General features: G+C 71.7%; 53 protein-coding genes and 1 pseudogene (2 of these 54 only partly in view). 25 read left to right on the forward strand and 29 right to left on the reverse strand.

Going from position 1 to position 56,319, the window contains the following annotated elements; translation table 11 throughout:
* The 4 genes from nadC to ACIODU_RS00280 all read right to left on the reverse strand — a co-directional run.
* On the reverse strand, nt 1–230 hold the 5' end (the start) of the coding sequence (nadC, locus tag ACIODU_RS00265; protein ID WP_401762146.1) for a carboxylating nicotinate-nucleotide diphosphorylase. It extends 886 nt beyond the left edge of the window; the window shows 230 of its 1,116 coding nt (coding positions 1–230); its start codon is at nt 228–230; its stop codon lies off the left edge, out of view.
* Nucleotides 231–232: 2 nt separating this feature from the next.
* Nucleotides 233–2,050 carry an L-aspartate oxidase gene (locus ACIODU_RS00270; protein WP_356421097.1) on the reverse strand — a complete coding sequence of 606 codons (1,818 nt, stop codon included), beginning with the start codon at nt 2,048–2,050 and terminating at the stop codon, nt 233–235.
* 170 nt (nt 2,051–2,220) lie between these two features.
* Complete coding sequence (gene panC / locus ACIODU_RS00275) at nt 2,221–3,252, reverse strand: pantoate--beta-alanine ligase (RefSeq protein ID WP_401762148.1); 1,032 nt, start codon at nt 3,250–3,252, stop codon at nt 2,221–2,223.
* The gene (locus ACIODU_RS00280; protein ID WP_401762151.1) at nt 3,249–4,256 is read right to left on the reverse strand and encodes a Rossmann-like and DUF2520 domain-containing protein; all 1,008 of its coding nucleotides are present in this window, start codon (nt 4,254–4,256) and stop codon (nt 3,249–3,251) included. Before ACIODU_RS00280 ends, panC begins: the two co-directional genes overlap by 4 nt.
* A 102-nt stretch (nt 4,257–4,358) precedes the next feature.
* On the opposite strand from ACIODU_RS00280, the gene ACIODU_RS00285 reads away from it, so the two are divergent.
* Nucleotides 4,359–5,582 carry a threonine aldolase family protein gene (locus ACIODU_RS00285; protein WP_401762153.1) on the forward strand — a complete coding sequence of 408 codons (1,224 nt, stop codon included), beginning with the start codon at nt 4,359–4,361 and terminating at the stop codon, nt 5,580–5,582.
* A 55-nt stretch (nt 5,583–5,637) separates the two neighbouring features.
* Here the strand turns inward: ACIODU_RS00285 and ACIODU_RS00290 are convergent, their stop codons facing one another.
* Nucleotides 5,638–6,309, reverse strand: coding sequence for a response regulator transcription factor (locus ACIODU_RS00290; RefSeq protein WP_356421100.1), 672 nt, complete (start codon nt 6,307–6,309; stop codon nt 5,638–5,640).
* Nucleotides 6,310–6,384: 75 nt separating this feature from the next.
* Nucleotides 6,385–7,584 carry a sensor histidine kinase gene (locus ACIODU_RS00295; RefSeq protein WP_401762156.1) on the reverse strand — a complete coding sequence of 400 codons (1,200 nt, stop codon included), beginning with the start codon at nt 7,582–7,584 and terminating at the stop codon, nt 6,385–6,387.
* Between the two features lie 210 nt (nt 7,585–7,794).
* Here ACIODU_RS00295 and ACIODU_RS00300 point away from each other — a divergent pair, with 210 nt between their 5' ends.
* Together ACIODU_RS00300 and ACIODU_RS00305 are read left to right on the forward strand one after the other, a co-directional pair.
* Nucleotides 7,795–8,766 carry an SAM-dependent methyltransferase gene (locus ACIODU_RS00300; RefSeq protein WP_401763471.1) on the forward strand — a complete coding sequence of 324 codons (972 nt, stop codon included), beginning with the start codon at nt 7,795–7,797 and terminating at the stop codon, nt 8,764–8,766.
* A gap of 47 nt (nt 8,767–8,813) precedes the next feature.
* The gene (locus tag ACIODU_RS00305; protein WP_401762158.1) at nt 8,814–9,965 is read left to right on the forward strand and encodes an NADH-quinone oxidoreductase subunit D; all 1,152 of its coding nucleotides are present in this window, start codon (nt 8,814–8,816) and stop codon (nt 9,963–9,965) included.
* Nucleotides 9,966–9,996: 31 nt separating this feature from the next.
* On the opposite strand, the gene ACIODU_RS00310 is transcribed toward ACIODU_RS00305, so the two are convergent.
* The 4 genes from ACIODU_RS00310 to ACIODU_RS00325 form a co-directional block, all read right to left on the reverse strand.
* On the reverse strand, nt 9,997–11,313 hold the full coding sequence (locus ACIODU_RS00310) for a hypothetical protein (protein ID WP_401762161.1): 1,317 nt from the start codon (nt 11,311–11,313) through the stop codon (nt 9,997–9,999).
* Between the two features lie 117 nt (nt 11,314–11,430).
* Nucleotides 11,431–12,432, reverse strand: a complete 1,002-nt coding sequence (locus tag ACIODU_RS00315; protein WP_356420519.1) for an ABC transporter substrate-binding protein — start codon at nt 12,430–12,432, stop codon at nt 11,431–11,433.
* A gap of 34 nt (nt 12,433–12,466) precedes the next feature.
* Nucleotides 12,467–13,201, reverse strand: a complete 735-nt coding sequence (locus ACIODU_RS00320) for an ABC transporter permease (protein WP_401762164.1) — start codon at nt 13,199–13,201, stop codon at nt 12,467–12,469.
* Between the two features lie 2 nt (nt 13,202–13,203).
* The gene (locus ACIODU_RS00325) at nt 13,204–13,998 is read right to left on the reverse strand and encodes an ABC transporter permease (RefSeq protein WP_401762166.1); all 795 of its coding nucleotides are present in this window, start codon (nt 13,996–13,998) and stop codon (nt 13,204–13,206) included.
* 167 nt (nt 13,999–14,165) lie between these two features.
* Between ACIODU_RS00325 and ACIODU_RS00330 the strand changes: the two genes are divergently transcribed.
* From ACIODU_RS00330 to ACIODU_RS00355, 6 genes are all read left to right on the forward strand, one after another.
* Entirely contained in the window at nt 14,166–15,332 is a 1,167-nt protein-coding gene (locus ACIODU_RS00330; RefSeq protein WP_356420525.1) for a betaine/proline/choline family ABC transporter ATP-binding protein, read from the forward strand.
* Between the two features lie 36 nt (nt 15,333–15,368).
* Nucleotides 15,369–16,226 (forward strand): dihydropteroate synthase, encoded by an 858-nt coding sequence (folP, locus tag ACIODU_RS00335; protein WP_401762170.1) that lies wholly within the window; start codon nt 15,369–15,371, stop codon nt 16,224–16,226.
* On the forward strand, nt 16,223–16,678 hold the full coding sequence (locus ACIODU_RS00340; protein WP_356420531.1) for a nuclear transport factor 2 family protein: 456 nt from the start codon (nt 16,223–16,225) through the stop codon (nt 16,676–16,678). The genes folP and ACIODU_RS00340 overlap by 4 nt, the downstream gene beginning before the upstream one ends.
* A 146-nt stretch (nt 16,679–16,824) precedes the next feature.
* Complete coding sequence (gene folB, locus ACIODU_RS00345; protein ID WP_356420534.1) at nt 16,825–17,184, forward strand: dihydroneopterin aldolase; 360 nt, start codon at nt 16,825–16,827, stop codon at nt 17,182–17,184.
* Nucleotides 17,181–17,795 carry a 2-amino-4-hydroxy-6-hydroxymethyldihydropteridine diphosphokinase gene (gene folK, locus ACIODU_RS00350; protein WP_161311210.1) on the forward strand — a complete coding sequence of 205 codons (615 nt, stop codon included), beginning with the start codon at nt 17,181–17,183 and terminating at the stop codon, nt 17,793–17,795. Before folB ends, folK begins: the two co-directional genes overlap by 4 nt.
* A gap of 61 nt (nt 17,796–17,856) precedes the next feature.
* Nucleotides 17,857–18,342, forward strand: coding sequence for a DUF3180 domain-containing protein (locus ACIODU_RS00355; RefSeq protein WP_356420540.1), 486 nt, complete (start codon nt 17,857–17,859; stop codon nt 18,340–18,342).
* Nucleotides 18,343–18,402: 60 nt separating this feature from the next.
* On the opposite strand, the gene folE is transcribed toward ACIODU_RS00355, so the two are convergent.
* From folE to dacB, 6 genes are all read right to left on the reverse strand, one after another.
* Nucleotides 18,403–19,008, reverse strand: a complete 606-nt coding sequence (gene folE, locus ACIODU_RS00360; RefSeq protein ID WP_356420543.1) for a GTP cyclohydrolase I FolE — start codon at nt 19,006–19,008, stop codon at nt 18,403–18,405.
* A 112-nt stretch (nt 19,009–19,120) separates the two neighbouring features.
* Nucleotides 19,121–21,157, reverse strand: a complete 2,037-nt coding sequence (ftsH, locus tag ACIODU_RS00365) for an ATP-dependent zinc metalloprotease FtsH (protein ID WP_356420546.1) — start codon at nt 21,155–21,157, stop codon at nt 19,121–19,123.
* A gap of 183 nt (nt 21,158–21,340) precedes the next feature.
* Entirely contained in the window at nt 21,341–21,901 is a 561-nt protein-coding gene (gene hpt, locus ACIODU_RS00370; protein WP_161311206.1) for a hypoxanthine phosphoribosyltransferase, read from the reverse strand.
* A 38-nt stretch (nt 21,902–21,939) separates the two neighbouring features.
* Nucleotides 21,940–22,995, reverse strand: a complete 1,056-nt coding sequence (gene tilS, locus ACIODU_RS00375) for a tRNA lysidine(34) synthetase TilS (protein ID WP_356420550.1) — start codon at nt 22,993–22,995, stop codon at nt 21,940–21,942.
* A gap of 187 nt (nt 22,996–23,182) precedes the next feature.
* Entirely contained in the window at nt 23,183–24,313 is a 1,131-nt protein-coding gene (locus tag ACIODU_RS00380) for a zinc-dependent metalloprotease (protein WP_356420552.1), read from the reverse strand.
* A gap of 138 nt (nt 24,314–24,451) precedes the next feature.
* On the reverse strand, nt 24,452–25,870 hold the full coding sequence (dacB, locus tag ACIODU_RS00385; protein WP_401762177.1) for a D-alanyl-D-alanine carboxypeptidase/D-alanyl-D-alanine-endopeptidase: 1,419 nt from the start codon (nt 25,868–25,870) through the stop codon (nt 24,452–24,454).
* A 173-nt stretch (nt 25,871–26,043) separates the two neighbouring features.
* Between dacB and ACIODU_RS00390 the strand changes: the two genes are divergently transcribed.
* Nucleotides 26,044–26,541: an inorganic diphosphatase gene (locus tag ACIODU_RS00390; protein ID WP_161307199.1), complete on the forward strand. Its 498-nt coding sequence runs from the start codon at nt 26,044–26,046 to the stop codon at nt 26,539–26,541.
* A gap of 125 nt (nt 26,542–26,666) precedes the next feature.
* Complete coding sequence (locus ACIODU_RS00395; protein WP_401763474.1) at nt 26,667–28,241, forward strand: threonine/serine exporter ThrE family protein; 1,575 nt, start codon at nt 26,667–26,669, stop codon at nt 28,239–28,241.
* A gap of 71 nt (nt 28,242–28,312) precedes the next feature.
* Here ACIODU_RS00395 and ACIODU_RS00400 read toward each other — a convergent pair whose 3' ends face one another.
* Entirely contained in the window at nt 28,313–29,017 is a 705-nt protein-coding gene (locus ACIODU_RS00400) for a VTT domain-containing protein (protein WP_356420558.1), read from the reverse strand.
* 265 nt (nt 29,018–29,282) lie between these two features.
* Between ACIODU_RS00400 and ACIODU_RS00405 the strand changes: the two genes are divergently transcribed.
* Both ACIODU_RS00405 and ACIODU_RS00410 read left to right on the forward strand, forming a co-directional pair.
* Nucleotides 29,283–30,569 carry an ion channel protein gene (locus tag ACIODU_RS00405; protein WP_401762182.1) on the forward strand — a complete coding sequence of 429 codons (1,287 nt, stop codon included), beginning with the start codon at nt 29,283–29,285 and terminating at the stop codon, nt 30,567–30,569.
* Nucleotides 30,570–30,704: 135 nt separating this feature from the next.
* Nucleotides 30,705–32,141, forward strand: a complete 1,437-nt coding sequence (locus ACIODU_RS00410; protein ID WP_401762184.1) for a glutamate decarboxylase — start codon at nt 30,705–30,707, stop codon at nt 32,139–32,141.
* Nucleotides 32,142–32,182: 41 nt separating this feature from the next.
* On the opposite strand, the pseudogene ACIODU_RS00415 reads toward ACIODU_RS00410, so the two are convergent.
* Nucleotides 32,183–32,665, reverse strand: a pseudogene (locus ACIODU_RS00415) (glycosyltransferase); the annotation flags it as partial.
* A 162-nt stretch (nt 32,666–32,827) separates the two neighbouring features.
* Between ACIODU_RS00415 and ACIODU_RS00420 the strand changes: the two are divergent.
* The gene (locus tag ACIODU_RS00420; RefSeq protein WP_401762187.1) at nt 32,828–33,379 is read left to right on the forward strand and encodes a GNAT family N-acetyltransferase; all 552 of its coding nucleotides are present in this window, start codon (nt 32,828–32,830) and stop codon (nt 33,377–33,379) included.
* A gap of 107 nt (nt 33,380–33,486) precedes the next feature.
* Here the strand turns inward: ACIODU_RS00420 and ACIODU_RS00425 are convergent, their stop codons facing one another.
* From ACIODU_RS00425 to ACIODU_RS00445, 5 genes are all read right to left on the reverse strand, one after another.
* A complete protein-coding gene (locus ACIODU_RS00425; RefSeq protein WP_401763476.1) occupies nt 33,487–34,233 on the reverse strand; it encodes an ABC transporter permease in 747 nt (248 codons plus the stop codon).
* Nucleotides 34,234–34,331: 98 nt separating this feature from the next.
* Entirely contained in the window at nt 34,332–35,309 is a 978-nt protein-coding gene (locus ACIODU_RS00430; protein WP_401763479.1) for an ATP-binding cassette domain-containing protein, read from the reverse strand.
* Between the two features lie 88 nt (nt 35,310–35,397).
* Nucleotides 35,398–36,039 (reverse strand): PadR family transcriptional regulator, encoded by a 642-nt coding sequence (locus tag ACIODU_RS00435; RefSeq protein WP_401762189.1) that lies wholly within the window; start codon nt 36,037–36,039, stop codon nt 35,398–35,400.
* A 92-nt stretch (nt 36,040–36,131) separates the two neighbouring features.
* On the reverse strand, nt 36,132–37,589 hold the full coding sequence (locus ACIODU_RS00440; protein WP_401762192.1) for an aldehyde dehydrogenase family protein: 1,458 nt from the start codon (nt 37,587–37,589) through the stop codon (nt 36,132–36,134).
* Nucleotides 37,590–37,660: 71 nt separating this feature from the next.
* Nucleotides 37,661–38,530, reverse strand: coding sequence for a helix-turn-helix transcriptional regulator (locus ACIODU_RS00445; protein ID WP_356420572.1), 870 nt, complete (start codon nt 38,528–38,530; stop codon nt 37,661–37,663).
* A 336-nt stretch (nt 38,531–38,866) separates the two neighbouring features.
* On the opposite strand from ACIODU_RS00445, the gene ACIODU_RS00450 reads away from it, so the two are divergent.
* On the forward strand, nt 38,867–39,361 hold the full coding sequence (locus ACIODU_RS00450) for an ATP-binding protein (RefSeq protein WP_327235215.1): 495 nt from the start codon (nt 38,867–38,869) through the stop codon (nt 39,359–39,361).
* Between the two features lie 84 nt (nt 39,362–39,445).
* Here the strand turns inward: ACIODU_RS00450 and ACIODU_RS00455 are convergent, their stop codons facing one another.
* Both ACIODU_RS00455 and ACIODU_RS00460 read right to left on the reverse strand, forming a co-directional pair.
* Nucleotides 39,446–39,688 (reverse strand): DUF397 domain-containing protein, encoded by a 243-nt coding sequence (locus ACIODU_RS00455; protein WP_161309512.1) that lies wholly within the window; start codon nt 39,686–39,688, stop codon nt 39,446–39,448.
* A gap of 317 nt (nt 39,689–40,005) precedes the next feature.
* Complete coding sequence (locus ACIODU_RS00460; protein WP_401762196.1) at nt 40,006–41,274, reverse strand: DUF2786 domain-containing protein; 1,269 nt, start codon at nt 41,272–41,274, stop codon at nt 40,006–40,008.
* Between the two features lie 156 nt (nt 41,275–41,430).
* Here ACIODU_RS00460 and ACIODU_RS00465 point away from each other — a divergent pair, with 156 nt between their 5' ends.
* A complete protein-coding gene (locus ACIODU_RS00465; RefSeq protein WP_401762199.1) occupies nt 41,431–41,991 on the forward strand; it encodes a sugar O-acetyltransferase in 561 nt (186 codons plus the stop codon).
* A 50-nt stretch (nt 41,992–42,041) separates the two neighbouring features.
* Here the strand turns inward: ACIODU_RS00465 and ACIODU_RS00470 are convergent, their stop codons facing one another.
* Nucleotides 42,042–42,962 carry an NADP-dependent oxidoreductase gene (locus tag ACIODU_RS00470; RefSeq protein ID WP_401762202.1) on the reverse strand — a complete coding sequence of 307 codons (921 nt, stop codon included), beginning with the start codon at nt 42,960–42,962 and terminating at the stop codon, nt 42,042–42,044.
* A 139-nt stretch (nt 42,963–43,101) separates the two neighbouring features.
* On the opposite strand from ACIODU_RS00470, the gene ACIODU_RS00475 reads away from it, so the two are divergent.
* A complete protein-coding gene (locus tag ACIODU_RS00475) occupies nt 43,102–44,793 on the forward strand; it encodes a bifunctional 3'-5' exonuclease/DNA polymerase (protein WP_401762205.1) in 1,692 nt (563 codons plus the stop codon).
* Between the two features lie 152 nt (nt 44,794–44,945).
* On the opposite strand, the gene ACIODU_RS00480 is transcribed toward ACIODU_RS00475, so the two are convergent.
* Together ACIODU_RS00480 and ACIODU_RS00485 are read right to left on the reverse strand one after the other, a co-directional pair.
* Complete coding sequence (locus ACIODU_RS00480) at nt 44,946–46,223, reverse strand: hypothetical protein (protein WP_401762207.1); 1,278 nt, start codon at nt 46,221–46,223, stop codon at nt 44,946–44,948.
* Nucleotides 46,224–46,289: 66 nt separating this feature from the next.
* Nucleotides 46,290–46,832 carry a SigE family RNA polymerase sigma factor gene (locus tag ACIODU_RS00485; protein ID WP_401762210.1) on the reverse strand — a complete coding sequence of 181 codons (543 nt, stop codon included), beginning with the start codon at nt 46,830–46,832 and terminating at the stop codon, nt 46,290–46,292.
* A 184-nt stretch (nt 46,833–47,016) separates the two neighbouring features.
* On the opposite strand from ACIODU_RS00485, the gene ACIODU_RS00490 reads away from it, so the two are divergent.
* The 3 genes from ACIODU_RS00490 (at nt 47,017) to ACIODU_RS00500 (ending at nt 49,561) form a co-directional block, all read left to right on the forward strand.
* On the forward strand, nt 47,017–48,030 hold the full coding sequence (locus ACIODU_RS00490; protein WP_356420606.1) for a heavy metal-binding domain-containing protein: 1,014 nt from the start codon (nt 47,017–47,019) through the stop codon (nt 48,028–48,030).
* Between the two features lie 69 nt (nt 48,031–48,099).
* The gene (locus ACIODU_RS00495) at nt 48,100–48,990 is read left to right on the forward strand and encodes a heavy metal-binding domain-containing protein (protein WP_401762212.1); all 891 of its coding nucleotides are present in this window, start codon (nt 48,100–48,102) and stop codon (nt 48,988–48,990) included.
* 4 nt (nt 48,991–48,994) lie between these two features.
* A complete protein-coding gene (locus ACIODU_RS00500; RefSeq protein ID WP_401762215.1) occupies nt 48,995–49,561 on the forward strand; it encodes a hypothetical protein in 567 nt (188 codons plus the stop codon).
* 66 nt (nt 49,562–49,627) lie between these two features.
* Here ACIODU_RS00500 and ACIODU_RS00505 read toward each other — a convergent pair whose 3' ends face one another.
* Nucleotides 49,628–51,136, reverse strand: a complete 1,509-nt coding sequence (locus tag ACIODU_RS00505; RefSeq protein ID WP_401762217.1) for a glycoside hydrolase family 3 protein — start codon at nt 51,134–51,136, stop codon at nt 49,628–49,630.
* Between the two features lie 505 nt (nt 51,137–51,641).
* Here ACIODU_RS00505 and ACIODU_RS00510 point away from each other — a divergent pair.
* The 5 genes in view from ACIODU_RS00510 to ACIODU_RS00530 are tightly spaced (at most 8 nt apart) and all read left to right on the forward strand, a layout consistent with a single transcriptional unit that may run on beyond the window.
* A complete protein-coding gene (locus ACIODU_RS00510) occupies nt 51,642–52,706 on the forward strand; it encodes a phytanoyl-CoA dioxygenase family protein (RefSeq protein WP_356420617.1) in 1,065 nt (354 codons plus the stop codon).
* Nucleotides 52,688–54,007 carry a DUF6271 family protein gene (locus ACIODU_RS00515; protein WP_401762220.1) on the forward strand — a complete coding sequence of 440 codons (1,320 nt, stop codon included), beginning with the start codon at nt 52,688–52,690 and terminating at the stop codon, nt 54,005–54,007. The genes ACIODU_RS00510 and ACIODU_RS00515 overlap by 19 nt, the downstream gene beginning before the upstream one ends.
* 8 nt (nt 54,008–54,015) lie before the next feature.
* Nucleotides 54,016–55,224 (forward strand): type III PLP-dependent enzyme, encoded by a 1,209-nt coding sequence (locus tag ACIODU_RS00520; RefSeq protein ID WP_401762222.1) that lies wholly within the window; start codon nt 54,016–54,018, stop codon nt 55,222–55,224.
* Nucleotides 55,225–55,794: a GNAT family N-acetyltransferase gene (locus ACIODU_RS00525; RefSeq protein WP_401762225.1), complete on the forward strand. Its 570-nt coding sequence runs from the start codon at nt 55,225–55,227 to the stop codon at nt 55,792–55,794. It begins immediately after the preceding gene.
* Nucleotides 55,795–55,801: 7 nt separating this feature from the next.
* On the forward strand, nt 55,802–56,319 hold the beginning of the coding sequence (locus tag ACIODU_RS00530; protein WP_401762228.1) for an MFS transporter. The gene runs 724 nt beyond the window's last position; 518 of the gene's 1,242 nt are visible here — the first part of the coding sequence; the start codon lies at nt 55,802–55,804; its stop codon lies beyond the right edge, outside the window.

Consider the following 56,319-nt stretch of genomic DNA (forward strand, 5'->3'; position numbering starts at 1 on the left):
TGCGCGATGTCCTCGACCTGGACGGGGTCGAGACCGGACTCGGCGAGGAGCTGGGCGAGCACGGGGTCGAGCCCGCACTCCAGGTCGTCGGGGCCGAAGCCGTCCGCGCCGCCGGAGCAGCCGCAGCCGTCGCCGCAGCCACCCCCGGCGGACGCCGCGGCCGGGGCGCCGATCTGGATCAGGGGTACGTCCACGGGCTCGGGGCGCGGACTGTCTTCGGGCGTGCTCACGGTTACGGCTCCCTGGGGACGTCGGGTTCTGCATGTACGTATACGGGGTCGACGGGCGGGAACGCAGCCGTTCCGGTACGCCGGACCGTCAAACTACGGTCGGGTGCCAAACGGACGACAAGATGCCGGCGCCAGTCGGCGTCGTCGCGCTCGGGCCGGTCCTCGCGCCAGTGGCAGCCGCGGGTCTCCTCGCGCTCCAGCGCGGCGGCGACGAGGACGCGGGCGACGCAGAGGAGGTTGGACGTCTCCCAGGAGTCCACCCCCGGGACGGCGGCCTTGGCCTCGCCCTCCCCCGGCTGCTCGTCGGCGCGCAGGGCGTCCCGGTGGACGGCTTCGAGGGCGTCGGCGGCGGTGCCGAGGCTGTGGGCCGAGCGGAGGACTCCGGCGCCCTCGGACATGATCCGCTGGATCCGGATGCGGGCCTCGGGGGCGATGAGGGGGAGTTGGCGGGAGGCGGGCGGGGAGAGGTCGGAGGGGCGGAGGGGGGCGTCGGGGATGGCGTCTTCAGTAGAAGCGCCGTCTTCGGAGGCGCCGTCTTCCGCAGGAACGACACCCGCTTTAGGAGAGCGGTGCTCTGTCCTCGTGCTCCGCACCCGCTCCGCCACGTCCGCCGCGATCCTCTCCGCGAACACCAGCCCCTCCAGGAGCGAGTTCGACGCCAGCCGGTTCGCGCCGTGGACGCCCGTGCAGGCCACCTCGCCGCACGCGTACAGCCCCGGCACCGTCGTCCGCCCGCGCAGGTCCGTGCGGACGCCGCCCGAGGCGTGGTGGGCCGCCGGGGCCACCGGGATCGGTTCCGTCACCGGGTCGATGCCGTGGGAGCGGCAGGCCGCCAGGATCGTGGGGAAGCGGGTCTCCCACATCTCCGCGCCGAAGTGCCTGGCGTCCAGGTACATGTGGTCGGCGTCCTGCTCCAGCATGCGCCGCATGATCGCCTTGGCGACGATGTCGCGGGGCGCCAGCTCGGCCAGTTCGTGCTGGTCGCGCATGAAGCGGACCCCGTCGGCGTCCACGAGGTGGGCGCCCTCGCCCCGTACCGCCTCGGACACCAGCGGCTGCTGGCCCTCCGAGCCCGCGCCCAGGAACAGCACCGTCGGGTGGAATTGCACGAACTCCAGGTCCGAGACCTCGGCGCCCGCCCGCAGCGCCAGTGCCACGCCGTCGCCGGTGGAGACGGCGGGGTTGGTGGTCGCCGCGAAGACCTGGCCCATGCCGCCGGTGGCGAGGACGACCGCGGGCGCGTGGACCGCCCCGACGCCGTCGTGCTGGCCCTCGCCCATCACGTGGAGGGTGACGCCGGACGTACGGCCGTGCTCGTCGGTCAGCAGATCGAGGACGAGCGCGTTCTCGACGGTCGTGAGCGCGGCGGCGCGGACCGCCTCGACGAGCGCCCGGGAGATCTCCAGACCGGTCGCGTCGCCGCCCGCGTGGACGATACGGCGCCGGTGGTGGCCGCCCTCGCGGGTGAGCTGGAGTTCGCCGCCCGCGCCGGTGTCGAAGTGGGCGCCGGTCCCGATCAGCCGGCGTACCGCGTCCGGGCCCTCCGTGACGAGCGCGCGGACGGCTTCCTCGTCGCACAGGCCCGCGCCCGCGACCAGCGTGTCGTCCAGGTGCTGCTCGGGGGTGTCGCCCTCGCCGAGCGCCGCGGCGACGCCGCCCTGGGCCCAGCGGGTGGAGCCGTCGTCCAGGCGGGCCTTGGTGACGACGACCGTACGCAGTCCGGCGGCGGTGCAGCGCAGGGCCGTGGTGAGCCCGGCGACGCCGGAACCGACCACCACGACGTCGGCGTCCAGGGCCCAGCCGGGGGCGGGGGCGGCCAGCCGTATCCCGGTGGCGACGGCGCTTCCGTGGAGGGCGGAGGAGTCGGAGGAGGCGGAGGCTTCGGGGGCTCCGGCGGGTATCTCCTGGGAAGGCGCGGACGGAGAAGGCGCGGCTGGGGAAGGCACGGATCCCGACGGTCCGGGGAGCGTCCCCCGGGAGGACTCTGCGGTCACTGGGGAGCTCCGAAGGTCAGGGGGATGTTGTCGATGAGCCGCGTGCCGCCGACCCGCGCCGCGACGGCCAGGATCGCCTCGCCGGTGTGGTCGTCGGGGACTTCCGTGAAGTCGGCGGGGTCGACCAGGGCGAGATAGTCCAGCGTCAGGGGCGGCACGGCCCTGACGGCCGGCATGAGGACCGCGCGGGCCGCCGCCCGTACGGCGTCCGCCCCGCAGGGGCGCGCCGCCGCCCCGCCGCGCGCCACCGCGTGCGCGTCGGCCGCGAGCCGGGGCTCGCCGAGGGCGGAGAGCCCGGCGGCGCGCGCGTCCGGCGCGGGCGCCGACTCCGCGCGGGCGCGCAGCGCGTGCTGGGCGCCGAGGCGGTCGCGGGCCGCGAACAGCGCGCGGGAGAGAGCGAGGGCGGTACGGCGTTCCGCGCCGGACAGGAAGCGGTTACGGCTGGACAGGGCCAGGCCGTCGTCCTCGCGGACCGTCGGTACGCCGGCGATCTCGACGGGGAAGTTCAGATCGCGGGCCATGCGGCGGATCAGGGCGAGCTGCTGGGCGTCCTTCTGGCCGAAGAACGCGATGTCGGGGCGGGTGAGGTGGAGCAGCTTGGCGACGACGGTGAGCATGCCGTCGAAGTGGCCGGGCCGTGAGGCGCCTTCGAGCAGTTCGCCCATGGTGCCCGCCGTGATCCTGACCTGGGGCGCGCCGCCCGGGTACACCTCGTCCACGGACGGGGCGAAGACGGCGTCGGCGCCCGCGTGTTCGGCGGTCTTGAGGTCGGCGTCGAGGGTGCGGGGGTAGCGGTCCAGGTCCTCGCCCGCGCCGAACTGGAGCGGGTTGACGAAGACGGTGACCACGACGAACCCGGTGGGGCCGACGCGCGCGCGGGCCGCCCGTATCAGCGTGGCGTGCCCTTCGTGGAGCGCGCCCATGGTCATGACCACCGCGACCCCGCCCCGCCCGCCGGGGTGGGTGGCGTGCCACGTGTCCAGCAGGCGGTCCAGGTCCGCGCGGGAGGGGACGGGGGCGAGGCTCATCGGGCGCCCCCGCCGGTGCCTCCGCGGGTGTCCCCGGGGCTGTCGCCGTCCGCGAGGACGTCCAGGAGGTCTTCCGCCAGCTCCGGCTTGAGCATGCCGTGGGCGAGCGCGCGGTCCGCGGTCGTACGGGCCATCGCCAGGTAACCCGCGACGGCGGCCGGCGCGTGCTCGCGCAACACCTCCACGTGCGCGGCGACCGTGCCCGCGTCCCCGCGCGCGACCGGCCCGGTCAGGGCCGCGTCCCCGGAGCGCAGCGCGTTGTCGAGGGCCGCGCCGAGGAGGGGGCCCAGCATCCGGTCCGGGGACTCGACCCCGGCCCTGTGCAGCAGCTCCATGGACTGGGCGACCAGCGTGACCAGGTGGTTCGCGCCCAGCGCCAGCGCCGCGTGGTAGAGCGGACGGGACTCCTCCGCGATCCACTCGGCCTCGCCGCCCATCTCGATGACCAGCGCCTCCGCCGCCAGCCGCAGCTCCTCGGGCGCCGTCACGCCGAACGAGCAGCCGGCCAGCCGTTGCACGTCCACGGACGTGCCGGTGAACGTCATCGCCGGGTGCAGGGCCAGCGGCAGGGCGCCCGCGCGCAGGGCCGGGTCGAGCACCTGGGTGCCGTACCGCCCCGAGGTGTGGACGAGCAGCTGCCCCGGTCGTACGGCCCCGGTCTCGGCGAGCCCCTGGACCAGGCCGGGCAGCGCGTCGTCCGGGACGGTCAGCAGGACCAGTTCGGCGCGCGCGAGGACTTCGGCCGGGGTGACCACGGGGACGTCGGGGAGCAGGGTGGCGGCGCGCCGCACGGAGGCGTTCGAGACGCCGGAGACGGCGACGGGGCGGTGCCCCGCGAGACCGAGGGCGGCGGCGAGGGCCGGGCCCACCCGGCCTGCCCCGACCACGCCCACCGTGAGGCGGGCGGGGCGGTCCCGCGGGTCGAGCGGTTCCTGTGCTGCTGGGTTCACGCGTCGGAGCCTTCCGTTCCAGTCCGCGGCGGGTACCGGACGATTTCTGGCCATGCTACGCCAGCGCCGGGACCGCCTCCCGGTTGTCCACAGGCCCCGTCCGGAGTTGTCCACAGGGCTGTGCGCGCCGGACGGCGGCTGGGTGATGATCGGTGCATGAGTGACACGAGCGAACAGGCCGAAGAGGTACGGGACGGCTCCCCCGGAAAGGCGGGGGACGGCCTCCCCGGCGGCGGGGGCGGCTCCTCCGACGACGAGCGGGACCGCCGCCGGGCCGCTTGGCGCGCCTCCGGGCGGACGCTGTGGCGCGGCTCGGTGAACGAGCCGGTGGGCGAGCGGCTGGCCGCGCTCGCGGCGGACGCGGCGTCCGTGTACGACGTGGACGGCTGGGCGGACGTGTACGGGGACGGGGTGGTAGCCGAGCTGGAGCGCCGGGTGGCCGCGCTGCTCGGATTCCCCGCCGCCGTCTTCTTCCCGACCGGCACGATGGCGCAACAGGTGGCGCTGCGCTGCTGGGCGGGGCGCACGGGCAATCCGGTGGTGGCGCTGCATCCGCTGGCGCACCCGGAGGTCCACGAGGGCGGCGCGCTGTCGGCCGTCAGCGGGCTGCGGACGGTCCGGGCGACGGGCGAGCCCCGGCTGCCGACGGCCGGGGAGATACAGGAGCTGGCGGAGCCGTTCGGCACGCTGATGCTGGAGCTGCCGCTGCGGGACGCGGGGTTCGTCCTGCCCACGTGGGACGAGCTGGTCGCGGTGGTGGACGCGGCACGCGCGCGGGACGCGGTGGTGCACTTCGACGGCGCGCGCCTGTGGGAGTGCGCGTCCCACTTCGGCCGCCCGCTGGCGGAGATCGCCGGGCTCGCGGACAGCGTGTACCTGTCGTTCTACAAGTCCCTCGACGCCCTGTCGGGCGCCGTGCTCGTGGGTCCCGAGACGCTCGTGGAGGAGGCGCGCGTGTGGCGCCACCGCTACGGGGGCCAGCTGTTCCAGCAGTATCCGGCGGCCCTGTCGGCGCTGCTCGGCCTGGAGCGGGAGCTGCCGCGCCTGCCGTCGTACGTGGCGCACGCCCGCGTGGTCGCGGCGGCGCTCGCCGAGGGTCTCGCGGAGTCCGCGGTGCCGTGGTTCCGCGTCCATCCGGAGCCGCCGCACACGCACCAGTTCCAGGTGTGGCTGCCGTACGACCGGGAGGTGCTGAACGAGGCCGGGGTGCGGCAGGCGGAGGAGACGAAGGTGACGCTGTTCCGGCTCTGGCGCGAGGCGGTCGCGGGACCGCCCGGGGTCTCGGTCACGGAGGTCACGGTGGCGGAGGCGGGCCTGGAGTGGAGCGCGGAGGACGTGAAGGCGGCGGTGGCGGACTTCGTGAGGCGGGTGACCGGGTGAGCGGGCGGGAAAAGAGGGAGTGACCGGGGTGGTCCGCCAGGGGACCCGGCGGGGGTCAGGCTCCGCCGCCGCCCGCCCGTACCAGCCCCGACTCGTACGCGAGCACGACGACCTGCACCCGGTCGCGCAGACCGAGCTTGGTGAGGATGCGGCCGACGTGGGTCTTCACGGTCGCCTCCGACAGCACCAGCCGCCCGGCGATCTCGCCGTTCGACAGCCCCTGCGCGACCAGCAGCATCACCTCGCGCTCCCGCTCGGTCAGCCGGTCCATCTGCTTGTTGCGCGGCTTGTCGCCGCTGGGCAGCATCGGGGCGAACCGGTCGAGCAGCCGCCGGGTCGTGGAGGGCGCGACCACGGCGTCGCCGCTGTGCACCGAGCGGATCGCGCTCAGCAGCTCGCTCGGCGGCACGTCCTTGAGCATGAAGCCGCTGGCCCCGGCCTTGAGCCCGGAGAACGCGTACTCGTCCAGGTCGAAGGTGGTCAGGATGAGCACCTTCGGCGGGTTGGGCTCCGCGCAGATCCGGCGCGTCGCCTCCACCCCGTCGAGGCGGGGCATGCGGACGTCCATCAGCACGACGTCCACGGCGGTGGCCCGCAGGTTCTCGATCGCCTCGGCGCCGTCCCCCGCCTCCGCGACGACCTCCATGTCGGGCTGCGCGGCCAGCACCATACGGAAGCCGGTGCGCAGGAGCATCTGGTCGTCGACGAGCATGACGCGGATCGACATCGGGGGTTCCCTTTTCATGGTGTCGGGCTTCATGGGGTCGGGGCTCGGGCGTGCGGGGTTCATGCGCGGGGCACGTCAGTGTGCCGGTTTCAGCGGGAGCAGCGCGCTGATCCGGAAGCCGCCGCCCGGGCGAGGCCCGGCGTCCAGCGTGCCGCCGACCATCCCGACCCGCTCCCGCATCCCGATGAGGCCGTGGCCGTGGCCGTCCGCGCCGCCGTCCACGTACAGCTCGTGGGCGGCGCCCCGGCCGTCGTCCTCGACGAGCAGGCCCAGTCCGTCGTCGAAGTAGACCAGCCGCACGCTCGCCCCCACGTCGGGTCCGCCGTGCTTGCGGCTGTTGGTGAGGGCTTCCTGCACGATCCGGTACGCGGTCAGCTCGACCCCGCTGGGCAGCGGACGCGCGGTGCCCTCGATCTTGAAGTCCACGGTGAGGCCGGCCCGGCGCACCTGCTCGACCAGGTCCTCGATCTGATCGACGTCGGGCTGGGGCACGTACTCCCCGCCCTCCCGCGTGTCCCCGGTCCGCAGGACACCGAGCAGCCTGCGCATCTCGGCGAGGGCCTGGCGGCCGGTGCTCGAAATGGTCTCCAGGGCCTGTTTGGCCTGGTCGGGGGCGGCGTCCAGGACATACGCGGCGCCGTCGGCCTGCACGACCATCACGGACACGTTGTGCGCCACGACGTCGTGCAGCTCCCGGGCGATCCTGGCCCGCTCGGCGGCGACCGCCACCTTGGCCTGCGCCTCGCGCTCCTTCTCCAGCCGGGTGGCGCGCTCCTCCAGCTGGTCGAAGTAGGCGCGGCGGGTCCGGAGGGAGTCGCCCAGCACCCAGGCGAGGACGAACGGCACGGTCATCACGACACCCGCAAAGACCCGGCCGAAGGTGCTCGCCTCGTCCACCGGCCAGCGCACCTGCGAGAGCGGAGCCGCGAACAGCCCGCCGACCAGGGCGAGCCGGGAGGCCCAGCGCGGACCGCCCTCGGCGGCCACGGTGTAGATGATGACCAGCATCGCGAAGTCGCCGGGATTGACGGAGACGTCCAGCGCGAGCTGGAGCACGCCCAGCGCGACGACGAGCAGCAGCATCCTGGCCGGGGCCCGGCGGCGCAGCGCGACCACCAGGCTGAGCAGTACGACGATGCCGATGGCCCGGAGCCGTGGCCCGACCCCGTTCACCGCGGTGACCGCCCACAGCAAAGACACCCCGAGGAGCATGACAGCCAAGAAGGTGTCGACGCCCGTGGGGTGTCTGCGGAGGAAGTCGTAGAAGCGCTGCACGTTATCCAGCGTAGGGAGGCGGAGAAGGCGGAGGGGTCAACCGGAGGGTCGATCCGGTCGGCGGAAGCGTACTCCCCAAGGTGGAGACTTGACGCCGTGACGGATGACGACGGGAAGGACCGGGGGGCGCGCGTCCGCCCGGACGAGCCCCCGGCCGGCCGCTCGGACGGCCCGCGGGCCGAGGGGTGGCGGGCGGCGGCGGAGCGCGCGCTGTACGGACCGGGGGGCTTCTACCTGCGACCGGAGGGCCCGGCCGGGCATTTCCGCACGTCGGTGCATGCCTCCCCGCTCTTCGCGGCCGCCGTCGCCCGGCTGCTGGCCGCCACCGCCCGGGCGCTCGGGACGGACGAGGTGGCGTTCGTCGACGTGGGCGCGGGGCGTGGTGAGTTGCTGACCGGTGTGCTCGCGGCGGTCCCGGACGCCCTGATCGTGCATCCGTACGCCGTGGAGCGCGCCCCCCGGCCGGCGGGGCTCGACCCGCGCGTGGAGTGGTGCGCGGAGCCCCCGGCCGGGGTCCGCGGGCTGCTGTTCGCGAACGAATGGCTGGACAACGTCCCGGTGGACGTCGCCGAGACGGATCCGGACGGGGTGGTGCGGTACGTGCTCGTGCGCCCCGACGGTACGGAGGAGCGGGGCGCGCCGGTCGGGGGCGCGGACGCGCGGTGGCTGGCGCGCTGGTGGCCGCCGGCCGGGCCCGGCACCCGCGCGGAGATCGGCCGCCCCCGCGACGAGGCCTGGGCGGCGGCCGTCGCCACGCTGGAGCGCGGGCTCGCGGTCGCGGTCGACTACGCGCATGTACGGGACGCCAGGCCGCCCTTCGGGACGCTGACCGGTTTCCGGGAGGGCCGGGAGACGGCACCCGTACCGGACGGGAGCTGTGACCTGACCGCCCATGTGGCGCTGGACGCCTGCGCGTTGCCGGGCGCGGAGCTGACCGACCAGCGCACGGCGCTGGGCCGCCTGGGGGTGAGCGGGGCGCGCCCGCCGCTGTCCCTGGCGGCCGCGGAGCCCGCCGCGTACGTACGAGCGCTGGCGGCGGCCGGGGAGGCGGCGGAGCTGACGGCGCGGGGCGGGCTCGGCGACTTCGGCTGGCTGGCCCAGCCGGTGGGCGTCGAGGGCGGCCTCACCGGCGGCGCCCTCCCCGCCGCCGGGGCTCCCGGCTCTGACGACACGGGCCTCTGACACGACCTCGGGAAGTCCGGCTCCCGGCCTCTGAGAGACTGTCGTCCATGACGGAGACCACGCGGACGACGGTCGGCATCGGCGGCGCGGCGGAGAGCACCGACATGGTGCTCAACATCGGCCCCCAGCACCCTTCGACGCACGGTGTGCTCCGGCTCCGCCTGGTGCTCGACGGCGAGGTGATCCGCGAGGCGGAGCCCGTCATCGGATACATGCACCGGGGCGCGGAGAAGCTTTTCGAGGCGCGCGACTACCGGCAGATCGTGATGCTCGCCAACCGCCACGACTGGCTCTCGGCGTTCTCCAACGAACTGGGCGTCGTGATGGCCGTCGAGCGGATGCTCGGCATGGAGGTCCCCGAGCGCGCGGTGTGGACCAGGACGCTGCTGGCCGAGCTGAACCGGGTGCTCAACCACCTGATGTTCCTCGGCTCGTACCCCCTGGAACTGGGCGGGATCACCCCGGTGTTCCACGCCTTCCGTGAGCGGGAGGTCATACAGGCCGTGATGGAGGAGGTCTCCGGCGGCCGGATGCACTACATGTTCAACCGGGTCGGCGGCCTCAAAGAAGACCTCCCGGCCGGCTGGCAGGGCCGCGCGCGCCACGCGATCGCCGAGGTCCGCTCCCGGATGGACGTGTACGACGGGCTGGTCCTCGGCAACGAGATCTTCCGGGGCCGTACGCGCGGGATCGGCGTGCTGTCGCGCGAGGTGGTGCACGCGTACGGCGTGTCCGGGCCGATCGCCCGCGCCTCGGGCGTCGACTTCGACCTGCGCAGGGACGAGCCGTACCTGGCGTACGGCGAACTCCAGGACACGCTCACCGTCGTGACCCGCGAGGCCGGGGACTGCCTGGCGCGGTTCGAGTGCCTGCTGGAGCAGACGCACAACGCGCTGGACCTGGCGGACGCCTGCCTGGACCGGCTCGGGGAGCTGCCTCCCGGGCCGATCAACCAGCGGCTGCCCAAGGTGCTGAAGGCGCCGGAGGGGCAGACGTACGCCTGGACCGAGAACCCGCTCGGCATCAACGGCTACTACCTGGTGTCGAAGGGCGAGAAGACTCCCTACCGCTTGAAGCTGCGCTCGGCGTCGTTCAACAACATCCAGGCGCTGACCGAGCTGCTGCCCGGGACGCAGGTCGCGGACATGGTGGCGATCCTGGGGTCGCTGTTCTTCGTCGTGGGCGACATCGACAAGTAGGGCCGCGGGTACGGGTACGGCACGGGCGCCCTCACCCGGTGGCGCGGCGCGCGCCCCCCACCTCCAGGCGCTCGGCGGCGTCCTTCCCGGCGGCTTCCTTCTCGGTGTCGCCGTCCGCGCCGTCGCCGTCGTCGGGGCGGTCCGGCTCGTTCAGGTCGATGACCGCGCCGACCGCCGGGTCCTCGGAGCGCCGCCGCTCGGCGAGCGCCTCCTCGCCCACGACGTCCGCGAGATCCTCGCGCTCGACGGGGGTGTCCCCGGACAGCGGGGCAGGCGCGGGGTCGTCCTGGTCCGCCGGTTCCACCGGGCCGCCCGCGCTCCTGCCGCCGCCGCGCGGGGACGGCTGCGGGCCACCCGCGTCCTCGCCCTTGGGGTGGGCGCCGGCCTGCGTACCGAAGAAGTCGAAGCCGCTGCCCGGCCGCCGCGCGGGGCGGCGCTGCGCGGAGTACGGCACGATCGCGGACGCGCCCGGCACCCGCTTGGCGAGCGCCGCGGGCGGGCGGGTGTGCTGCTCCGCCGTACCGCGGCCGCTGCCCGCGCCGCCGAACACGGACGCGTCCACGCCCTCGGCGTCGTCGGCCGCGTCGGCGGTGGTGCCGGCGTCTGCGGTGGTGTCCTCCGCCGGGGCGTCGTCACGCGCCCCGCCGTCGGCCTGCGCGCCGCCGGTGCCCGCGGGCTCCTTCGCCGGCCCCCCGGCGTCCGCGACGGCTTCGTCCGCCGCGGAGTCCTTCGCGCCGTCCTTCGTGCTGTCGGCCCCGGACCCGCCGTCCGCCGCCGGGAGCGCCCGCCGGTCCTCGGCGGCCTTGATCAGGTGGTCGAGCGCCTGCGCCGCCCGCAGATAGACCGACGCGGTGGGCGAACCGCCCGCCGCCGGGAGCGCCTTGGGCTCGACGGCCGCCTCCAGGGCGAGCTGTCGCCGGCCCTCCAGCGCGGTGGCGCGCTCGGTCTCCGCGGTGGCGTACCGCCGCAGCAGCGCCGCGTGTTCACCCCGCAGGCCCGCCAACTCGATCCGCTTCGTACGGAGTTTGGCATCGAGCTTGACGCGCAGTTCGCGCGATTCCTCGACGTCCGCCTCCAGCTCGGCTATCCGCTCCTCGGTCTTCCACTGGTCGCTCTCCCGCGCACGCGTCAGATCCGCGACCCGGCGGCCTGCGCTCTCGTCCCAACTGCGCATGAACACCGCGCCGGTGAGCGCCGCCACGGCCGTGACGGCGACCAGACCGCGCAGCGCCGCCGGATCCGCGAGGAGCCAGGCTCCCGCCGCGCAGAGGACCGCGGCTCCGGCGACCGCCAACGGCGGAAGAAGCTTGTGGAGAGGTGGGGAATGGCGGTGGCGTCCACGTGGCATGGCCTGAAATTTACCGTGCGTGGAGACCGGATGGGGTGCGCGTCGGACAATCTTTCCCGGCCCGTTGCCGATCCGCCGCCGATTCGGCTTTCCCGCCCCGCCATTCACCGCCCGGCGCTACTTCGTAAGAAGGCCCTTCGACTCCAGGTACTCCTTCGCCACGTCCTCCGGCTTGGCCCTCTCGGCGTCGACCTTCAGGTTCAACGCGGCGAGATCGCTGGTGGTCAGAGCGGCCGTCAGCTTGTTCAGGGCCGCCGCCACCTCGGGCGTTCCGGCGTCCTTGGCATTGACGACCGGAAGCAGGTTGTCCGCGTTCTGGAGCTTCTTGTCGTCCTCCAGCACCACCAGTCCGAAGCTGTCGAGCGTGCCGTCGGTGGTGGAACTCAGCACGACCTGGTCCACTCCGTCCTTGACGGCCTGCTTGGACTGCGGCGTACCGACACCCTTGGGGTCGATGCCCGCGACGTCGATGCCGTAGGTCTTCTTGAGGCCCGGCGCGCAGAACGGGCGCACCTCGCACTCGTCACCCGCCGCGATCTTCACCTTGATCTTCGACTTGCCGAGATCGGAAAGCGTCTTGAGGTTGTTCTTCTCGGCGAATTCCTTGGTGACGGCGAAGGCATTCTGGTCGACGGCCTCACCGACCTCCAGCACCTTCAGTCCGCGCGGCTCGGCGAGCTTCTTCAGCTCGGCCACGGTCGCGGCGGCGTCGCTGGACGCGAGCGGGTTCGCCTCGGCCTTCTTCGCGCCGTTCACCTTGGCGTTGAGGAATTCCGTGATCGTCGCCGCGTATTCCGGTACGACGTCGATCTCGCCCTTCTCCAGGGACGGTTCGTACAGCTCACGGTTGTTCACCGTGGTGACCGACGTCGCGTACCCGGCGTCGCCGAGGATCTGCGCGTACAGCTGCGCCAGCACCTTGGACTCCGTGAAGGCCGCCGCGCCGATGACGAGGGAGCCCTTCTTGCCGGAGCCGGTGCCGGAGCCCGCGTCGGTGCCCGTGGAACTGCCCGCGTCGCTCTTGCCCTTCTCCAGGCTGTCGCCGCCGCACGCGGCGAGCGAGACGGTCAGCACCGAGGCTCCGAGGACCGCACCCGCGATGCGCGAGATCTTGCTCATGAGATTCACCATCCAAAAAGAACAGAAGTCGTGGTCACGCGGTCGTGGGGGACCCGGCGGCATCAGTGGCACCGGACGTCTGTGAGGGGCGCGAGCGCGCGGAGGCGCTGCGCCTGCCGGGGTCGATCAGCCGGTCGAGCAGCAGCAGCGCGCCCTCGACCAGCAGGGCGAGCAGCGCCACGAGCAGCGCGCCCGCGACCACCTGCGGGGTGTTGTACGTGTTGAAGCCGGCCGTGATGATCCGCCCGAGCCCGCCCTGGCCGACCATCGCCGCGATGGTGGCCGTGGCCACCACCTGGACGGCGGCGGACCGCAGCCCGGTCATGATCAGCGGGTACGCGAGGGGCAGTTCGACCCGTACGAAGACCTGGCGGCCCGACATGCCCATCCCCCGGGCCGCCTCCACCACCGCGCGGTCCACCTCGCGCATGCCGACGTACGCGTTGGTCAGCAGCGGCGGCACGGCGAAGAGCACCAGGGCGATGATCGTGGGCACATAGCCGGAGTTGCGCAGCGGCGAGACCATGAAGAGGGCGAGCACGGCGAACACGGGGACGGCCCGGCCCACGTTCGAGATGTTGATCGCGAGCGCGCCGCCCTTGCCGAGGTGGCCCAGGTACAGCGCGACGGGCAGGGCGACGAGGCAGGCCAGGACGAGGGCGACCCCGCTGACGTACACATGCTCCCCGAGCCGGTTCCAGACCCCGCTGGTGCCCGACCAGTTGGCGCCGGTCGTCAGCCAGGTCCAGGCGTCTCCCAGAACTCCCATGGTCAGCCCACCGCCTTCGCGGGATCGTCGGCCGTCGCGCGGTCGCCGTCCGTGGACGTGGACGCGGACGTGGACGTGGACTCCGTCTTCGTACGGCGCAGGAGGCGCGGCCCACGCGAGCCGCGCCCCGTGCCCGCCCGGGTCCAGGGCGTCAGCATCCGCTGCACCCCGAGGAGCAGCAGGTCGGCGACGACCGCGAGCAGCACGCAGAGGACGGACGCGGCGAGCACCTGCGCCTTGAAGAAGCTGTTCAGCGCGTCCGTGATCAGGTTCCCGAGGCCGCCCTTGCCGACGATCGAGCCGACCGTCGTGAGCGCCACCGTCGAGACCGTCGCGATGCGCAGCCCGGCCATCAGGGCGGGGAGGGCGAGCGGCAGCTCGACCTCCCAGAGCAGCCGCCCGGGGCCGTAGCCGAGCCCGCGGGCCGCTTCCCTGGCCTCCTCGGGCACCGAGTCCAGCCCCGCCATGATGTTCCGTACGAGGATCGTCAGCGAGTACAGCACCAGGCCGGTGATCACGAGTCCGGCGGAGAGCCCGAAGAACGGCAGCAGCAGCGAGAACATCGCCAGCGAGGGGATCGTGTACAGCAGCGTCGTCAGTCCCAGCACGGGCCCGGCGAACGCCGGCCTGCTCCGCGCGAGCAGCGCCAGCGGGAACGCCACGAGCAGCCCGATGGCGACCGACACGGCCGTGATCCAGATGTGCTGGACCGTCGCGTCGGTCAGCTCTTGGCTACGGGAGCGGAGATACTCCCCGCAGATCCAGTCGTTCGCCGCCAGGCATCCTTGTGCGCTCATCCGTCCCCGCCTCCCCCCTCTTCCCGTACCTATGTGTCCGACGTGGTGTCCGAACGTATGTGTCGTCTGTGTGTCCGGCGAGACTATCCCCGACCACTGACATTCGCGGAAATCCGCCACATTCCAGCAACATGGCCTTCACATAAGACGCCGCACAATGGGGAATCATGATCCGATTCGAGAACGTCACCAAGCGGTACCCGGACGGCACCACCGCCGTCGACGACCTCTCCTTCGAGGTCTCCGAGGGCGAGCTGGTCACGCTCGTCGGGCCGTCGGGCTGCGGCAAGACCACGACCATGAAGATGGTCAACCGGCTGATCGAGCCCTCCGAGGGGCGGATATTCCTCGACGGGGACGACATCTCCGCCATCGACCCGGTCCAGCTCAGGCGGCGTATCGGATATGTGATCCAGCAGGTCGGGCTGTTCCCGCACAAGACCGTGCTGGAGAACACCGCGACCGTCCCGCACCTCCTCGGCTGGAAGCGCGACAAGGGCCGGGCCCGCGCCGCAGAACTCCTCGACCTGGTGGGTCTCGACCCGTCCGTGTACGGCGACCGGTACCCGGAGCAGCTCTCCGGCGGCCAGCGCCAGCGCGTCGGCGTGGCCCGCGCGCTCGCCGCCGACCCGCCGGTCCTGCTGATGGACGAGCCGTTCGGCGCGGTCGACCCGGTGGTGCGCGACCACCTCCAGAGCGAGTTCCTCCGGCTCCAGGCGGCGGTCCGCAAGACCGTGCTGTTCGTCACGCACGACATCGAGGAGGCGGTACGGCTCGGAGACCGTATCGCCGTCTACGGACAGGGCAGGATCGAGCAGTTCGACGCCCCGGCCGCGGTGCTCGGCACACCCGCCACCCCGTACGTCGCGGACTTCGTCGGCGCGGACCGCGGTCTCAAGCGGCTCTCCGTGACCCCGATCGAGGAGGGCGACCTGGAACAGCCGCCCGTCGTGCACCTCGACGACCCGCTGAGGAGCGCCGCCGCGAAGCTGGAGAAGGAGGGCGCGCGCTGGGCGGTCGTCCTGGACAGCGATGACAACCTGCACGGCTGGATCTCCTCCGAGCAGACCGGCGCGGAGGGGACCGTACGGCGACACGCGCGCCGCATGGAGGCGTGGCTGCCCGTCGGCGCGTCGCTCAAGCAGGCGTTCTCCACGATGCTCCAGCACGACGCGGGGTGGATCGCGGTGATCGACAAGGAGGGGACGGGCCGCTTCCTGGGCGTCCTGACCCCCGCCCGGCTCCACGAGGCGCTGCGCCGCTCGATCGACGCGGACGCGCACGCCGTCCCCCGTACCGCCGTCGAACTGGAAACGATCAGCAAGATCGGCTGAGGCCTCTCCCGACCGACACCCCCTAGGGTGTCGGGTATGAGTACGTTGCGCGGGCGAGGCGCGGTCGAGGGACTGCCGCAGTGGGACCGCTGTGCGGTCATGGGGGTCGTCAATGTGACGCCCGACTCCTTCTCCGACGGAGGCCGCTGGTTCGACACCACCGCCGCCGTCAAGCGCGGCCTCGACCTGGTCGCCGCGGGCGCCGACCTGGTCGACGTCGGCGGCGAGTCGACCCGCCCCGGGGCCACCCGGGTCGACGAGGACGAGGAGCTGCGGCGGGTCGTCCCCGTCGTGCGCGGACTCGCCTCGGAGGGCGTCACGGTCTCCGTGGACACGATGCGCGCGTCGGTCGCCGCGCGGGCGGTCGAGGCCGGGGCCGCCCTGGTCAACGACGTGAGCGGCGGCCTGGGCGACCCGGACATGGTGCCCGTCGTCGCCGCCGCCGCGGTGCCCTTCGTGGTGATGCACTGGCGCGGCTTCAGCCAGGAGATGAACCGCCTCGCGGTGTACGGGGACGTCGTCGCCGAGGTCGTCACGGAACTCCGCGACCGGATGGACGCGGTGATCGCGGGCGGGATCGCCCCGGAGCGGATCGTCATCGACCCCGGCCTCGGCTTCGCCAAGCGGGCCGAGCACGACCTCGCGCTGGTCGCGCACCAGGCCGAGCTGCGCGCCCTGGGCCGCCCCCTCCTCATCGCCGCGTCCCGCAAACGCTTCCTGGGGCACGTCCTGGCCACCGAGGGCGCCCCGCCGCCGGCCCGCGAGCGGGACGCGGCCACCGCCGCGATCTCCGCGATCGCCGCGCACCAGGGCGCCTGGGCGGTCCGGGTCCACGAGGTACGGGCCACGGCGGACGCGGTCCGCGTGGCGCGCGCCGTCGAGGACGCCGCATGACCGCCCGTACGGACGTCGAAGAGGTCGAGCAGGCGAACACCACCTTCTACGAGGCCATGGAGCGGGGGGATCTCGACGCGCTGACCGCGCTGTGGCTGGAGGACGAGGACGGCATCTCCTGCGTCCACCCCGGCTGGCCCGTGCTCTCCGGCCGCGCCGAGGTGCTGCGCTCGTACGCCCTGATCATGGCGAACACCGAGTACATCCAGTTCTTCCTCACCGACGTCGCCGTCTCCGTCGCCGCCGACACCGCCCTCGTGACCTGCACCGAGAACATCCTCAGCGGCGGCCCCGCCGAGGAGAGCGGCGAGCTGGGGCCGCTCGTCGGGCAGCTGGTCGTGGCGACCAACGTGTTCCGCCGCACGCCGGAGGGGTGGAGGGTGTGGTCGCACCACGGTTCTCCCGTGCTGACCGAAACCGACGAGGAAGAAGAGGAGGAGCCGTCCGCCTGAGTGGGTAGGGGCCTCTTGCGGGTGGGGGTCCCCGGGCCCCGTGGGAGAGCACTGTCGGTGCCCGAAGGTAGATTCGAATAAGGGCACCCCGGCGCCCACCCGTGGCCGGTACGTCCCGACGACCGACAACAGCAGGAGTGATTCGCGTGGATCGTGTCGCGCTGCGCGGCCTCAAGGCCCGCGGGCACCATGGCGTCTTCCCCAGGGAGCGCGAGGAAGGACAGACCTTCGTCGTGGACGTGGTGCTGGGCCTGGACACGCGGGCCGCGGCGGCGGACGACGACCTCACCAGGACCGTGCACTACGGAGTCGTGGCCGAGGAGGTCGTGGAGATCGTCCAGGGGGACCCGGTCGATCTGATCGAGACACTCGCGGAGCGCATCGCCCAGCGGTGCCTCAAACACGACGGCGTCCAGGAGGTCGAGGTGGTGGTGCACAAACCCGACGCACCGATCACCGTGCCCTTCGACGATGTGACCATCACCATCATCCGGAGCCGACTATGACCGCCCCCTACGCGAACGGGCCGCAGAGCGACCCGACCGTCCAGCCGGTACCCGCCTCGGTCGTCGCCCAGGTCGATGCCGCCGACGTCACGCTGTCCAACCCCAAACGGGCGGTGGTCGCCCTCGGCTCGAACCTGGGAAACCGGCTGGAGACGCTCCAGGGGGCCATCGACGCCCTGGAGGACACTCCGGGCCTGCGCGTCAAGGCCGTGTCGCCGGTGTACGAGACCCAGCCGTGGGGCGTCGACGCCGACTCCCAGCCCACGTATCTGAACGCGGTGGTCGTGGTGAAGACGACCTTGCCCCCGTCGTCCCTGCTGGAGCGCGGCCAGGCCATCGAGGAGGCCTTCGACCGGGTACGGCTGGAGCGCTGGGGCCCCCGGACGATCGACGTGGACATCCTGGCGTACGCGGACGTCGTCCAGGACGATCCGCTGCTCACCCTGCCCCACCCCCGCGCCCACCAGCGCGCCTTCGTCCTCGCCCCGTGGCACGACGTCGAGCCGGAGGCGAAGGTCCCGGGCCTCGGGGCCGTCGCCGACCTGCTGGCCTATGTCGGGACGGACGGCATACAGGCCCGCGCCGACCTGGAACTCCGCCTGCCCGATTAGTCGTTAGGCTCAACGGATTCCGGTACGGCTGAGGACGGCAAGGCGAAGGGCGGCTCTCTCGGTGCAGCAGTTGCGGATCAAGGTGCTCGCCGGCCTGTTCGTGGTGGCCGGCGTGCTCTCCTGGGGCGCCGCCCGCCTCTGGGACTCCCTCGGCAGCCTGCCGGGCGTGCCGCTCGCGGCGCCCATCGTGCTCGCGGTGATCGCCGTGGTCCTCGCGGCGACGGCGCTGTCGCTGCGCTCGCGGCTGCGGGCCCAGCGCGAGCGGCGGCCGGGAGCGAAGGGCGTCGACCCGCTGATGGCGGCCCGCGCCCTGGTCTTCGGCCAGGCCAGCGCGCTCGTCGTGGCCCTCGTCTCGGGGATGTACGGCGGCGTGGGCGTCTTCCTGCTGACCAAGCTGGACGTCCCCGCCCGCCGCGACCAGGCGATCTACGCGGGCTTCGCCGTCGTGGCCGGCCTCGCGGTGATCGTCGCGGCCTTCTTCCTGGAGCGCGTCTGCAAGCTCCCGGAGGACCACGACGACGACCACCCGACCGCGACGCGCGCCTGACCCGTACGCCTGGCCCGTACGTCCTGGCCTGGACATCCTCGGCGATTCACCGGGCCGTGATCACCGGGCCATGATCAGGCTCATGGCCTCCGCACGCGTCGCCGGCACCCGCATCTGGCCCCGGACCGCCGACGTGATCGTCTTCGCGCCCGGCTTCCGTACCCCGCGCATGGTCATGCACATGTGCTCGCACTCGATGACCACGATCACTCCCCGGGGATCCAGGATCTCCATCAGGGAGTCGGCGACCTGCGTGGTCAGCCGCTCCTGGACCTGCGGGCGGCGCGCGTAGACGTCCACCAGCCGGGCCAGCTTGGACAGTCCGGTGATCTTGCCGTCGGCGGACGGGATGTAGCCGACGTGGGCCACCCCGACGAACGGCACCAGGTGGTGCTCACAGGAACTCATGACCTCGATGTCCTTCACCAGGACCATCTCGTCGTGCCCCAGGTCGAACGTCGTCGTCAGCACGTCCTCGGGCGTCTGCCACAGGCCCGCGTATATCTCCTTGTACGCGCGGGCCACCCGTTCCGGGGTCGCCCGCAGACCGTCGCGGTCCGGGTCCTCACCGATGGCGAACAGCAGCTCCCGCACCGCATTCTCCACCCGCTTCTCGTCGAACTCGCGGAGGGGGCTCTCCCCGTCCAGAGTCACCGGGTCGGTCATGTATGTGCCTCGTTCCTGTGCCGTCCTGTGGGCGGGCAAACGAATGCCGCGCCCCCACAGGCTAAAACCTGGGGGACGCGGCATGCATTCCGGGCCTCGCGACGGTCCGGGATCAGCTCTCCGGGCGGTCCTCGGGGATCGCTTCGGTCGGGGTCTCACCGGTCGTCGCGGAGGGCAGGCCACCGTTCGAACCGTTGGCGCCGATCGCGCCGTTGGTGAGCGCCAGCTCCTTGGGGGAGAGCACCGGCGGACGCGTCGAAGGCGTACGACGCGAGGAGCCGGTCCACGCCGGGCGGGCGGGGCGCCGAACGATGGTGGAGAAGATCTCGGCGATCTGCTCCTTGTTCAGCGTCTCCTTCTCCAGGAGCGCGAGGACCAGGTTGTCGAGAACGTCGCGGTTCTCGACCAGGATCTCCCAGGCCTCGTTGTGCGCGGTCTCGATGAGCTTCTTGACCTCTTCGTCGACCAGCGCCGCGACCTCTTCCGAGTAGTCGCGCTGGTGGCCCATCTCACGGCCGAGGAAGGGCTCGGTGTTGTCGCCGCCGAACTTGATGGCGCCGAGCCGCTCGGTCATGCCGTACTGGGTCACCATGGCCCTGGCGGTCGCCGAGGCCTTCTCGATGTCGTTCGCGGCGCCCGTGGTCGGGTCGTGGAAGACCAGTTCCTCGGCGGCGCGCCCGCCCATCATGTACGCGAGCTGGTCGAGCATCTCGTTGCGCGTGGTGGAGTACTTGTCCTCGTCGGGCAGGACCATGGTGTACCCCAGGGCCCGGCCGCGGGACAGGATGGTGATCTTGTGCACCGGGTCGGAGTTCGGAGACGCCGCGGCGACCAGGGCGTGTCCGCCCTCGTGGTACGCGGTGATCTTCTTTTCCTTCTCGGACATGATCCGGGTCCGCTTCTGCGGGCCCGCCACCACACGGTCGATCGCCTCGTCCAGCGCGTGGTTGTCCACGAGCTTCTTGTCGCCGCGCGCGGTGAGCAGCGCGGCTTCGTTCAGCACGTTCGCCAGGTCGGCGCCGGTGAAGCCGGGCGTACGACGGGCGACCGCGCCCAGGTCGACGTCCGGGGCGACCGGCTTGCCCTTCTGGTGGACCTTGAGGATCTCCAGACGGCCCAGCATGTCGGGGCGGTCGACGGCGATCTGCCGGTCGAAGCGGCCCGGGCGCAGCAGCGCCGGGTCGAGGATGTCGGGCCGGTTCGTGGCGGCGATCAGGATCACGCCGCCCTTCACGTCGAAGCCGTCCATCTCCACGAGCAGCTGGTTCAGCGTCTGCTCGCGCTCGTCGTGGCCACCGCCGAGACCCGCGCCGCGGTGCCGGCCGACGGCGTCGATCTCGTCGACGAAGACGATCGCCGGGGCGTTCGCCTTGGCCTGCTCGAAGAGGTCACGCACGCGGGACGCGCCGACGCCGACGAACATCTCGACGAAGTCGGAGCCGGAGATCGAGTAAAACGGGACCCCGGCCTCCCCCGCGACCGCGCGGGCGAGCAGCGTCTTGCCCGTACCGGGCGGGCCGTACAGCAGCACACCCTTCGGGATCTTGGCGCCGACGGCCTGGAACTTCGCCGGCTCCTGGAGGAACTCTTTGATCTCGTGGAGCTCCTCGACGGCCTCGTCGGACCCCGCCACGTCGGCGAACGTCGTCTTCGGGGTGTCCTTGGTGATGAGCTTGGCCTTGGACTTCCCGAACTGCATGACGCGGGAGCCGCCGCCCTGCATGGAATTCATCAGGAACAGGAAGACCACGACGATCAGCACGAAGGGCAGCAGCGAGAACAGCACCGAGAGGAACGGGCTCTGCTTCGACGGCGAGACCGTGTAGCCCTTCTTGATGTCGCCGCTGTCGAACTTCGCCTGAAGCGTCTTGGCCAGAGTCGAGCCCTGGCTGCCGATGTAGCTCGCCTGGATCTTGCTGCTGTCCTTGACCTTCACGCCGGACTTGAGCTCGGCCTTGATGATCTGATCGTCGCCGGTCGTCAGTTTGACCTGCTGGACCTGGTTCTTGTTGATCGCCTGGATCACCTGGCCGGTGTCCACTGTCTTATAGCCGCCCGACGAGCCGACGACCTGCATCAACACGACCACGGCGAGGACGGCCAGCACGATCCACATGACCGGCCCACGGAAGTATCGCTTCACGTCCATCCATACGGAGCGAGAACGCTCCGTCCCTCCTGCCCGTAGGTAAATGCCGCTGTGAGAAAAGACTGTTCTTCGGACGGTACCCCAGCATTGTCACCCGCGACCGCACGGGACGGCTGACAAACCGGCCTTCCCATGCTCCAACGGCGGGAGGGGGGCCGGGGTTCCCGTCCGGGGCCGAACGGTTCAGCCGCCGTACACGTGCGGTGCGAGCGTGCCGACAAAAGGCATGTTGCGGTACTTCTCGTTGTAATCCAGGCCGTATCCGACGACGAACTCATTCGGAATGTCGAATCCGATCCACTTCACGTCGATCGCGACCTTTGCGGCATCCGGCTTACGGAGCAGGGTGACGACCTCCAGCGAGGCCGGCTCCCTGGAGCCGAGGTTGGACAGCAGCCACGACAGGGTCAGCCCCGAGTCGATGATGTCCTCGACGATCAGGACGTGCCTGCCCTTGATGTCGGTGTCCAGGTCCTTGAGGATCCTGACCACGCCGGAGGACTGCGTGCCCGCCCCGTACGAGGAGACGGCCATCCAGTCCATCGTCACGGGGGTGGACAGAGCTCGCGCCAGATCCGCCATCACCATCACGGCGCCCTTGAGCACCCCGACGAGAAGCAGATCCTTGCCCGCGTACTCCGCGTCGATCTTCCCGGCCAGTTCGGCCAGCTTCCCGTCGATCTCTTCCTTGGTGATGAGTACCGATTGAAGATCGGTGCCCAAGTCCTTGTCGTCCACCCGCATCACTTTCGTCGTCGCCAGGTCGCCAGGAGACCAGCGCTTCAGCCCTGCCGGATGACCAGTCTGCCACCCTGCCTCGTGGCCTCCACGCGGCCGGGCAGGTTGATGGCTCCCTGGCCGCGCCAGCCCGTGATCAGGCGGTCGACCTCCTCGATGTGCCGGGCGAACAGCGAACCGGCCGGGGCGCCCGCGGCGATGACCGCCGTACGCAGCACCCGGCGGCGGACGGCGGGCGGCAGCCCGTACAGCTTCGCGCACTCCAGCTGGCCCGAGGCGTCCCGTACGGAACGCTCCGCGTCGGCCGCCCAGGCGTCCAGGGCGTCGGCGTCGTCGCGGGAGAGCCGTGCCGTACGGGCCAGGGCCTCCACCACGCCCTTGCCGAGCGCCTTCTCCAGGGCGGGCAGCCCTTCGTGGCGCAGCCGGGAGCGGGTGTAGGCGGGGTCGGTGTTGTGGGGGTCGTCCCAGACGGGGATCGACTGCACCAGGCAGGCCTTGCGGGCGGTCTGGCGGTCGACCTGGAGGAACGGGCGGCGGTAGCGGCCGGCCGCCCCCGAGACGGCCGCCATACCGGAGAGCGAGCGGGTGCCGGAGCCGCGGGCGAGGCCCAGCAGCACGGTCTCCGCCTGGTCGTCGCGGGTGTGGCCGAGGAGGACGGCGGCGGCGCCGTGGCGCTCCGCGGCGGCGTCCAGCGCCGCGTACCGGGCGTCGCGGGCGGCGGCCTCGGGGCCGCCGTCGCGGCCGACGGTCACGGCGACGGACTCGACGGGGTCGAGCCGCATGCCGCCCAGGCGGGCCACGACCTCGGCGGCGCGGAGGTCCGAGCCGTCCTGGAGGCCGTGGTCGACGGTGACGGCGCCGGCGCGGACGGAGAGTTTGGGGGCCTCGAAGGCGAGGGCCGAGGCGAGCGCCATGGAGTCGGCGCCGCCGGAGCAGGCGACGAGGACGAGCGGGCGGTCGTCGGCGAGGAGCGTCGAGGTGCGGTGGGGGGTGGTGACGCGGGACGCCTCGGGCCGCTCGGTGAGGACGTCGTGCAGTACGTCGTGGAGTACGCGGCGGACCGCCAGGCGTATCGCCGCGACCGCAGGATGGGGACCCATGTCCGGTGCCCTTCGTGATGTTTTTCGGGGGGTGCCTCGGTCGGAGACCGGCCGGAGACCGTCACGCAGAGTGCGTAGATGGTGACAGATCCGAGCCATTACCCGAGCATGGCACGCCTACCCCTGGCTCACGGTCCCTCGGACGGGTGATTACTGAGGCGTACTTCTGCCGTCGGCGGGATCCGGGTCAGGAATCTGTCTTACGGTGCACCCTCGCCACCCAGTCCGCGGGCTTGGCGATCTCGGCCTTGGTGGGCAGGGTGTTCGGCGAGGTCCAGACGCGGTTGAAGCCGTCCATGCCGACCTCGTCGACCACGGCGCGCACGAACCGCTCCCCGTCCCGGTACTGGCGCAGCTTGGCGTCGAGCCCCAGCAGCTTGCGGAGTGCCTGGTCGAGCCGGCTGGCGCCGCTGGCCCTGCGCTGCTGGAACTTCTCGCGGATCTCGGCCACGGACGGCACGACCTGCGGTCCGACGCCGTCCATCACGTAGTCCGCGTGGCCTTCGAGCAGGGACATCACGGCGGTGAGCCGGCTCAGGACCTCGCGCTGCCCCGGCGTCTGGACCAGTTCGACGATGCTGCGGCCGCTGTCGCTCTCCTCGCCCTCGGGACGGCTGCCCGTGAGCGACTGGGCCGCCTCGCGGAGCCGTTCCACGACGGTCATGGGGTCGACGTCGGTCTCGGCGAGGAAGGACTGGATCTCGCCCTGGAGGTGGTCGCGGAGCCAGGGCACGCCGGTGAACTGCGTGCGGTGCGTCTCCTCGTGGAGGGCCACCCAGAGGCGGAAGTCGTGCGGGTCGACGTCCAGTTCCCGCTCGACGTGGACGATGTTGGGGGCGACGAGCAGCAGCCGGCCGCCGCCGTCGGCGCCCGACGGCAGGTCGCGGGTGGGCGGGGCGAACGTCTCGTACTGGCCGAGGACGCGGGACGACATGAACGACAGCAACATGCCCAGCTCGACGCCGGTCACCTTGCCGCCGACCGCGCCGAAGACGGCGGAGCCGGGGCTGCCGGAGCGCCGTTCCTGCATCTTCTCGAACAGCGGCTTGAGCAGCTCGCGGAACCCGGCGACGTTGGCCCGCACCCACCCGGCCCGGTCCACGACCAGCACGGGGGTGTCGGCGGGCTCGTGCCCCTCGGGGATCATCCGGGTGTACCCCCGGACGTGCTCCTCGGAGGCCTTGGCGTGCCGCCGCAGCTCGGCGACGATCTCGCGCGCCTCGTCCCGCGTCACGTCCGGCCCGGGCCGCGCCAGGCGGATCGCGGTCGCGACCGCGAGGTTCCAGTCGACCATCTCTGCACCACCGATGCTCGTCATGCGTCAACCGTACGTGGTCGGCGGCGGAGCCGTCAGGGGACGACGGGGGCCGTCCGGCGGAGCGGCCGGGGGACGGCGGGGCATGTACGGGACCGTCCGGGGGCCGTCCGGCGTCCTTCCGGCGGCCTTCCGGCGGCCTCAGCGGCGGCCGAGGGCGGCGGAGAGCCGGTCCAGCGCCGTCTGGGCGGGGTCGGGCGCGGGGGTCGCGCCGGCCAGGAAGGCGAAGGCCAGGAGGCGTCCCCCGGCGTCCACGACGGTGCCCGCGAGGGCGTTCACGCCGGTGAGCGTGCCGGTCTTCGCCCGAACGAGTCCCCTGGCCGGTACGTCGTCCCCGTACCGCCCCCGCAGGGTGCCGCTGAATCCCGCGACCGGCAGTCCGGTCAGGACGGGGCGCAGCTCCGGGTGGTCGGGGTCGGCGGCCCGGGCCAGCAGGGCGGTCAGCAGGGAGGCGCCGACCCGGTCCTCGCGGCTCAGTCCGCTGCCGTCGGTGAACCGCGCGTGGCCGAGGGGCAGTTCCAGCTCCTCGATCTGTTCGGTGACGGCCCGTCCGGCGCCCGCGAAGCTGGCCGGTTCGTCCTCGGCGAGCGCGGTCTGCCGGGCCAGGGACTCGGCGAGGTCGTTGTCGCTCTCGGTCAGGGTGCGCTCGACCAGCGCGGACAGGGGCGCGGAGTACGTCCTGGCCAGGGGTTTCGCGTCCTTGGGGGCCCGCTCGGGCCGGGGGGTGGCGGTGATCCTGACGCCCCGGTCGCGCAGCAGCCCGGCGAAGACGTCGGCGGCGTCGCCGGCCGGGTCGCCGCTGCGGGGCGCGGGTCCGCTGGTGGAGTGGTCCAGGCGGCCCTCGTCGGCCATCAGGGCGACGACGGGGGCGATGTTGTCGTTGGGGCCGATGGGGTGTTCGCGGGGGCCCGAGTAGAGGGAGGCGTCGTAGCCGATCTCGACGGCGGTGATCCCCCGGTCGCCGAGCGCGCGGGCGGTGTCGTCGGCGAGGGCGCAGAGCCGCCGGGTGTCGAGGGAGGCGTCGCCGCCGCCGACGAGGGTCAGCTTCCGCGCGTCGCGGCCGGCCACGACGGTGGTGGGGATGCGGTGTTCGGGGCCGAGCGCGGAGAGGGCGGCGACCATGGTGGCGATCTTCACGGTGGAGGCGGGGACCATCGGGGTGTCGGGGCCCTTGCCGTACAGCCGCCGGCCGGTGGCGACGTCGATGACGTCCGCCGTACGGACCGTGCCGAGCGCGGGGTCGTCCAGGAGCGGCCCGAGCTTCTTCCCGAGCTTCTGGGCGAGGCCGGCGGGCAGCCGGGCGGCGGCCGGGGCCGCGCCGCCGAGCGCGGCGAGGACCGCCGGGGCGCTGGGGGCGGGGGCGGGCTCCCGGGCGGGGCCGTGGGCGGCCGGCGGGCCGTGATCCGCGCCACCTGTCCGGTCCTGGGCGGCGGCCCAGCGCCGCTCGGCCTTACGCTGGCCGGAGTCCCACGGGCCCGCGAGCGAGACGGCACCGGCGGCGAGCACCAGGCCGACGGCGACCGAACCCGCCGTGAGCTGCCACACTTTCGGCTCAAGCACGCCTGACCAGCCCCTTTCGCGAACACACACCTGCGTGGGGGACACTTAATCACTGCGCCTTGCCACGAGCACGGCACCCCGGCCAACGGCGGCCCGTCCGGCTGCGGCACGGGGTGCTTCTCCGTGAGGCCGCAACCTCACCGTACGCATGTGTTGATCATGGAGGAGCACCCGTGGAGTTCGACGTCACCATCGAGATCCCTAAGGGTTCGCGGAACAAGTACGAGGTGGACCACGAGACCGGTCGGATCCGCCTTGACCGTCGTCTCTTCACCTCGACCAGCTACCCGGCCGACTACGGCTTCGTCGAGAACACCCTGGGCGAGGACGGCGATCCCCTGGACGCGCTCGTCATCCTGGACGACCCGACCTTCCCCGGCTGCCTCATCAAGTGCCGCGCGATCGGCATGTTCCGGATGACCGACGAGGCGGGCGGCGACGACAAGCTGCTGTGCGTCCCGGCGTCGGACCCGCGGGTGGAGCACCTGCGCGACATCCACCACGTGTCCGAGTTCGACCGCCTGGAGATCCAGCACTTCTTCGAGGTCTACAAGGACCTGGAGCCCGGCAAGTCCGTCGAGGGCGCCGACTGGGTGGGCCGCGCCGAGGCGGAGGCCGAGATCGAGGCCTCGTACAAGCGTCTTGAGGCGCAGGGCGGCGCGCACCACTGACCGCCTGACCGTGTACGGCCGTACGGGCGGCGCATCCCTCCGGGGGTGTGCCGCCCATCCGTGTGTAAGGGGGGCGGGGGACTACAGGAACGCAGGACGACGTGGAAGAGAGCGGGAAGCAGACAGTGGTGGCCGAGTCGGACGGTCCCGAGGACCGCAAGCCTCCTTCGGACGAGGCGCGCAGTGCCTTCGCCCCACCCCTCGGGGTGGACAGGCCGCGCGCGTACGGTCTGCCGTCCCAGGCGGGACTGCCCTCCCAGGCCCTCACCCCCGCGGAGGGCACGCCCCTCGTCCGGTTGACGAAAGAGGCGCCCTGGCAGGACCGGATGCGCACCCTCCTGAGGATGCCGGTCGGCGAACGGCCCGTACCGGAGACCGTGCAGCGGCACGACGACGCGGGCCCCGCCGTCCCCCGGGTCCTGGACCTGACGCTGCGTATCGGTGAGCTGCTGCTCGCGGGCGGCGAGGGCGCGGAGGACGTGGAGACGGCGATGTTCGCGGTCAGCCGCGCGTACGGACTGGCCCGCTGCGAGCCGACGGTCACCTTCACCCAGCTGTCGATCTCCTACCAGCCGTCGCTGGTGGAGGACCCGGTGACGGCCAGTCGGACCGTTCGGCGCCGGGGGACGGACTACACGCGGCTCGCGGCGGTCTTCACGCTCGTGGACGACATCACGGCCGAGGACACGGACGTCACGCTGGAGGACGCGTACCGGCGGCTGGCGGTGATACGGCGCAACCGCCACCCGTACCCGGGCTGGGCGCTGACGCTGGCGAGCGGGCTGCTGGCGGGGGCCGCGTCGGTGCTGGTCGGCGGTGGTCCCGCGGTGTTCGTCGCGGCGGCGCTCGGGGCGATGCTCGGCGACCGGCTGGCGTGGCTGGCGGCGGGGCGCGGGCTGCCGGAGTTCTACCAGTTCGTGGTGGCGGCGATGCCGCCGGCCGCGATGGGGGTGGCGCTGACCCTGCTGGGGTCGGCCGTGCACTGGGACGGCCGGCCGTCGGCCGTCATCACGGGTGGTCTGTTCGCGCTGCTGCCGGGGCGGGCGCTGGTGGCCGGGGTGCAGGACGGGCTGACGGGGTATTACATCACCGCGGCCGCGCGCCTGCTGGAGGTCATGTACTTCTTCGTCGCGATCATCATCGGTGTGCTGCTCGTGCTCTACCTGGGGGTGCAGCTCGACGCGCAGCTGAACCCGGACGCGGCGCTGACCACCCCCGAGCGGCCGGTCGTACAGATCCTCTCGGCCGTCGTGCTGAGCTTCGCCTTCGCGATCCTGCTCCAGCAGGAACGTTCCACCGTGCTGATGGTGTCCGTCAACGGCGGGGTGGCGTGGGCGGTGTACGCGGCGATGCACCACACCGGGGGCATCTCGCCGGTGGCGGCGACGGCCGTGGCGGCGGGTCTGGTGGGGCTCTTCGGGCAGCTCTTCTCGCGCTACCGCTTCGCGTCCGCGCTGCCGTACGTGACGGCGGCGATCGGTCCGCTGCTGCCCGGCTCCGCCACGTACTTCGGGCTGCTGGGCCTCGCCCAGAACGACGTGGACCACGGGCTGGCGTCCCTGTCGAAGGCGGCGGCGCTGGCGCTGGCGATCGCGATCGGGGTGAACCTCGGCGGGGAGATCTCCCGGCTGTTCCTCAAGGTGCCGGGAGCGGGCCGGGCGTCCGGCCGCCGCGCGGCCAAGCGGACGCGCGGCTTCTGATCCCGACGAGCGCCGCCGGCCGGGCGTCAGGCGGTCAGGCGGCGGTCAGGCGTCACGCGGCGGTCAGGCGGTCAGCGCTTCGCGTGGCGGCCGCGGCCGCCGGTCTCCGGCGCGGTGTCCGGGACGGGACGGCCGGCCGTGGAGCCGCCCTCCTTCTTGGACTTGGAGCGCGCCCGCAGGAACTCGATCGCGATCGGCAGCACCGAGATCAGCACGATCGCGATCAGAATCGTCTCGATGTGCTGGTGCACGAAGTCGACCTTGCCGAGCGCGGCGCCGAGCAGCGTGACACCCGCTCCCCAGAGCGTGCCGCCGATGATGTTGTACGTGATGAACGAGCGGTAGTTCATCCGGCTCACACCGGCGATGATCGGCGTGAACGTCCTGACGACCGGTACGAAGCGGGCCAGGACCAGCGACTTGGGACCGTACTTCTCGAAGAATTCGTGCGCCTTCTCGACGTTCTCCTGCTTGAAGAGGCGGGAGTCCGGGCGCTTGAACAGCGAGGGCCCGACCTTGCGGCCGAAGAGATACCCGACCTGGTCCCCGATGATGGCCGCCAGCACCACCAGCACGCAGACGAGCCACAGCGGGTGGTCGAGCGTGCCCGCCGTGACCAGCAGGCCGGTGGTGAAGAGCAGCGAGTCCCCCGGCAGGAAGAAGCCGATGAGGAGGCCGGACTCGGCGAAGACGATGGCGAGGACACCGATCAGTCCGAAGGTCCCGATCAGATAGTCCGGGTCCAGCCAGCTGGGTCCGAGCGCAAGGGTGGTCACGGGTTCCGGACTCCTGTGTCGTTGGTCGGTCGATCGTCGAATCGGCGTGGTCGGCCGCGCACAAGCTATCAACGCCTACCCGTGCTCCCTGGTTCCACCCGCCCCCATGAGATCCGCCCCGGTCACAGGGGGGCGAACGTCGCTGGGAACGGCCCTCCGTGCCCCCTGTCCCGGCCGGCGGCTCCTTCCGCCCGCCCTGCCCTCTTTTACGGGGGTACGGGACGTCTGCGCGGGTACGCGACGTCCGCCCCCGTACGGTGGCCGCGTGGCCCCCGACGCTCCGCCGACCGGCACCGCGCCGGCGCCCGCGCCCTCCGCGCGCACGCTGCTGCCGCTGGTCGTCCCCTCGCTGGTGACCGGCGTGCTCGCCAGCCTCGTGCTGCTGGGGGTGAGCGGGCTCGCGGACCGGCTCAAGGACGTCCTGTGGAAGAGCCTCCCCGACGCGCTCGGGGTCGGCCGCTACTCCTCGCTCTGGATGATCGTGATGCTCACGGCGACCGGGCTGGCGGTGGGGATCGTCGTACGGCAGGTGTACGGGCACGCGGGCCCCGACCCGGCCACCACCGGACTGGTCGACAAGCCGATGCCGGCCGGGGTGGTGCCCGGGCTGCTGGTCGTGACCGTGCTGGCGCTGGCGGGCGGGGTGAGCCTCGGCCCGGAGAACCCCATCACGGCGGCGAACATCGCGCTGACGTACTGGCTCGGCCGCAAGGTGGCGCCGAAGGCGCCCGCGCCGCTGTGGATCTCGCTGGGCGCGGCCGGCACGATCGGGGCACTGTTCGGTACGCCGGTGGCCGCCGCGCTCGTCCTCTCCGAGACGCTGGCCTCGCGTCCCGGCCCCGGCTCGCTGTGGGACAAGCTGTTCGGTCCGCTGATCGCGGCGGGGGCCGGCGGGCTGATGACCGTACTCATCGACCATCCGACGTTCGACCTCGATCTGCCGGACCACTCCGGCACCCACTGGAGCGACGCGCTGGCCGCACTGGTGATCACACCGGTCGCGGCGGGGCTGGGCCTGGTGATGGTCTACGCCTTCCCGTACGCCCACACGGCCTTCCAGCGCCTCCGGCGCCCCGTCCTGGCCCTGACGGTGGGTGGGCTGCTGCTGGGCCTTCTGGGGGCCCTGGGCGGCCGCCTGACGCTCTTCAAGGGGCTGGACGAGGTGAAGACCCTGGCCGCCGATCCCGACGGCTGGTCGGCCGGGCGGTTCGCGCTGATGGCGGTGGTGAAGCTGGCGGCGGTGCTCGTGGCCGCCGCGTGCGGTTTCCGGGGCGGCCGGATCTTCCCCGCGCTCTTCGCGGGGGTGTCCCTCGGGCTCTGCGCCCACGCCCTGGTGCCGGGCGTGGACACCACGGTCGGGGTGGTCTGCGCGGTGCTGGGGATGCTGCTCGCGGTCACCCGGCAGGGGTGGCTCAGCCTGTTCACGGCGGCGGTGCTGGCCGCCGACCCGAACCTGCTCCCGCTGCTGTGCGTGGCGCTGCTCCCGGCCTGGCTGCTCGTCACCGGCCGTCCGCAGATGCAGGTGCGGGAGGACGGGACGGCGCTGCGGTGAGGTTCGCACGGGCAACCGTACGGACAACCGCCCCGTACGCCTGTACTGCCCCGTTCGTACGTTCCGCCGGGCGGCCCGCGCCGATCCTCCGTATCCTCCCCGAGGGGGGCCTTCCCACGCCGAGGAGACCACGCCGTGTCACTCCACCGAGGAGCCCCTCCGTCGCACGACGGGTCGGACGAGCACTCCGCCGAGATGCGCAGGCTGTCGCTCAACCCCTTCTACGGGGCGGCGGATCCGGTCGGCGACATGACGTCCGCGCCGCCGCTGCACCGGCTGGCCGACGGTCCGATGCCCCCCTCGACGGCGTACCAGCTGGTCCATGACGAGCTGCTTCTCGACGGCAACTCCCGGCTCAACCTCGCCACCTTCGTCACCACCTGGATGGAGCCCCAGGCGGGGATCCTGATGGGTGAGTGCCGGGACAAGAACATGATCGACAAGGACGAGTACCCCCGTACCGCCGAGCTGGAACGGCGCTGTGTGGCGATGCTCGCCGACCTCTGGAACGCCCCCGACCCGGTGACCGCCGTCGGCTGTTCCACCACCGGGTCGAGCGAGGCCTGCATGCTCGCGGGGCTGGCGCTCAAGCGCCGCTGGGCCACCCGCAACGCCGCGCGCTACCCGGCGACGGCCCGGCCGAACCTGGTCATGGGCATCAACGTCCAGGTCTGCTGGGAGAAGTTCTGCAACTTCTGGGAGGTGGAGATGCGACAGGTGCCGATGGAGGGCGACCGTTTCCACCTCGACCCGCAGGCCGCCGCCGACCTCTGCGACGAGAACACCATCGGCGTGGTCGCCGTCCTCGGCTCGACCTTCGACGGGAGCTACGAACCGGTCGCCGAGCTGTGCGCCGCCCTGGACAGCCTCCAGGAACGCACCGGCTTTGACGTCCCCGTCCACGTCGACGGCGCGTCGGGCGCGATGGTCGCGCCCTTCCTCGACGAAGACCTCGTCTGGGACTTCCGGCTGCCGCGCGTCTCGTCCATCAACACCTCGGGGCACAAGTACGGCCTGGTCTACCCGGGGGTGGGGTGGGCGCTGTGGCGCTCACCCGCCGAGCTGCCCGAGGAGCTGGTGTTCCGGGTGAACTACCTGGGCGGCGAGATGCCCACCTTCGCGCTGAACTTCTCCCGGCCGGGCGCGCAGGTGGTCGCGCAGTACTACACGTTCCTGCGCCTGGGCTGGGACGGCTACCGGGCCGTCCAGCAGACGGCGCGGGACATCGCCACGCGCCTGTCCGCGCGGATCGGCGCGATGGCGGAGTTCCGGCTGCTCACCCGGGGGGACGAACTGCCGGTCTTCGCCTTCACGACGGCCCCCGGCGTGACGAACTTCGACGTCTTCGACGTGTCGCGCCGCCTGCGCGAACGCGGCTGGCTGGTGCCCGCGTACACCTTCCCCGCCAACCGCGAGGACCTGGACGTCCTGCGCGTCGTCTGCCGCAACGGCTTCTCGGCGGACCTCGCCGAACTCCTCATCGACGACCTGCAAAAACTGCTCCCCGAACTCCGCGCCCAGGACCACCCCCTGGCCCGCGACAAGACGGCGGCGACGTCGTTCCACCACTGAGCCCCGCCGGCACGGGCCCGGCGACGACGGGTCGTACGGAGTCAGGAGGCTACGCGGAGCGTCAATTCGCTAAGCCGACGGCCGGTGGAAGCGATGTCGTATCGGCGCGCGTTGCCGAGGGCCGCTTTGGTCAGGGCCTTGCGCAGGTCGAGGTCCCGGCCCATCTCATCCAGTGTCATAGCCAGCGAGAGCGGGTCGCCCGGGAGGTAGGGAGCGCCGGCACCCCCGAGGATTTCCCTCACACCGGGAAGGTCGGAGTAGGCAACCGGAAGTCCGTGGGCCTGGGCCTCTACGAGGACGAGTCCGAAAGCCTCCAGACCTCGGGTCGTGAAGACGAAGGCGTCGAAGTTCGGCAGGCGGCGCCACAGTTCGGAACGGGGCAGGAAGGGATCAAAACGAACCCGATCCCGGATCCCCAGTTCGACAGCCCGCTGTTCCAGGTGCTCCCGCAGTATCCCATTGCCGATCACGGTCAAGAGGTGCGGCTGACAAGTTGAGGCGAGAGCTTCGATTGCTTCGATCGGTGAATCGGCGCCCTGTAAGACGGTCGATGTGGTAGGCGAGCGTCAGGAACTCCCTGACCGGCGACGCCTTCCGGACCGCCGTCACCGCGCGCGAGCTCCGTGCCGAGATCGAGGCTTTCCCCGCCAGCCGGCCGGCGCTGCCCCGTGGGTAAGGTCCTGGGCATGCACCCGATCAGTCGGTCCAGCATGAATCTTGGTCTGCGGGAACTCTCCCCCGAGGATTCGGAGGCGGTGTTCGCCATCTACGGCAGCCCAGTGGCCACAGAACACTTGTCCTTCGAGCCGCGCAGCCGTGAGCAGGTCGAACAGATCGTGGCCCGGTCCATCACGGCGGCCACGGCAACACCTCGCACCGAGTACGGGCTCGCCGTCGTCAAAAAGGAGTCGACCGAGCTGATCGGGTTCGGCCGACTGGCCCTCGACCCCCACCAGCAGCGTGGAGCCACCATAGGCTTCGCGCTGCGCCCCGACGCCTGGGGGCAGGGTTACGGCGCCGAGACCGTGCGGCTGCTTCTCGGTTTCGGTTTCGGTGACCTTGCCCTGCACCGCATCTGGGGTGCTCGGTCTCCTCTCAACGAGGCCTCCGCCAGGACCATGCGCGCGGTCGGCATGGTCGAAGAGGGCACGATTCGCGAGCATGTGCTGAGGGCGGGAAGGTGGCGTGACTCCGTAGTGCACGGGATCCTCGACCGCGAATACTCTCCTGGCCCCTGAGAGCACCCGGATTCACCGGACAGGCTGCCCGGCCCACCACTCGGTCGTACGAGCAAGGCCGTCGCCGGAAAGGCCTCGCGGGCCCGCCCGGCTACGGCGGACGGCCTCTAGCGGCTCAGGCGGCCGAACCTCCGTACCGCCAGGGGGAAGAACACCAGGAGCAGCGCCACCGGCCACGCCACCGCCAGGAGGTTCGCGTGTTCGGCCGGCCAGGTGTGGCTCGGTGCGGCGGGGTTGCCGAAGAGGGTGCGGGCCGCCGTGGCCGTGGCCGAGAGGGGGTTCCACTCCACCGCCGTGCCCAGCCAGCCCGGCATGGACCGCGGCGTCGCGAAGGCGTTGGAGAGGAAGCCGACCGGCCAGACGAGGATCTGGACCGCCTGCACCATCTCCGGGCGGCCCGCCACCATCGCCAGATGGATCCCGACCCAGAGCATCGCGAAGCGGAACAGGAGCAGCAGGCCCACCGCGGCCAGGAAGGCGCTGGGACCGTCGTGCCAGCGCCAGCCGATCGTCCAGCCGACGCCGGTCATGACCGCCAGGCCGGCCGCGGACTGGATCATGTCGGCGGCGCTGCGTCCCACCAGGACCGCCGACACCGCCATCGGCAGGGAGCGGAAGCGGTCGATGACGCCCTTGTTGAGGTCCTGGGTGACGGCGAGCATCGTCGATTCGAGGCCGAAGGCCATCGTCAGGGCAAGCATGCCAGGCACGAGGTAGTCGACGTAGTCCCCCGAGAGGCCCCGGCCGCCGCCGGTCAGGAAGCCGAACATCAGGAGCAGCATCACCGGGAAGACCAGTCCCACGACGACCTGGACGGGCTGCCTGGCCCAGTGGGCGAGTTCGCGCCGGGTCATGGTCCACGAGTCGGTGAGTGCCCGGCCGAGCCGGCCGCCGGCGGTGGCGGAGGGGACGGCGGCGGGGGCGGGGACGGTCGGGGGCGCGTTCAGCGTGGTCATGCGAGAGCCTCCTGCTGCTGGTCGTGGTGGCCCGGCCGGTCCCCGCCGGTGAGGTGGAGGAAGACCTCGTCCAGCGTCGGCCGCCGCAGCGCGATGTCCTCCGCCTCGATGCCCGCCGCGTCCAACACCCGTACCACCTCGGTCAGTACGGCCATCCGGTCCGTGACGGGCGCGCTCAGCAGGCGCCGGTCCACGTCCGTGCCGACGGCGTACGTGCCCGCCGCGCCCGCCAACAGGCGCGCCGCCTCGCCGAGTTGACCGGCGTCCCGCAGGACGACATCGATCCGGTCGCCCCCGGTCGCCGCCTTGAGCGCGTCCGCCGTGCCGTGCGCGACGACCCGCCCGCCGTCCACCACCGAGATGTGGTCGGCCAGTTGGTCGGCCTCCTCCAGATACTGGGTGGTGAGCAGGACGGTCGTCCCGCCGCCCACCAGCGACCGCACCGCGCTCCACACCTCGGCCCGGCCGCGCGGGTCGAGTCCGGTGGTCGGCTCGTCCAGGAAGAGCACCTCCGGGTCGGTGATCAGCGAGGCCGCGAGGTCGAGCCGCCGCCGCATGCCGCCGCTGTACCGCTTGACCGCCTTGCGCCCGGTGTCCCCGAGACCGAAGCGGCCGAGCAGTTCGCCGGCCCTGGCGGCGGCCCGCCGGGCGCCCAGCCGGTGGAGCCGCCCGAACATCTCCAGGTTCTGACGGCCGCTCAACTCCTCGTCCACGGCGGCGTGCTGGCCGAGCAGCCCGATCCGCCGCCGCACCTCGGACCCCTGTGTCCGTACGTCGAAGCCCGCCACCCGCGCCACCCCCTCGTCGTGCCGCAGCAGCGTGGCCATGACCCGTACGGCCGTGGTCTTGCCCGCGCCGTTGGGCCCCAGCACGCCGTGCACCGTGCCGCGCGCGACCGTCAGGTCGAGGCCGTCCAGCGCCCGCCTGCCGCCGTACCGCTTCCGTACGCCCTCCATGACGATCACCTCGGTCAGGTCGGTCACCCGCGTCTCCCCCACTCAAGTAGTCAAATTTGACGACGACGGGAAAGGTATCCCCTGCCGGGATGTTGGTCAAACTTGATTAGCCACTGTCGCCCTCATGCGTGACCCCCGTCGCGTACGGATTCTCCTCGCCCTCCCCGAGCACCCCGATGAACGGCTCGCCCTCCCCCGCGAAGGTGTACGCCCCGCCCTCGACGCGCGCGATCAGCCCGCGCGTCCACTCCGCGCCGGTGTCCGCCGTGTGCACCCAGAGGTTCATGATCTCGCCGATGTGCCCGAGCTGGTCCGGGCCGGCCTCCGGTACGTAGTGCCGCGTCACCGCGTGCCGCCAGGCCTCGATCGCGGCCACCCGCTTCCCCAGCAGCTCGACCACCTCCGCGCGCGGCAGGTCGAGGACAAAGCCGAGCGCGGCGGAGAGCACGTCCACGTTCTGGTCGTACGCCGTCAGCGACGCGCGGAGCAGCCTGAAGTACTCCTCGTGCCCCGCCTCGGTGATCTCGTACTCCGTCCGGGGCGGCCCGCCCGCCGTGCTCGGCGCCACCTCGTGGGCCAGCAGCACGCCCTGCTTCGCCATCTGTTTGAGGGCGTGGTAGATCGAGCCGGGCTTGGCGTTGGACCACTCGTGCGCGCCCCAGTACTCCAGGTCGTTGCGCACCTGGTAGCCGTGGGCCCGCCCGTGCTGGCGCACCGCGCCGAGCACGAGCAAACGGATCGCTGACATGCCTCCAGGCTATGGCCCGGGTGAGGCACACCCGGCGCCGGGCCCGCAACTCGCCGCGCCCGCCACCCACTGTCGGGCAGGGGTCGGGAGGCTCAGAACGGGAAGCGCGAGCGGCCGTACTGCACCGAGATCCACTTCTGGGTCGTGAACGCCTCGATCATCGACTCGCCGTTCAGCCGCCCCGACCCCGAGTGCTTCTCGCCGCCGAAGGGGACGATCGGCTCGTCGTGGACCGTACCGTCGTTGATGTGGATCATGCCGGTACGGATCCGGCGCGCGATCCGCACCCCGCGCTCGACGTCCCCGGTGTGGACGGCGCCGCTCAGGCCGTACGGGGTGTCGTTGGCGATCCGTACCGCCTCGTCCTCCCCGTCGAACGGGACGAGGAGCGCGACCGGGCCGAAGATCTCCTGCGCCAGGACGGGCGAGTCGGCCGCCAGGCCGGTCAGGACCGTCGGGGAGACGAGATTGCCGACGGTCGAGCCGCGCAGCAGCGCCGTCGCGCCCGCCGCGACGGTCTGGTCGACCACCGCGGTCACGGCGTCGGCCTGCGAGGAGCTGATGAGCGGACCGATGTGAGTCGCCGGGTCCGCCGGGTCGCCGACCTTCAGCGTCCTCACCTTGGCGACGAACTTGTCGGTGAACTCCTTCTCCACCGACCGGTCCAGCAGGATGCGGTTGGCCGCCATGCAGACCTGGCCCTGGTGCACGAACCGGCTGAACACCGCCGCGTCGACCGCGTAGTCGATGTCGGCGTCGTCCAGGACGATGAGCGCGCTGTTGCCGCCCAGTTCGAGGACGGCGCGCTTGAAGTTCTGGGCGCAGACGGTGGCGACGTGCTGTCCCACCTTGTCCGAGCCGGTGAAGGAGATGACCGCGGGGACGGGGTGCTCCAGCAGCGCGTCGCCGATCTCGGCGATGTCGGTGATCACGACGTTCAGCACGCCGGGCGGCAGGCCCGCGTCCTCGAAGACCTTCGCCACCAGGGATCCGCCGCAGATCGGGGTGTTCTGGTGGGGCTTGAGGACGACGGCGTTGCCGAGCGCCAGCGCGGGCGCGACCGACTTGAGCGACAGCAGGAACGGGAAGTTGAAGGGGCTGATGACACCGACGACCCCGACCGGCAGCCGGTAGACGCGGTTCTCCTTGCCGTCGACCGGCGAGGGGAGTATTCGGCCCTCGGGGCGCAGCGACAGCTGGATCGCCTCGCGCAGGAACTCCTTGGCGAGGTGCAGCTCGAAGGCGGCCTTGAGCCGGGTGCCGCCCAGCTCCGCGACGATCGTCCCGGCGATCTCGTCCTCACGGTCCTCGACCACCCGCAGGGCACGCTCGAACACCAGCCTGCGCGCGTACGGGTTGCTCTCGCCCCACGGCACCTGCGCGCGCTCCGCCGCACGGTAGGCCTGGTCGATCTCCGCCACCGACGCCACCGTGATCGCGGCCAGCTTCTCCCCGTTGTACGGGTTGAAGTCGATGATGTCCCAGGAGCCGCTCCCGGGCTTCCACTCACCATCGATGTACTGGTGGGCGAGGCTGGTGAAGAAGGACATGAGACTCGACCCCTCGTCGCAGGACTACCGCGTAACCGATGTCACTGATGTCACGTCATCATACTTCTGGGTCAGATGAGTTCGAGGAGTCCACGAAGCAGATCGCGGCTCTCACCGGGACCGGGACTGTCCTGGTGGAGCCGCTCCATCACCCGTTCGTAGTGGGCGATCTCCTCGCGCTTGTCCAGATACAGAGCGCTGGTCAGCTGTTCGAGGTAGACGACGTCGGAGAGGTCCGACTCGGGGAAGCTCAGCATCGTGAAGGCGCCGGTCTCACCCGCGTGGCCGCCGAAGCTGAACGGCATCACCTGGAGCGTGACGTTCGGCTGCTCGGAGATCTCGATGAGGTGTCTCAACTGGCCCCGCATCACGGAGCGGTCGCCGTACGGGCGGCGCAGCGCGGCCTCGTCCAGCACCGCGTGGAAGCGCGGCGCCCGTTCGGAGACGAGCACTTTCTGGCGCTCCAGCCGCAGCGCGACGCGCCGTTCGATCTCGGCACACTGTTTCTCGGGGTCGCGCATCCCGCGGGTGACCACGGCGTGGGCGTACGCCTCGGTCTGCAACAGGCCGTGCACGAACTGCACTTCATAGATACGAATGAGTGAGGCGGCGCCCTCCAGACCGATGTAGGTGGGGAACCAGCCGGGGAGTACGTCGCTGTAACTGTGCCACCAGCCCGCGACGTTGGCCTCCCGGGCGAGGCCGAGGAGAGCTCCGCGCTCCCGTTCGTCCGCCACCCCGTAGAGGGTCAGCAGGTCCTCGATGTCTCTGGCCTTGAAGCTCACCCGTCCCAACTCCATACGGCTGATCTTGGACTCGGATGCGCGGATCGAGTAGCCGGCGGCCTCACGTGTGATGCCGCGCGTCTCGCGCAGGCGCCTCAACTGTGAGCCCAGCAGAATGCGCCGCACTACGGAACCGCCCGATTCGGCTGCGGTCACGTCTCCAACCCTCCCCATCACAAGTGGTTCACCGCAGGGCACCCCCGAGCCCCAAGCCCCGGATTCTGCCATCAAAACGCTTCAGCGCGTACTCATTCGATTACGGAAAGAAGAAGGCTTTACGGAGTGCCCAAAAGTAGTCGGTGGGAGAAATGTGAAAGAACCGTCACGTGAAGGGACAGGTCCGGCACGTGCACGTGCATCTGCCCTTGCATCTGCCGTACGCATTCGGAACCATGGTCCCCGCGCACCTGTGTGCTCGTTCGTGATTGACGTGTTGTGACGCTGGACCACCGCGCAGTATCGCTACGGCCGCGAATCCCGGGAGTGCCTCGCATGGGGACGAATGGATCGACCATGCTCGAGCCTTTAAGGCAGGGGCTTCCCCCCATCGATCCCGCTGGGGTGGCCAGCTCGGCGTCGTGCGCCCTGCCCGCCCGCTACGAGGCGGTGCGCGGGGCCAGGCAGTTCACCCGGACCACGCTGGACCAGTGGGAACTCGACGACCGCTTCGACGACGTCGCGCTCGTCGTGTCCGAACTCGTCACCAACGCGCTGCGGCACGCCCTGCCCGCGGACACCCCGCGGGAGCCCCAGGACTCCCCCGTACGCCTGCACCTGATGCGGTGGAAGTCGCGCCTGGTGTGCGCGGTGCGGGATCCCAGCCACTCGAGTCCGGTGGCACGGGAGACGGACGAGGACTGTGCGGCGGAGTCGGGCCGGGGTCTGTTCCTGGTCGACTCCTTCAGCGACACCTGGGGGTGGCACCCGCTGGCGGGTTCGCTGCACGGAAAGGTGGTCTGGGCGCTCTTCCAGCTCCAGACCGACTGACCCACCGACCGACGGACACGAGGGTGGCCGGAACGCACGCGTTCCGGCCATTCTCTCCGGGCGATTTCGCCCGTTTCGGCGCTCTCAGCCCTCCGCGATCAGGTGGTCGAACTCGCCGTCCTTGATACCGAGCAGCATCGCCTCGATCTCGGCCGGCGTGTACACCAGCGCGGGGCCGTCCGGGTGGCGTGAGTTCCGTACCGCCACCTCCCCACCAGGCAGCTTGGCGAACTCCACGCAGGATCCCTGGGAGTTGCTGTGCCTACTTTTCTGCCAGACGACGCCGTGCAGCTCTGTGGCCGCAATGCCGTTGTACACGTGGTGCACAGGTCGCTCCCCGAGTTGCAAGGTGCAAGTGTCAACTTTCCCGGATCATAGCTGTGTTCATGTGCGCATGCATGAGCAGATGCACGTGCACGCGGGGTGGTCCTTCGGTTACTCCTTCACACGTGCACGTGCGCTCTCCTGGAACAGACGCACAGAACGGCGTTCTGGCTCCAGTGTCCAGGTAAAGATCGAGGGCCCCACACCGGCCCCATGGGTCGCACTCGTCACATGGGTAACGCGGAAGAGGCTCCCTGCCGGGGTACGAGTCCTTCCCGTGGGCCCTGCCGACGCCGCGGGCCGGGGAGACGCCGAAGGCGCTAGGGCCGGTCCGTGCCCGGGCGGATTCGGGTGCGACCGTTGCCCGTGTTCCTGGCGCCCGGGACGCGGGCCGCGTCCGCCGCCGAGGTGCCGTGGGTCCAGCCCGCCTCGTCCGTCACCCCGCGGACGCGGGTCGCGACCGTCTCCGGGAACATCCGGTCCGTACGGTCCTCGACCGCCACGTCCCGCGCGGCGAGCACCGGGAGCAGGGCGGCGCCCCCGGTGCCACCGGACTCGTCGCGCGCGTCCGCCGTGACCTGGTCGGTCGCCGCGGCCAGCCGTTCGCCGATCCGGTGCGCGTACGCCATCAGGAAGGACTGACGGAAGGTCTTCGTCCGCTTGCGCCCCGCCGCCCGCTGCTCCGCCTCCGCGCGGGTCATCGCCGCCGTCCCCTGCACCAGCAGCGAGGTGTGGAGCAGTTCGACCGCCGCCAGGTCGGCCTCGAAGCCGACCACGGTGGAGAAGCCGTACGCGCTGTTCCACACCGCGCGGCAGCGGTTGGCGGTGGCGACGGCGTCGAGCAGGATCGCCTTCGCCGTCTCGTACGGCGCGTCCACCCCGATCCGGCACGCGCCGGGCACATCGCCCCGCATCGTCCGGTCGGCGAGCAGCGCGTCGTCGATGCTGTGCCGGGCCATCAGCTCCTGCGCCTTGGCGGTGAGCGCCTCGGCCTCCGGCGGGTAGCCGGTCGCCTCGGCCTTCGCGAGCAGCGCGCGGATCCGGGTGAGCATGCGGGGCTCGCCCTCGACCGGCGGCAGATGGAGGGGCGTGCCCGGTACGGGACCGACCGGTTCGACAGCGGGCAGGCGGATGAGCAGCCGGTACAGCTCCAGTACGGCGGTGGCGTGGGAGAAGCGGTCGGTCCGGGGCGGGGTCGGGGGCTGTGCCCGTGCCTGGACCTTTGTCTCTGTCTTTGTTTTTGTATTTGCCGGTCCGGCGGTGAGGTCCTCGAGCTGGTCGGACCAGCGCGGCGGGAGCCGCTCGTACCGCCGCGTCTCCGCCGCGATCAGTTCGGTGACGAGCCGTACGTGCGGCTCGTCGAGATCGCGGCGGACCAGCCGTACGACGTCGGCGGGCTGCCAGCCGCGCTCCCACGCCAGCCGTACGAATCCCTCGCCGCGCCGGCGCAGCTCCGCGTCGGCCGTGGGATCGGCGGCGAGGAGGGAGGCGCCGGTGTCGACCCCTTCGCCGCCGTCGTTACCCCGGCCGCCGGTGGCCAGGAGGGCGGCGAGGGCCAGCTCGACGGTCCGTGTGCCGGCCTCGCTCATGCCACTGCCCTCTCCGTACCTGCCCGGAGGATCAATGATCCCAGACCGGGTGCGCGGGCGGCGTGGGTGCCTCCGTATAGGTCATACGTATCGGTGTACATATCGGTGTACGTATGTGTGAACGCATCGGTGTACGCATCCGACGAGGGGACCTCCGTGGGCGAGAACAAGCGGCGCATGCTGGCCGGGGAGTGGTACATCGCGGACGACGAGGAGCTGGGCGCGGAGACCGAGCGCCGCTTCGCGCTCTGCGCGGCGTACAACGCGAACGGAGGGGCGGCGCCCGCCGAGCGCGCGGGGATCCTGGCGGAGCTGCTCGGTTCGGTGGGTGAGCGGGTGAACATCCGGCCGCCGTTCCATTGCGACTACGGCACGTACATCAGCGTCGGTGACCGTACGTTCGTCAACTTCAACGCGGTGTTCCTGGACGCGGCGCCGATCACCGTCGGGGCGGACGTCCAGATCGGCCCGAACGTCCAGCTGCTCACGCCGCTCCACGAACTGGACACGGAACGGCGGCGGGCGGGCTGGGAGAGGGCGGCGCCGATCACCATCGGGGACAACGTCTGGCTGGGCGGCGGGGTGATCGTGTGTCCGGGGGTGACGATCGGCGCGAACACGGTGGTGGGGGCGGGGGCCGTGGTGACGAAGGACCTGCCGGCGGGGGTGCTGGCGGTGGGGAATCCGGCGCGGGTGGTCAGGGCGCTGACGGAGTAGGTGGGGGGCGGGGAATGTCTCCCCCGGCCCCCCACCACTGGTTCACCGCGCTACGGCAGGATCACCAGCTTGCCCGTCGGGTGGCCCTCCTCGCTCCTCGTCTGCGCCTCCGCCGCGCCGGACAGCGGAAACGTCTCGGCGATCCGGAGGCGGAGGCCGCCCTCGACCGCCAGGCCCGCGTTCTGTACCAGCGAGTCCCGCCTCCACTCGTCGGACGGCGCGCCGGTCGTCATCATCACCCCGTACTCGGCCGCGTCCCCGTCGGCGATGGTGACGACGCGGTCGGTCGTACCGCCGCGCAGTTCGATCGAGTCGGGCAGCGCCCCCTTGCCGGCCGCGTCGAACACGGCGTCCACGCCCTGGGGCGCGACCTTCCGTACCCGCTCGACCAGGCCGTCGCCGTACGCCACGGGTACGGCGCCGAGCGAGCGCACGTAGTCGTGGTTCGACGGCGACGCCGTACCGATGACGTTGACGCCCCGCGCGACGGCGAGCTGGACGGCCACCGCGCCGACGCCGCCGGACGCGCCGTGCAGGAGAAGGGTCTCGCCGTCGGCCAGGGTCAGCAGGTCCAGCACCCGGAGGGCGGTCTCCCCGGCGATCGGGATCGCCGCCGCCTCCTCCCAGCCGAGCCCGGCGGGCTTGGGCGCGATGACGGCGGCGAAGGCGAGGGCGTACTCGGCGTACGAGCCGGAGGCACTCCACCCCAGCACCTCGTCGCCGGCGGCGAACTCGGTCACCCCCTCACCGATCTCGTCCACGACCCCGGCGAATTCGAGGCCCGGGACGTACGGGAGCGGGGTGGGGAAGAAATCTTTCAGCCATCCGTGACGGATCTTGTAGTCCATCGGGTTGACGCCGGCGGCCTTCACGGCGACGCGGACCTGGCCGGGGCCCGCGTGTGGTGCGCCGAGGTCCTTGAGGTGCAGGACCTCGGGGCCGCCGAACTCCTCGAACTGGATCGCCTTCATGCGTGCCTCCGTGGGGTGGGGATGGGGGTCGTGTGGTCCACGGAATCGATCGTGCCGCTTCCCGGGCCCCCCGGGCGGCCGGACCCGCCCGCGTGCCGGACCCGCTTGGCTGTCAGACCCTCCTGCGAGACTCGATTCCATGACCGGACGATGGGCTGTCGCACCGACGGACGGCGGCGGCGCGCTGCTCGCCCCGCTGGGCGCCGACGGCCTGCCCGCCGGCCCCGTGCTGCGCGAGCCCGAGCTGGCCGCGGCGGTCAGGGAGCGGCTGCCCGAGGCCGGGCGGTGGGTGTGGCGGTCGACGGCGGAGACGTATCCGCGCCTGCTGGCGGCGGGGGTACGGGTGGAGCGGTGTTACGACATCGAGGCGGCGGAGCAGCTCCTCCTCGGCCACGAGGGGCGGCTCGGGGAGCCCCGGTCTGCGGCGGCGGCCTGGGCGCGGCTGCACCACGGGCCCGTACCGCCCGATCCGCCGCCGCGCTCGGCCGCGCCGGGCTCGCAGTCGTCGCTGTTCGAGGCGCACGCGGGCGCCGACGTCCCCTTCGAGGGCTTGTTGGAGGTCTACGCGCGGCAGCAGGACCGGCACGCGGCGGCCGAACACCCCGGACGGATGCGGCTGCTCACGGCGTCGGAGTCGGCGGGCATGCTGGTGGCCGCCGAGATGCACCGCGCGGGGCTGCCGTGGCGGGCGGACGTGCACCGGGAGGTGCTGCACGAGCTGCTGGGCGAGCGGTACGCGGGCGGGGGTGAGCCGCGCCGGCTGGCGGAGCTGGCGGACGAGGTGTCGGCGGCGTTCGGGCGGCGGGTGCGGCCGGATCTGCCCGCCGACGTGGTGAAGGCGTTCGCGGGGGCCGGGATCAGGGTGAGGTCGACGCGGCGCTGGGAGCTGGCGGAGATCGACCATCCGGCGGTGGAGCCGCTGATCCGGTACAAGAAGCTGTACCGGATCTGGACGGCGCACGGCTGGGGGTGGCTCCAGGACTGGGTGCGGGACGGGCGGTTCCGGCCGGAGTACCTGCCGGGCGGTACGGTCTCCGGCCGCTGGACGACGAACGGCGGCGGGGCGCTCCAGATCCCCCGGGTGATACGGCGGGCGGTCGTCGCCGACGCGGGGTGGCGGCTGGTGGTGGCGGACGCCGACCAGATGGAGCCCCGGGTGCTGGCCGCGATCTCCCGCGACCCGGGCCTGATGGAGGTGGCCGGGCACGACGGCGATCTGTACACGGCGCTGTCCGACCGGGCGTTCGCGGGCGACCGCGACCACGCGAAGATCGCGCTGCTGGGCGCGATCTACGGCCAGACGTCGGGCGACGGGCTGAAGAACCTGGCGGCGCTGCGGCGCAGGTTCCCGCTGGCCGTGGCGTATGTGGACGACGCGGCGAAGGCGGGCGAGGAGGGCAGGCTCGTACGGACGTGGCTGGGGCGGACCAGCCCGCGCGCGGCCGGGGCGGAGGACGACGGCGAGGCGGGGATCCCGCAGGACGCGGGGGAGGCGGGGTCCGCGCACGGTGAGTTCACGCCGGGGTACGCGTCGACGAACGGCCGGGCGCGCGGGCGCTTCACGCGGAACTTCGTGGTGCAGGGCAGCGCGGCCGACTGGGCGCTGGTGATGCTGGCGGCGCTGCGGCGGGCGACGGCGGGGATGCGGGCGGAGCTGGTGTTCTTCCAGCACGACGAGGTGATCGTGCACTGCCCGGAGGAGGAGACCGCGGAGGTGACGGAGGCGATCCGGGCGGCGGGCGAGCTGGCCGGCCGGATCGCCTTCGGCGAGACGCCGGTGAGGTTCCCGTTCACGACGGCGACGGTGGAGCGGTACTCGGACGCGAAGTGACCGGGGGGGCGGGCGGGCGCCCCCGGCCGCGGCGAGCCGCCGAGCCCCCCGGCCCGGCGGATCGCGACGCTGGCCCTGCGGTGGGCCGTACCCGCGGACAGCTCTAGGGCGTGTCCGCAAAGTGGGGTCTGGCTCGCGGCGCCTGGCACGCCCTAGTCGCGCGTCACCCACTTCTCGCTGGTGGCGAGCCTGGTGAGCTGGGCGATCGAGAGCGCGGGGGCCTTGCGGGTCGCGTCCGCGCGGAACGCTCCGGCGTTGAGCGCGGAGACCACCACGCGGAGCCCGTCGGGGCGCATGGTGTCGGCGGTCCACATGACCGCGTCCTTGCCGCCCTTCTCGCTGGGCTGCTTGGTCGTCTTGAGAAGCGTGCCGTCCGGCAGGCTGGTCGCGCCCTCGCCGTACAGCTCGTCCGCGACATCGAGCATGTCGGGCTGCACGTTGATCTGGACGAAGCTGGCCCCCTTGCCGTCGTCCACGACGGCGTACGCGTAGTCGTCGGCCTGGCCGCCCTGTTCCAGCACCTTCGCCCTCTTGGGGAGCAGGGACAGGAAGATCTCACGGACCGACCCGGACGCGGTGGCGGCGGATCCGCCCGTGCCCCCGCCGCCCGCCGCCTCCGAGGACTCGGAGGGGGTGGCCGTCCGGCCGGGGTCCTTCCCGGGCGGGGCCGTGGGCAGCGCGCGCAGGGGCCCGCTCCATTCCGCGGAGGTCACCAGGCCCCGCAACTGCTTCGCGTCGAGGGGCGGTTCGGGCCGGGAGACCGGGGCGCCCTTCTGGGCCGGCGCGTTGTACTCGGTGGCGTCGACCAGGAACCTGCCGTTCCGCCACGTCGCCTGCCACCGCTTGACGCCGTCCTTGAGGTCCGGGCCCTCGAACCCCTGGAAGATCCGGAGCGACGAACCGTCGGGGAGCTCGGTGCCGGAGCAGGACTCGTACGGTACGAACACCTGATCCGGGCACTGCGTCTGCGGGAGCGCGGGCTTGCCGCCCACGTGCGTCAGGACGACGGAGATCGCGGCCGGTCCCTTGCCGTCGTCGAAGACCCCGGACACGACGGCGCTGGGCATGGTCCCGGCCGCCCGGGCGCTCACCTCGCTCAGCTTTCCGTCGGGGAGCAGACCGGTCAGGATCCTGGCCAGCTCCGCGCCGGAGACCCCCGCCTCGGAGGCGGTCAGGGCCGGCACGGCGAGGGACGTGTCGTCGGTCCCCGTACCCCCCAGCAGCCCGCCCCCGTACGCGCCGCCGACGCCGACGACGGCCAGCGCGAGCACACCGCCGGTCACGGCGGCCGAACGCCGCCGGGCCACCTGGCGGCGGCCGCGGGCCAGTCCGCCGTCGACCAGGGTGGACCGGTCGGCGGGCTCGAAGGCGTCGCCCGCGGCACGCAGCGCGTGACCGATCCTGTCTTCGAAAGGCTCTTCAAAGGGCATGGTTGATCCCACTCCTTACTCATGGTTCACGGGACAGGACAGCGCTGAACGGGAGTTCCGCCGGGATCAGTGATCGGCGAACTCGGCGTACACGCCGCCCAGTTGGTCACGCAGCTTCGCCAACGCGCGTACGGATCTGGTCCGTACGGCGGCCGAGCTGCAATTCATCGCGAGCGCCGTCTCCTCGACGCTGCGGTCCTCCCAGTACCGCAGCACCACCACCGCCCGGTCCTTCGGGGGCAGTTGGCCGAGTGCGGAGAGGAGCGCCACGCGTAGCGCGGGGTCGGTGCCCGCGTGGGGGGCCGTCTCGGGGATCTCCCCGACGGGCTGTTCGGTGGCCGAGCGCCGCCGCCGGTGGGTGAGGAACGTACGGACCAGGACGGTCTGCGCGTACCCCGCCGGGTTGTCGATCCGGGCGACGCGCCCCCACAGCGCGTACATCCGGCCGAGTGTCTCCTGCACCAGATCCTCGGCGAGATGGGTGTCGCCGCTGGTCAGCAGGCACGCGGAGCGGAAGAGATGGTTCGTACGGCCGACGGCGAAGTGTTTGAAATCGTCCGCGCGGGCCGTGCGCGCGGCCTCGCGGCTCCGACGCCCCCTCACTCCCATGAGGCCCATGGTTTCCCCGTTCACCTGGACTGCCCCGGCTTCCCGCCCTTACCTCTCTCTGACGCGACGGCGGGGCCGGAATGTTTCAAAGGGATCCGGGGACCGGGGGTCGGGCGCCATCCGGCCGACTCGATTAGGGTGAATAGAGGCACAAAAGGGACGGGTGGTGACAGGTGGTGGGTGGATGACGGTCCCCTGGAGCGGTGCGGGCCTGCCTCCGGCCGCCGAGCTGCGCATCACCGAGGCCCAACGAAGCGGAACGTGGTCGTCCGCGCTCTCCACGAGCGCCTTCGCGGCGATCCGCTCGGTGGGTTTCGAGCCGGTGGGCCAGGCGATGGGATCGACGGTCTACCAGCTGGGACGCTCCAGCCGGAACTGGGGCTACTACGACTGCCTCTACCTCGGCGCGGGCTACACGATGTCGACCGCGCCCGGACAGGTGGCGCTGTCCGGGGACGGCGCGCCGGCGGCCGGACTCGTTCATGTGTTCGATGAGGCGCGCCGTACCGCTCTCGGCAGGCTGGCGGCGGAGTGCACGGCACTCGGCGGCGACGGCGTCGTGGCGGCGGAATTCACCATGGCCCCCTTCCCGTCGCAGCCGAACTGCCTGGAGTTCAAGGTCATCGGTACGGCGGTCCGGGCCAGGGGCGGCGTCCGCGCGCCGCGCCCCTTCACCTGCCACCTGGACGGCCAGGGCTTCGCCAAGCTCGTCGCGGCCGGCTGGGTGCCGGTGGAACTGCTGGTCGGCATGTCGATCGGCGTCCGCCACGACGACTTCGGCACCCGCTCACAGGCGTTCTCCTGGAGCAACACCGAGGTCGGCGCGTGGAGCGCGCTGGTCGGGGAGGTACGGGCCGACGCCCGGCACCAGCTGGAGCTGCAAGGGACCCACGCCGGTGGTGACGGCGTCATCCTCGCCAGCGGTGACCTGCGGATCTGGCGGGAGTCGTGCGTACGGGCGTCCCGGTACGGCACCGAGGCGGAGGACCACGTGGCCGAGTCGACGATGGTGGCCACGACCATCGCCCGCTTCCGGGCGCGGGCGGAGCGCCCGCCGACGCTCGCCGTGATGCCGCTGGACCGGCGGGGCGAGCGGCTGCGCCGGCGGCTCGCGGAGACGGAGGGCAGTCCGTACGCGGATCCGGCCGAGCGGCGCCGGCTCGCCGAGGAACTGGAGGAGCTGGGCGACCAGGGATGACGGCGGAGACAGCGACGGAGGGCCGGTTCCATGGCACGGCGCGAGCAGCCCGGAGGAAGAGGTGGAGACGTGAGCGGTGACTACGCGGACGAGGGTACGAACGAGGGGGGCGCCGTGGAGGGGGCGCCGAACTCCGGCGCCGCCCCCAACGAGCAGGGTGTCCCGGCCGACGCCATGCGCAGGCTGGCGGCCCTGGAGCCGGGGAAGGCCGGTTCGATCTTCACCAGCGACCTCTCGGTGAACGAGTTCCTGCTCGTACGGGAGGTGGGCTTCCGCCCCATCGGCCTGGTGCTCGGCAGCTCGATCTACCACGTGGGCATCCAGCTCGGCCGGTGGAACAAGAACCAGGAGCTGGAGACCCTCAGCCAGGCGATGTACCACGCACGCGAGTTGGCCATGACCCGGATGGAGGCCGAGGCCGCGCAACTGGGCGCGGACGGCATCGTCGGGGTCCGGTTGAGCGTCGAGGCACGGGAGTTCGGCAACGACATCGCCGAGTTCATCGCCATCGGCACGGCCGTGAAGTCCGACCACCCGGCGCCGGGCGGCACGGCCTGGCGCAACAACAAGGGCCAGCCCTTCACTTCGGACCTCTCCGGCCAGGACTTCTGGACCCTGATCCGGGCGGGTTACGCGCCGCTCGGCATGGTGATGGGGACGTGCGTCTACCACATCGCGCACCAGCGGATGGGGTCGACGTTCTCCAACTTCGGCAAGAACGTGGAGATCGAGAAGTTCACCCAGGCCCTCTACGACGCCCGCGAGCTGGCGATGGCCCGGATGCAGGCGGAGGCGGAGGAGCTGGACGCGGAGGGTGTGGTCGGCGTGCAGCTGAACGCGCACAACCACCGCTGGGGCGGGCACACCACGGAGTTCTTCTCGATCGGTACGGCGGTACGGCCGCTGCGCTCCGACCACGAGATCCAGCGTCCGACGATGGTGCTGAGCCTGGACGGGTGACACGGTGACAGAGAGCGAGCCCGACGAGAACAGGCCGGGAGGGACGGGGCCGGACGGCGGAGGGCCGGCCGGGGACGAGCCGTACGAGAAGGGGCCGGACGAAAACGGGCCGGACGAGACCGCGCCGGACGAGAACGGGCCCGGGGAGGACGCCCTCCGCCTCCCCGCCACCACCCCGGCCGGGACGGTCGACACGCTGGCGGCGGCGCTGCGCCGGGACGCGGCGGACCTGGAGATCTACGGCCAGGTCCTCAGCGGCTCCCTGGCGGCGGCGCTCCCGCCCGGCTCCATCAGCCTGGAGCGCAAGCGCACGCTGTCCGACCGCGTCGCCGGCCGCGAGGGCCGGGTCGAACGGGTGGAGATCGCCCTGGAGGACGAGCGCCTCACCCTCACCCTGACCCACGGCCACCCGGTGGCGGAGGTCGCCAAGGTGGTACGCGGCGTGGTCCTGTCCCGCACCCCGGTGGGCCTGGACGAATGGACCCGCCGCCTGGCCGCGGCCATGGCCGCCCGCTCCCGCTCCGACGCCGAGGCCCGCGCGGCCCTGGAGAGACTGATCCTGGAGGGCTGACCGCGCGCGGGCTTCGGGGCGGCTACGGGAGCAACGTACAACCGGACAAGCGAAGGTGACGGTACGTCAGGCCCCGACCAGAACCTCCGCCGCCGCCACTCCCGAGGCCGCCGTCGCGCCGTGGGTGAAGATCTGGACCGCGCCGGGGGCGGTGGCGCCGGGGAGGCCCATCTCCACCACGATCGCGTCGGGGCGCGCCGCGGTGAGGTCCGCGAGGGCGCGTCCGATCCACTTGTTCCGGGAGGCGTCCCGTACGACCACCACGATCGGACGGCCCGCCGCGGGGGCCAGCGCGTGCTTCTCCAGGACCGCGGAGTCGGCCTCCAGCTGCTGGTGGTGCACCCGTACGAAGGTGGTTCCCGGCAGCCGCTCGCGCAGCGGTACGGCGACACCCCACGGCGTCTCCTTGCCGATGGCCAGGTTGTTGGAGGGCACCAGCTCCACCACGTGGGGTGCGGCGGTCAGCGGGAGGACGCCCTGCGTCGAGCCGCTGGTACGGATCGCGCGCCGCGCGGCGACGAAGCCGATGTCGCCGCTGACCGGGTCGACCGGGACCCCCTGGCCCAACCGCGTGGACCACTCGGCGAATTCGGCGACCCGGCGGGACGCCTCCGCCAGGCGGTCCTCGGCGAGGTCGCCGGCAGACACCGCGCGGACGAGGGCGTCGGCGAGGAGGCCGACGGTGGACTCCTCGGCGTTCTCCCCGCCGACGCAGATGGCGTCGGCGCCGGCCGCGACGGCCATGACCGTGGCGCCCTCGATCCCGTAACGGTTGGTCACCGCGCCCATCTCGATGGCGTCGGTGACGATCAATCCGTCGAAGCCGAGTTCCTTGCGGAGCAGGCCGTTCAGGACGCGGCTGCTGAGGGTGGCCGGCAGGTCGGGGTCGTACGCCGGTACGAGGAGGTGGGCGCTCATGACCGCGCGTACCCCGGCCTCCAGGGCGGCCCGGAACGGGGGCAGTGCCTGCGCGGCGATCTCGTCCAGGTCCGCGTCGTACGTGGGCAGGCCGTGGTGGGAGTCGACGGCGACGTCCCCGTGGCCCGGGAAGTGCTTCGCGCAGGCGGCGACTCCGCCCGACTGGAGTCCCTGGATCCAGGCGGCGGCGTGCCGGGAGACCAGTCCGGCGTCGACGCCGAAGGACCGGACGCCGATGATCGGGTTGTCGGGGTTGGAGTTGACGTCCACGCTGGGCGCGTAGTTGAGGCTCACGCCGGCCGCGTGCAGCTGGCGGCCCAGGTCGCGCGCGACGGACTCGGTCAGCTCGGGGTCGTCGACGGCGCCGAGGGCGAAGTTGCCGGGGCGGGTGGAGCCGGTCGAGGACTCGATGCGGGTGACGTCCCCCGCCTCCTCGTCGATGGCGATGATCAACGACGGGTTCTCGGCGCGGAGTTGGGCCGTCAGGTTGGCGACCTGTTCGGGCGAGACGATGTTGCGGGCGAAGAGCACGACGGAGGCCAGGCCGTCACGGATGTCGCGCAGGACCCAGTCGGGCGCCTCGGTCCCCACGAAGCCCGGCTGGAGGACGGAGAGCGCGAGTCGCCGCAGCTCTTTGCTGTGCTTGTGGGAGGACATCGGCTGGGCCTTCCGGTAGTGCCGGACGACCCGGCCCCTTGGTACAGACCAACGGATATTCGCCTAGCTCAATCGGCAGTGTCAAGACACCCCCTCGGCGCCGGTCACCGAACTCACGCCGCCCGTACGCCCGTTCTCGTCACCCCACCGACACCAACCGTGACCACCGAATAACGAGGCCATTCTCGTAACGTCATCGGCACTATCCGTGACCACCAAACCGGAATCTCCTCACCTTGTTAGCGCACCGGGAATCCTTGCCCCTTTCCACAGTTGACACGGAGCCGCTGGTCTAGTCCAATTTGTGGGGCGCGAGTTCGCCAGGGGACACGGGGGTCGCAAGGGGCTTGTGAGGCGTACCACCCCTGACGGGACCGTGCGCAGGACTCACCGCTGTGCGTATCAACTCCCGTACTGACAGCGACAACTGACCGACGATGTGTCCCGCCGCGGGTTCGGCCCGGGAGCGATCCGCTCAAGGAAATTCGACCATTGGAGCGACTGTATGTCGGAGCCCGACAACTATCTCTATCGAGCGCCTTCGGACGTCCCGTATTTCAGCTCGGACGGCGAAACCTATCTCGCGCAGACGCAGTTGCGGGATCTCCGGAAAACACAGAAGCTCCGCGTGCTGTCGGAGGAGGACTTCGCCTTCTGGCAGACGTACGGCTACATCGTCGTGAAGGAGGCGATCCCGGCCGTCTCCGCGAAACGTCTGCTCGATTTCGCCTGGGAGTTCCAGGGTCTTGACCCGGACCGGCCCGACACGTGGTACGAGGAAAAGGAGTTCCGCTCCGACCTCGACCGGGAACTCCACATCTACGGCTTCGTGGAGGCGTACCACCACCAGCTCATCTGGGACCACCGCCAGACGCAGCGCGTGTACGACGCGTTCGCCGACGTGTGGGACTGCGAGGAGCTGTGGGTGAGCCTGGACCGGCTCAACCTCAACCCGCCCAACGTCAGGAACCGCGACCGCGCGCACATCGCCCCCACGGAACGCGGGTTCGACATCGACCTCCACTGGGACGTCGACACCACGCTCGGGGTGCTGCCGCAGCGGGTGCAGGGCATCATCGCGCTGAACGACACCAGGCCGGACCACGGCGGCTTCCAGTGCAACCCCGAGCTGTTCCGGCGGTTCGACCCGTGGCGGGTCGCCCAGCCCGCGGACCGCGACCCGATCAGGCCCGCCGTCGACCGTACGGAATTCCCGGTGATCCGGCCCGAGTTGGAGGCCGGCGACCTGCTCATCTGGAACGGTCTGCTGGCGCACGGAGTCGCGCCCAACACCTCGGAGAACGGGGTCAGGGCCGTCCAGTACCTGACGATGATGCCCGCCCTGGAATCGCATCACGAACTGCGCCGCTCGCGCGTCGACTCCTGGCGCCATCTCCGTACCCCGGAGTGGAACAAGACGCTGGTCGGCGACGCCACCCGGCACGAATCCCTCCGGTACGGAGCCGCCGAGCTGACCGACCTGGGTGCCAAACTGCTGGGTCTTGAATCCTGGGGCAAGCAGGACCGCGAACTGTCGACCGGGGACCGGGCATGCGCAGAATCTGTCTGACCCTTCCGACCAACAGAGCCTGCTCCGAGACGATTTCGGCCATCGCGGAAGAAGCGGCCTACGCGGTGCGGCAGTTCGACGTCGAGGTCCATCTGCTCGTCCTCGACTCCTCCGACGCGGCCACGTTCGCCGAACACGCCCGGGTCGTACGCGGGATCCCCGCCGTACCGCGGGTCATCACGCATCACCTGGACGAGGCGGAACAGCGGGAGTTCCTTCGGCGGGTGATCAACCGGGCGGGCGCGGTCAAGCCGGAGCTGCTGCTCGACCTCATGCTGCCCGCCCGCCTTTCGTACGGTGCGTGCACCAATCGCGCGTTCCTCGTCGCAGCCGCCCTCGGCTGCGAATCCGTTCACCGCCGGGACTCGGACAGCCGCTATCAGACCGTGGACGGGGTGCCCGTCTTTCCCGTCCACCACGAACTCATGTCGCTCGGAAAGCGCGCGGCCGACGCGGCCGACGGCGTGGACGAGAACGCGCTCGATCCCCGGCACGCGGCCAAGCCCGTGACGATGGTGGGCAGTTCGTTCGTCGGCGAGATGTCCGTCGACATCGACGAGATGTACCGGCTCGACCGGGACGTCTACTACGACGTGGTCAGCCTGTGGGCGCCGGGCCGGTGGTCGGCCGAGGAGAAGAGGAAGCTCGCCGAGGAGTCCTTCCGGGGAGCCGGCACCGAGGCCTTCACCCGGGACCACGCGACCCTGACCGTGGTCGACCCCATGCACGTCGACATGTGCAACATCGCCTTCCACCAGGTGCACGAATCGGTACCGCTGCCGCCCGCGACCGACACCGTCGGCAGCGACTACTTCCTCCTGCACCTGGTCCACGATTCCGCGCTGCCCGGCGTGCTGCACAACCGCCACATCGTGAACTACTACACCGGTGAGCGGCGCACCGACGCCGGATTCGTCGCGTACCAGACGAGGTTCGCGAAGTTCTTCCTGTCGATGCTCTACTTCAATTCCATCTACGCCGAGATGGCGGCGGCCGGCGAGACGCTGCTGGACGAACAGCACCGCGTACGCGTCGCCACGATCGCCGAATTCGTCAGGGAGAGCGCCGGGCTCGACCGTACGGAAAACGTGGAACGGCTGGACACCCTCGACCGGTCCTACCGCAAACTGGGCGGCAGATACGCCGAGTTCGCCGACGTCCTTCTCGCGGACCGTGAGCGGCTTCTGGACGAGGCCCGACAGGACATCAACGATTTCGCGCTGCTGATCGAGGCCTGGGCCCCGCTGACGCACGCGAGCCGAGCCACGAGCCTTTACCGGCTCGAACGGCAGTCTGGCTGAACCTGTCGATGACGCACGAGAACATATCCATGCTCACCGCCCTGGCCGCCGCCACCGATGACCGGATCATCTTCGATCTCGCGGGAATGGAGGCGAGTTACGACGTCCTCACCCGCGAACTGCCCGACGTCGCCGTCCGCTTCGCGATGAAAGCCTGTCCCGTGGACGAGGTGATCTCCTGCCTCGCGGAAAGAGGAGCGGGAGTCGACGCGGCGAACCCGAACGAGATCGCGCAGGCGATCCGTTCGGGTGTGCCGCTCGAACGCATTCATTACGGCAACACCGTCAAGTCCGACCGGAACATCCTCGACGCACACCGTCTCGGAATCCGGGACTTCGCGACCGACAGTCTGGAAGACGTCACGGCGATCGCGGAAAACGCCCCCGGCGCCCGCGTGTTCTGCCGGCTGGCGACCGACGGGCAGGGCGCGCTCTGGGGCCTCACCAACAAATTCGGCTGCTCGGCCGCCGACGCGGTGCTCGTACTGGAAAGGGCCCGGGAGACGGGCCTGACCCCGTCCGGACTGTCCGTGCACGTCGGTTCGCAGCAGATGACCGCCGAAGCCTGGCGCAGCGCCTTCGACAAGCTGGTCGACGTCCTCGAAGTCCTGCACGGGCGGGGCATCTCCCTGGACCACGTCAACCTCGGCGGGGGCCTGCCGGCCCTCGGCTACCTCAACAAGCGGGGCGAGCGGCTCGACCCGCCGCTGGACAAGATCTTCGCCGTCATCCGCGAGGGCGTGCGGCGGTGCCGCGAAGTGCCGGGCCACGAGCTGAAGTTCCTCGTGGAGCCGGGGCGGTACCTCGTCGCCGACCACGGGGCGATCCGGGCGCACGTCTCCCGGCTGTCCCGGCGGCGGACGCCGGACGGGGAGCACGAGCACTGGCTGTATCTGAGCTGCGGGAAGTTCAACGGCCTGTACGAGATGGACGAGTTGCAGTACCGGCTCACCTTCCCGGCGCACGCCGGCGCCGACCACGTACCGGCCGTGGTCGCCGGGCCCACCTGCGACAGCGACGACGCCTACTCGCGCGAGCACGGGCTGGTGCTCGTTCCCCGTACGGTCGCGTCCGGCGACCCCGTATGGGTGCTCTCCAGCGGTGCGTACGCCATCAGTTACATGACCCAGGGGTTCAACGGCTTCAGCCCGCTGCCCTATACGTGCATCCGCGGCGACCGCCACCTGGTGGGGGCGAGCGGGGCGGGGAGGGACTAGATGAACGACGACGCGCGCGTACGGCCGATCTCCGAGGGTGACTGGGACGGGATCGTCGCGCTGGAGGCCGGTGCGTACACCGCCCTCGGGCTGTCCGAGGAGCGGAGCGCCCTGGAGTCCAGGGTGCGCGCGTCGCCGGGCACCTGCTTCGCCCTCGACGCCGAACAGCGGCTGGCGGGTTACGTGTTGGCGCTGCCGTACCCCGAGCACGGGTATCCGGACCTGACCCGCGCGGAGGAGACGGCGGCGGTACGCGCATCCCGCGCGAACCTGCACCTGCACGATCTCGTGATCGAGGAGGGGCTCCGGGGCCGGGGGCTCGCGAAGACCCTCCTGCACCACCTCCTCGCGACGGCGCGGGCGGAGGGGTACGAGCGGATCTCCCTGATCGCCGTCAACGGCAGCGACACCTTCTGGGCGGCGAACGGATTCACCGCCCGGCCCGGGGTCGCGCCCGCGGAGGGGTACGGGCCGGGCGCGGTGTACATGTCCAGGGCCGTGCTCGGGGGAGCCGTACCACCAGCAGCCGCACCACCAGCAGCCGTACCAGCACGAGACGAAGTGGGCTGATCACACGATGTTCCGCATACACGACGATCCCTTCCGCCGGGCGCAGTTGGCGATCGCCGCCCTGTTCAGCTCACTGGGATTCCAGTACGCCACCTGGGCCGCGCGCCTCCCCGCGATCAAGACCCACCTCGACCTCACCGCGGCGGAGGTCGGCCTGCTGCTGATGGCCACCGGCATCGGCGCGGCGGCGGCGTTCCCCCTGGTGGCGGTCCTCATGCGGCGGTGGGGGTCCCGGCGCCTCGCCCTGGTGGCGGCGCTCGGCCTGGCCCTGCTGCTCCTGGTGCTGGCCGAGGCGCCGAACTACCCCGTCGCCCTGCTGATCATGGCGGTCGACGGCGCGCTGGTGGCGTGTCTCAACGTCGCCATGAACGCGCAGGGGGCGGAGCTGGAGGTGACGTACGAGCGCAACGCCATGTCCCGGCTGCACGCGACGTTCAGCGGCGGCTCGCTGGCCGCCGCGCTGCTGGCGTCGGGCATGAACACCGTGACGTCCACGGTGATCGTGCACTTCGGGGTGGCGGCCGT

The organism is Streptomyces sp. NPDC088261, assembly GCF_044740805.1.
Lineage (GTDB): Bacteria > Actinomycetota > Actinomycetes > Streptomycetales > Streptomycetaceae > Streptomyces.

Coding starts and splice junctions, on each gene's coding strand:
- panC (WP_401762148.1), bottom strand. CDS start 3,252: ATGAGCCTCGCCCCCGTCCCCTCCCGCGCGGACCTGGACCGCCTGCTG.
- ACIODU_RS00280 (WP_401762151.1), bottom strand. CDS start 4,256: ATGGCCAGAAATCGTCCGGTACCCGCCGCGGACTGGAACGGAAGGCTC.
- ACIODU_RS00285 (WP_401762153.1), top strand. CDS start 4,359: ATGAGTGACACGAGCGAACAGGCCGAAGAGGTACGGGACGGCTCCCCC.
- ACIODU_RS00290 (WP_356421100.1), bottom strand. CDS start 6,309: ATGTCGATCCGCGTCATGCTCGTCGACGACCAGATGCTCCTGCGCACC.
- ACIODU_RS00305 (WP_401762158.1), top strand. CDS start 8,814: ATGACGGAGACCACGCGGACGACGGTCGGCATCGGCGGCGCGGCGGAG.
- ACIODU_RS00310 (WP_401762161.1), bottom strand. CDS start 11,313: ATGCCACGTGGACGCCACCGCCATTCCCCACCTCTCCACAAGCTTCTT.
- ACIODU_RS00315 (WP_356420519.1), bottom strand. CDS start 12,432: ATGAGCAAGATCTCGCGCATCGCGGGTGCGGTCCTCGGAGCCTCGGTG.
- ACIODU_RS00320 (WP_401762164.1), bottom strand. CDS start 13,201: ATGGGAGTTCTGGGAGACGCCTGGACCTGGCTGACGACCGGCGCCAAC.
- ACIODU_RS00325 (WP_401762166.1), bottom strand. CDS start 13,998: ATGAGCGCACAAGGATGCCTGGCGGCGAACGACTGGATCTGCGGGGAG.
- ACIODU_RS00330 (WP_356420525.1), top strand. CDS start 14,166: ATGATCCGATTCGAGAACGTCACCAAGCGGTACCCGGACGGCACCACC.
- folP (WP_401762170.1), top strand. CDS start 15,369: ATGAGTACGTTGCGCGGGCGAGGCGCGGTCGAGGGACTGCCGCAGTGG.
- ACIODU_RS00340 (WP_356420531.1), top strand. CDS start 16,223: ATGACCGCCCGTACGGACGTCGAAGAGGTCGAGCAGGCGAACACCACC.
- folK (WP_161311210.1), top strand. CDS start 17,181: ATGACCGCCCCCTACGCGAACGGGCCGCAGAGCGACCCGACCGTCCAG.
- folE (WP_356420543.1), bottom strand. CDS start 19,008: ATGACCGACCCGGTGACTCTGGACGGGGAGAGCCCCCTCCGCGAGTTC.
- ftsH (WP_356420546.1), bottom strand. CDS start 21,157: ATGGACGTGAAGCGATACTTCCGTGGGCCGGTCATGTGGATCGTGCTG.
- hpt (WP_161311206.1), bottom strand. CDS start 21,901: ATGCGGGTGGACGACAAGGACTTGGGCACCGATCTTCAATCGGTACTC.
- tilS (WP_356420550.1), bottom strand. CDS start 22,995: ATGGGTCCCCATCCTGCGGTCGCGGCGATACGCCTGGCGGTCCGCCGC.
- ACIODU_RS00380 (WP_356420552.1), bottom strand. CDS start 24,313: ATGACGAGCATCGGTGGTGCAGAGATGGTCGACTGGAACCTCGCGGTC.
- ACIODU_RS00420 (WP_401762187.1), top strand. CDS start 32,828: ATGCACCCGATCAGTCGGTCCAGCATGAATCTTGGTCTGCGGGAACTC.
- ACIODU_RS00425 (WP_401763476.1), bottom strand. CDS start 34,233: ATGACCCGGCGCGAACTCGCCCACTGGGCCAGGCAGCCCGTCCAGGTC.
- ACIODU_RS00435 (WP_401762189.1), bottom strand. CDS start 36,039: ATGTCAGCGATCCGTTTGCTCGTGCTCGGCGCGGTGCGCCAGCACGGG.
- ACIODU_RS00440 (WP_401762192.1), bottom strand. CDS start 37,589: ATGTCCTTCTTCACCAGCCTCGCCCACCAGTACATCGATGGTGAGTGG.
- ACIODU_RS00450 (WP_327235215.1), top strand. CDS start 38,867: ATGGGGACGAATGGATCGACCATGCTCGAGCCTTTAAGGCAGGGGCTT.
- ACIODU_RS00460 (WP_401762196.1), bottom strand. CDS start 41,274: ATGAGCGAGGCCGGCACACGGACCGTCGAGCTGGCCCTCGCCGCCCTC.
- ACIODU_RS00470 (WP_401762202.1), bottom strand. CDS start 42,962: ATGAAGGCGATCCAGTTCGAGGAGTTCGGCGGCCCCGAGGTCCTGCAC.
- ACIODU_RS00475 (WP_401762205.1), top strand. CDS start 43,102: ATGACCGGACGATGGGCTGTCGCACCGACGGACGGCGGCGGCGCGCTG.
- ACIODU_RS00480 (WP_401762207.1), bottom strand. CDS start 46,223: ATGCCCTTTGAAGAGCCTTTCGAAGACAGGATCGGTCACGCGCTGCGT.
- ACIODU_RS00485 (WP_401762210.1), bottom strand. CDS start 46,832: ATGGGAGTGAGGGGGCGTCGGAGCCGCGAGGCCGCGCGCACGGCCCGC.
- ACIODU_RS00490 (WP_356420606.1), top strand. CDS start 47,017: ATGACGGTCCCCTGGAGCGGTGCGGGCCTGCCTCCGGCCGCCGAGCTG.
- ACIODU_RS00505 (WP_401762217.1), bottom strand. CDS start 51,136: ATGTCCTCCCACAAGCACAGCAAAGAGCTGCGGCGACTCGCGCTCTCC.
- ACIODU_RS00510 (WP_356420617.1), top strand. CDS start 51,642: ATGTCGGAGCCCGACAACTATCTCTATCGAGCGCCTTCGGACGTCCCG.
- ACIODU_RS00515 (WP_401762220.1), top strand. CDS start 52,688: ATGCGCAGAATCTGTCTGACCCTTCCGACCAACAGAGCCTGCTCCGAG.
- ACIODU_RS00520 (WP_401762222.1), top strand. CDS start 54,016: ATGACGCACGAGAACATATCCATGCTCACCGCCCTGGCCGCCGCCACC.
- ACIODU_RS00525 (WP_401762225.1), top strand. CDS start 55,225: ATGAACGACGACGCGCGCGTACGGCCGATCTCCGAGGGTGACTGGGAC.